Annotated in this window: 40 protein-coding genes (2 of these 40 cut by a window edge); 15 read left to right on the top strand and 25 right to left on the bottom strand. The window is 73.7% G+C overall.

From position 1 onward, the window contains the following. Window positions 1–324, top strand: the end of a protein-coding gene (locus BMW99_RS15160; protein WP_075016956.1) for a PP2C family protein-serine/threonine phosphatase. Its footprint begins 903 nt before the window's first position; 324 of the gene's 1,227 nt are visible here — the last part of the coding sequence; the start codon falls outside the window, past its left edge; the stop codon is at window positions 322–324. Between the two features lie 252 nt (window positions 325–576). On the opposite strand, the gene BMW99_RS15155 is transcribed toward BMW99_RS15160, so the two are convergent. Beyond that, on the bottom strand, window positions 577–1,506 hold the full coding sequence (locus BMW99_RS15155) for a DUF4232 domain-containing protein (protein ID WP_075016955.1): 930 nt from the start codon (window positions 1,504–1,506) through the stop codon (window positions 577–579). Between the two features lie 178 nt (window positions 1,507–1,684). Here BMW99_RS15155 and BMW99_RS15150 point away from each other — a divergent pair, with 178 nt between their 5' ends. Then, a complete protein-coding gene (locus BMW99_RS15150) occupies window positions 1,685–2,671 on the top strand; it encodes a protein kinase family protein (protein WP_407640293.1) in 987 nt (328 codons plus the stop codon). Between the two features lie 169 nt (window positions 2,672–2,840). On the opposite strand, the gene wrbA is transcribed toward BMW99_RS15150, so the two are convergent. The 3 genes from wrbA to BMW99_RS15135 all read right to left on the bottom strand — a co-directional run bounded on the left by wrbA (window position 2,841) and on the right by BMW99_RS15135 (window position 8,334). Continuing rightward, on the bottom strand, window positions 2,841–3,443 hold the full coding sequence (gene wrbA, locus BMW99_RS15145) for an NAD(P)H:quinone oxidoreductase (RefSeq protein ID WP_075016954.1): 603 nt from the start codon (window positions 3,441–3,443) through the stop codon (window positions 2,841–2,843). Between the two features lie 85 nt (window positions 3,444–3,528). Continuing rightward, window positions 3,529–4,725 (bottom strand): DUF4185 domain-containing protein, encoded by a 1,197-nt coding sequence (locus BMW99_RS15140; protein ID WP_407640295.1) that lies wholly within the window; start codon window positions 4,723–4,725, stop codon window positions 3,529–3,531. Window positions 4,726–5,133: 408 nt separating this feature from the next. Then, complete coding sequence (locus tag BMW99_RS15135; protein WP_069463873.1) at window positions 5,134–8,334, bottom strand: glycoside hydrolase family 3 protein; 3,201 nt, start codon at window positions 8,332–8,334, stop codon at window positions 5,134–5,136. Between the two features lie 179 nt (window positions 8,335–8,513). On the opposite strand from BMW99_RS15135, the gene BMW99_RS15130 reads away from it, so the two are divergent. Further along, window positions 8,514–9,671, top strand: coding sequence for an ROK family transcriptional regulator (locus BMW99_RS15130; RefSeq protein ID WP_069463872.1), 1,158 nt, complete (start codon window positions 8,514–8,516; stop codon window positions 9,669–9,671). Window positions 9,672–9,761: 90 nt separating this feature from the next. Here BMW99_RS15130 and BMW99_RS15125 read toward each other — a convergent pair whose 3' ends face one another. The 7 genes from BMW99_RS15125 to BMW99_RS15105 all read right to left on the bottom strand — a co-directional run bounded on the left by BMW99_RS15125 (window position 9,762) and on the right by BMW99_RS15105 (window position 20,725). Further along, on the bottom strand, window positions 9,762–10,934 hold the full coding sequence (locus BMW99_RS15125) for an ROK family transcriptional regulator (RefSeq protein WP_141726161.1): 1,173 nt from the start codon (window positions 10,932–10,934) through the stop codon (window positions 9,762–9,764). A gap of 213 nt (window positions 10,935–11,147) precedes the next feature. Then, window positions 11,148–11,975 (bottom strand): NAD(P)H-binding protein, encoded by an 828-nt coding sequence (locus BMW99_RS15120; RefSeq protein ID WP_069463870.1) that lies wholly within the window; start codon window positions 11,973–11,975, stop codon window positions 11,148–11,150. Between the two features lie 231 nt (window positions 11,976–12,206). Continuing rightward, the gene (locus BMW99_RS15115; protein ID WP_079176062.1) at window positions 12,207–16,190 is read right to left on the bottom strand and encodes a carboxypeptidase regulatory-like domain-containing protein; all 3,984 of its coding nucleotides are present in this window, start codon (window positions 16,188–16,190) and stop codon (window positions 12,207–12,209) included. A gap of 120 nt (window positions 16,191–16,310) precedes the next feature. Further along, window positions 16,311–16,466, bottom strand: coding sequence for a hypothetical protein (locus BMW99_RS41320; RefSeq protein WP_177226079.1), 156 nt, complete (start codon window positions 16,464–16,466; stop codon window positions 16,311–16,313). 177 nt (window positions 16,467–16,643) lie between these two features. Continuing rightward, window positions 16,644–17,888: a helix-turn-helix transcriptional regulator gene (locus BMW99_RS39245; RefSeq protein ID WP_079176061.1), complete on the bottom strand. Its 1,245-nt coding sequence runs from the start codon at window positions 17,886–17,888 to the stop codon at window positions 16,644–16,646. Then, on the bottom strand, window positions 17,806–19,620 hold the full coding sequence (locus BMW99_RS39240) for an ATP-binding protein (protein ID WP_177226078.1): 1,815 nt from the start codon (window positions 19,618–19,620) through the stop codon (window positions 17,806–17,808). Before BMW99_RS39240 ends, BMW99_RS39245 begins: the two co-directional genes overlap by 83 nt. A gap of 124 nt (window positions 19,621–19,744) precedes the next feature. Further along, window positions 19,745–20,725, bottom strand: a complete 981-nt coding sequence (locus BMW99_RS15105; protein ID WP_075016953.1) for a hypothetical protein — start codon at window positions 20,723–20,725, stop codon at window positions 19,745–19,747. A gap of 122 nt (window positions 20,726–20,847) precedes the next feature. On the opposite strand from BMW99_RS15105, the gene BMW99_RS15100 reads away from it, so the two are divergent. The 6 genes from BMW99_RS15100 (at window position 20,848) to lpdA (ending at window position 29,227) form a co-directional block, all read left to right on the top strand. Further along, a complete protein-coding gene (locus BMW99_RS15100; RefSeq protein WP_079138977.1) occupies window positions 20,848–22,044 on the top strand; it encodes a CapA family protein in 1,197 nt (398 codons plus the stop codon). A gap of 253 nt (window positions 22,045–22,297) precedes the next feature. Next, window positions 22,298–24,571, top strand: coding sequence for a HAMP domain-containing protein (locus BMW99_RS15095; RefSeq protein WP_069466819.1), 2,274 nt, complete (start codon window positions 22,298–22,300; stop codon window positions 24,569–24,571). 1 nt (window position 24,572) lies between these two features. Beyond that, on the top strand, window positions 24,573–26,063 hold the full coding sequence (pgsB, locus tag BMW99_RS15090) for a poly-gamma-glutamate synthase PgsB (RefSeq protein WP_107485370.1): 1,491 nt from the start codon (window positions 24,573–24,575) through the stop codon (window positions 26,061–26,063). Next, window positions 26,060–26,542, top strand: a complete 483-nt coding sequence (locus BMW99_RS15085; protein WP_075016952.1) for a poly-gamma-glutamate biosynthesis protein PgsC/CapC — start codon at window positions 26,060–26,062, stop codon at window positions 26,540–26,542. The genes pgsB and BMW99_RS15085 overlap by 4 nt, the downstream gene beginning before the upstream one ends. Before the next feature lie 23 nt (window positions 26,543–26,565). Continuing rightward, a complete protein-coding gene (locus BMW99_RS15080; RefSeq protein ID WP_075016951.1) occupies window positions 26,566–27,651 on the top strand; it encodes a C40 family peptidase in 1,086 nt (361 codons plus the stop codon). Window positions 27,652–27,826: 175 nt separating this feature from the next. Further along, entirely contained in the window at window positions 27,827–29,227 is a 1,401-nt protein-coding gene (lpdA, locus tag BMW99_RS15075) for a dihydrolipoyl dehydrogenase (protein ID WP_069463242.1), read from the top strand. A 41-nt stretch (window positions 29,228–29,268) separates the two neighbouring features. Here the strand turns inward: lpdA and BMW99_RS15070 are convergent, their stop codons facing one another. Both BMW99_RS15070 and BMW99_RS39235 read right to left on the bottom strand, forming a co-directional pair. Next, window positions 29,269–30,729 carry an ATP-binding protein gene (locus BMW99_RS15070; protein WP_069463243.1) on the bottom strand — a complete coding sequence of 487 codons (1,461 nt, stop codon included), beginning with the start codon at window positions 30,727–30,729 and terminating at the stop codon, window positions 29,269–29,271. A gap of 235 nt (window positions 30,730–30,964) precedes the next feature. After that, window positions 30,965–32,506 (bottom strand): right-handed parallel beta-helix repeat-containing protein, encoded by a 1,542-nt coding sequence (locus tag BMW99_RS39235; protein ID WP_079176059.1) that lies wholly within the window; start codon window positions 32,504–32,506, stop codon window positions 30,965–30,967. A 377-nt stretch (window positions 32,507–32,883) separates the two neighbouring features. Here BMW99_RS39235 and BMW99_RS15055 point away from each other — a divergent pair, with 377 nt between their 5' ends. From BMW99_RS15055 to BMW99_RS15045, 3 genes are all read left to right on the top strand, one after another. Continuing rightward, window positions 32,884–33,498, top strand: a complete 615-nt coding sequence (locus BMW99_RS15055; protein ID WP_069463244.1) for a TetR/AcrR family transcriptional regulator — start codon at window positions 32,884–32,886, stop codon at window positions 33,496–33,498. A gap of 105 nt (window positions 33,499–33,603) precedes the next feature. Beyond that, complete coding sequence (locus BMW99_RS15050; RefSeq protein WP_141726097.1) at window positions 33,604–35,685, top strand: SpoIIE family protein phosphatase; 2,082 nt, start codon at window positions 33,604–33,606, stop codon at window positions 35,683–35,685. A 203-nt stretch (window positions 35,686–35,888) separates the two neighbouring features. Continuing rightward, window positions 35,889–36,890 (top strand): hypothetical protein, encoded by a 1,002-nt coding sequence (locus BMW99_RS15045; protein ID WP_107451542.1) that lies wholly within the window; start codon window positions 35,889–35,891, stop codon window positions 36,888–36,890. A gap of 187 nt (window positions 36,891–37,077) precedes the next feature. On the opposite strand, the gene BMW99_RS15040 is transcribed toward BMW99_RS15045, so the two are convergent. The 7 genes from BMW99_RS15040 to BMW99_RS15010 form a co-directional block, all read right to left on the bottom strand. Further along, window positions 37,078–41,019, bottom strand: a complete 3,942-nt coding sequence (locus BMW99_RS15040) for a carboxypeptidase regulatory-like domain-containing protein (protein ID WP_075016950.1) — start codon at window positions 41,017–41,019, stop codon at window positions 37,078–37,080. Between the two features lie 52 nt (window positions 41,020–41,071). Next, complete coding sequence (locus BMW99_RS15035; protein ID WP_075016949.1) at window positions 41,072–41,263, bottom strand: hypothetical protein; 192 nt, start codon at window positions 41,261–41,263, stop codon at window positions 41,072–41,074. A gap of 277 nt (window positions 41,264–41,540) precedes the next feature. Continuing rightward, complete coding sequence (locus BMW99_RS15030; protein WP_075016948.1) at window positions 41,541–44,504, bottom strand: helix-turn-helix transcriptional regulator; 2,964 nt, start codon at window positions 44,502–44,504, stop codon at window positions 41,541–41,543. Between the two features lie 385 nt (window positions 44,505–44,889). Further along, entirely contained in the window at window positions 44,890–47,919 is a 3,030-nt protein-coding gene (locus BMW99_RS15025; protein ID WP_069466488.1) for an alpha-mannosidase, read from the bottom strand. Between the two features lie 98 nt (window positions 47,920–48,017). Next, on the bottom strand, window positions 48,018–48,920 hold the full coding sequence (locus BMW99_RS15020; RefSeq protein WP_079138906.1) for a carbohydrate ABC transporter permease: 903 nt from the start codon (window positions 48,918–48,920) through the stop codon (window positions 48,018–48,020). 1 nt (window position 48,921) lies between these two features. Then, a complete protein-coding gene (locus BMW99_RS15015) occupies window positions 48,922–49,851 on the bottom strand; it encodes a carbohydrate ABC transporter permease (protein WP_407640292.1) in 930 nt (309 codons plus the stop codon). A 7-nt stretch (window positions 49,852–49,858) separates the two neighbouring features. Then, window positions 49,859–51,175, bottom strand: coding sequence for an ABC transporter substrate-binding protein (locus BMW99_RS15010; RefSeq protein ID WP_069466491.1), 1,317 nt, complete (start codon window positions 51,173–51,175; stop codon window positions 49,859–49,861). Between the two features lie 219 nt (window positions 51,176–51,394). Between BMW99_RS15010 and BMW99_RS15005 the strand changes: the two genes are divergently transcribed. Continuing rightward, the gene (locus tag BMW99_RS15005; protein WP_245791465.1) at window positions 51,395–52,654 is read left to right on the top strand and encodes an ROK family transcriptional regulator; all 1,260 of its coding nucleotides are present in this window, start codon (window positions 51,395–51,397) and stop codon (window positions 52,652–52,654) included. Between the two features lie 12 nt (window positions 52,655–52,666). Here the strand turns inward: BMW99_RS15005 and BMW99_RS15000 are convergent, their stop codons facing one another. The 5 genes from BMW99_RS15000 to BMW99_RS14980 all read right to left on the bottom strand — a co-directional run bounded on the left by BMW99_RS15000 (window position 52,667) and on the right by BMW99_RS14980 (window position 56,739). Next, entirely contained in the window at window positions 52,667–53,095 is a 429-nt protein-coding gene (locus tag BMW99_RS15000; protein ID WP_069467638.1) for an SRPBCC family protein, read from the bottom strand. Window positions 53,096–53,310: 215 nt separating this feature from the next. After that, window positions 53,311–54,105 (bottom strand): ABC transporter permease, encoded by a 795-nt coding sequence (locus tag BMW99_RS14995; RefSeq protein ID WP_069466685.1) that lies wholly within the window; start codon window positions 54,103–54,105, stop codon window positions 53,311–53,313. Beyond that, window positions 54,102–55,163, bottom strand: coding sequence for an ATP-binding cassette domain-containing protein (locus BMW99_RS14990; RefSeq protein ID WP_079138951.1), 1,062 nt, complete (start codon window positions 55,161–55,163; stop codon window positions 54,102–54,104). The genes BMW99_RS14995 and BMW99_RS14990 overlap by 4 nt, the downstream gene beginning before the upstream one ends. A 94-nt stretch (window positions 55,164–55,257) precedes the next feature. After that, window positions 55,258–56,100: a DUF4097 family beta strand repeat-containing protein gene (locus BMW99_RS14985; protein ID WP_075016946.1), complete on the bottom strand. Its 843-nt coding sequence runs from the start codon at window positions 56,098–56,100 to the stop codon at window positions 55,258–55,260. Between the two features lie 123 nt (window positions 56,101–56,223). Further along, window positions 56,224–56,739, bottom strand: a complete 516-nt coding sequence (locus tag BMW99_RS14980) for a toxin-antitoxin system HicB family antitoxin (protein ID WP_075016945.1) — start codon at window positions 56,737–56,739, stop codon at window positions 56,224–56,226. 447 nt (window positions 56,740–57,186) lie between these two features. Between BMW99_RS14980 and BMW99_RS14975 the strand changes: the two genes are divergently transcribed. Both BMW99_RS14975 and BMW99_RS14970 read left to right on the top strand, forming a co-directional pair. Beyond that, window positions 57,187–57,483 (top strand): hypothetical protein, encoded by a 297-nt coding sequence (locus tag BMW99_RS14975; RefSeq protein ID WP_069467296.1) that lies wholly within the window; start codon window positions 57,187–57,189, stop codon window positions 57,481–57,483. Between the two features lie 143 nt (window positions 57,484–57,626). Then, window positions 57,627–57,671, top strand: partial view of a VOC family protein gene (locus tag BMW99_RS14970; RefSeq protein WP_218108535.1) — the 5' portion only. Its footprint extends 396 nt past the window's final position; the window shows 45 of its 441 coding nt (coding positions 1–45); the start codon lies at window positions 57,627–57,629; the stop codon falls past the right edge of the window.

Below are 57,671 nucleotides of genomic sequence, written 5' to 3'. Positions count from 1 at the left end.
GCGTCCGGCGGCCGGGCGACGTCCCGGCACATCACGGCCGAGCCGGGGATGGCCCTCGGCCTGGTCCCGGGCCTCGCGGACTGGCGCACCACCGCGGTGCCGCTGCCGGACAGCGGCTCGCTGCTGCTGTTCACCGACGGCCTGACCGAGGGGCACACCGGCCCGGACAGCGCCCGGCTCGGCACGGACGGCCTCATGTCCCTGGTCGACGCGGCCCCGCCCATGACCGGCCGTCCCCTGGTCGACCATCTCGCCACGACGGCCCAGGAGATGGACGCCGGCCGCCACCAGGACGACATCGCGCTGCTGCTCCTGACCTGGTAGGTGCCCCGGAGAAGCGGGCCGGGCGCCGCCCGGGCGGACGGACCGGGCGGTCCCGGAGCCCTGGGGCGCCGCCCCGGCCCGCCGCCGGGAGCGCGAGCCGCACGGGGCTCAGGGCCGTGTGGGTGGTCCTCGCGCCGTTGCGGAGCGGCCGGCGCATTCAGGAGGGCGTCAAGGCCAAGGCCGGCGGATGACGCGCCCGGTGCCGGACCTGCCGTGAACGCACCGGCCCGGCCGGCCCGTCGATCCGGTGGATCAGCTCGGGGAGGTGCGGTCGCTCTGCCACGCGCCGACGGCGAGCTTGCCCGTGGTGCCCAGGTCCAGCTCCGGCGTCACCATGACCGCCGCGGCGCCGGGCCTGGGCACCACCCGCACGTACGGGGCGTTCACGGGATCGCTGCCCATCAACGTGGTGTTGCGCCACGCCAGTTCGGCGTGCGCGCCCTCGCCGGGGGCGAGCACCGGACGCGTGGGCGCCGCGTCCGCTCCGGTTCCTTCGGCGAGGGCGTCGGCGCCGTGCACGATCCGCACCGAACCGACGGCCGCGTGATCGGCGTCGAGCACCTGCACCCGGGGATAGTCGTCGAGGCGGTAGGCGCGGGTCCCGCAGTTCTGCACATGCACCCCGACGACGCGCAGTCCCATGGCGGCATCGCCGGCGTCGACGTACACGTGCACCCCCGACGGGGGACACGGGCCACCCGAGGACGGCGCCTCAGCGGTGGGCACGCTCCTGACCTTGAGGATCCGCACGTGCGTCGCGTGCGACCCGCCCCCGGCCCCACCGTCGCCCTCCGCCAGACCCCGCCGGACCGTTCCCCCCGGCCGCACGGACGGCACGGTCTCCTGGCCACTCGTCAGCGCCTCGCCGCCCTCCGTCATGAGGTCGTACGTGATCGTGAACGTCGCCGTGCTCGCCGTGGAGTTCGTGATCTCGAACGCGGGGCACGCCGCGCCCCCGACGAGCCGCACCCCGTCCTCCTCCGTGCCCTGACCCGGTGACCCCGCGCCCGAACTGCCCGTCCCCGCCGACGCGGTGGGCGTCGGGGGCGAGTCGCAGGAAGCGGCGCCGGAGGAGCCGGACACCGCGATGAGCGGCCGGGTCCCGTCCGGCTGCGTCCCGCATGCCGCGAGCAGCAGAACGGCGAGGCAGGCGGCGGGCACGACCAGTGGATGACAGCGCATCGCCCCAGTCGATCAGCCCGCCGGCCCCGGTGACTGTGACCCAGGCCATACGTACTGCCATAACTCTGTCACAACCCCAGGGGAGCGACCGCGCGGCCTTCCCGGAAGCCCGGCCTAGGATGGACGCGCGCTGCCGCGACGCCGCCGCGGCGTCGCGGCGGAAGGTGGAGGCGGGGACGTGACGGGTGGGGCGCGGGCGTCGGCCTACGGACGGGTGGCAACGGAGCTGGCGCTCTACGGGGACCTGCGGTTGCGGGAACTCGTGGACGGCGGGGAGCCGATCGGCCGGGGGATCGGGGGGCGCACGGTGCGGCTGGAGGTCGGCGGGACGCCGGTCTTCGTCAAGCAGGTGCGCCTGACGGACCTGGAACGGCGGGCGGAGAACGTCCACTCGACGGCGAACGTGTTCGGGCTGCCGGCCTTCTGCCAGTACGGCTACGGCACCCCGGCGTTCGGGGCCTGGCGGGAACTGGCCGTGCACGTGATGACCACGAACTGGGTGCTCGCGGGGGACCACGAGGGTTTCCCGCTGATGTACCACTGGCGGGTGCTGCCCGGACCCCGGCAGCCGCTGCCCGAGGAACTGGCCGACGTGGACGGGGCGGTGGCCGCCTGGGGAGGCGGGTCGGGCGTCCGCCGGCGGATCGAGGGACTGCGGGACTCCTCCGCGAGCCTGACGCTGTTCCTCGAGCACGTGCCCCAGAACCTGCACGACTGGCTGCGCGTGCAGGTCGCGGCCGGCGGCGACGCCACCGCGCGGGCCCTCGCCATGGTGGAGGAGGAGCTGGAGGCCGGAACGTCGTTCATGAACGCCCGCGGACTGCTGCACTTCGACGCCCACTTCGAGAACATCCTGACCGACGGCCGGCGGCTGTTCTTCGCGGACTTCGGCCTCGCGTTGTCCTCCCGCTTCGAACTCGGCCAGGACGAAAGGGAGTTCTTCGCACTGCACCGCGCCTACGACCGGTGCTACACCGTCACGCACCTCGTGAACTGGCTCGTCGCCGAGCTGTTCGGGCACGCGGCGGACCAACGCCGGGCGTACGTGCGCGCGCTCGCGGAGGGGGAAGGGCGCGGAGGGTGTGCCACCGGCCGTCGCGGACATCCTCGCCCGGCACGCGCCGATCGCCGCAGTGATGGGCGACTTCTCGCGTGCGTTCCGTGAGGGGGACCTGACGGCACCCTTCCCCGCGGAGGCGATCCGCGGGCTCCTCGCCCGTGGCCGGCCCGCGCGGTGAGCCGTGACGGGGAACCCGTACGGGCGGTGAACGGGCCTGGCGGAGCGGGCGGGGCGTGAGCCGAGGCCCCGGCCGCTCCGGGAGACAGGGCGGGTGTCAGCCCGCGAGTCGGGTCGCGATGTCGGCGAGGTGGCGCCCCTGGTAGTTGGCCGCGGCGAGCGTCGCCTCGTCGGGGGTCTCGCCGCCGCCGCTCGGCCACGAGGTGCCGTAGGGGTTGCCGCCGGCCGCGTACAGGACCGGGTCGGTGTAGCCGGGCGGCACGATGATGCAACCCCAGTGGTAGAACACGTTGTTGAGTGCCAGCAGGGTGGACTCCTGCCCGCCGTGGCGGTTGATCGACGAGGTGAAGCTCGTCGCCGGCTTGCTGTGGAAGACGCCGGCCTGCCAGATCCCGCCGGTCGTGTCGATGAACTGCTTCAGCTGGGCCGCAGGGGTGCCGTAACGCGTCGGGGTGCCCAGGGCGTACGCGGTCGCCCACTCCAGGTCCTCGAGCGTCGCCTCGGGGACAGTGTCCTTGGTGGCGTCCACGTGCGCGCGCCACGCCGGGTTCGCGTCGATCGCCGAGTCGGGGGCCAGCTCGGGGACCCGCCGCAGACGCACCTCGGCGTCACGGCTCGCGGCACCCTTGGCCACGGCATCGGCCAGCGCGTGCACATTTCCCGTGGCGCTGTAGTAGACGACTGCAACACGTACGGCCATGAGGAGTACTCCTACGTCGGGGGAGGCAGCCGACGGCCGGGCGCGGGAGGCCGCCCGCCCCGGTCGTCGGGGCCATCAGTCAACCTCAGACCACGTCCCCCGCGCGTGCACGCGCCCCTTCGGCGTGGCGCGATGCCGCGCGGGTGGGGCGTGCGGCCGGGACCGCGTCGAGGCCGTCGACGCGGTAGTGCATGACCCGGTAGTCGGTGGAGTCGTACCACTGGCTCACGGCGATGTGGAAGTCCGCGAAGGTGGAGCCCGGGAAGACGAACCCGCCGTAGGGGCTGGCCACCGCGTTGCCCCCCTCGTTGCCGGGCGTGGTGGGAACGATCATGGTCTGCTCGGGTGTCGTGAACAGGTTCGAGGTCGGCAGCGCGAAGATCTGCGCGCGCATCGACAGCACGTCCATGTTCAGCCACGTGAAGGCGTACTGCCCGTCCATGGCGCGGAAGCAGATCTCGCCCCAGCGGCGGGCCGTGGTGATCGTCGTCGGCGCGTTGCCCCAGGCCCAGGCGCCGTTGGCGTAGCCCCACGGCTGGTAGGCGGCGGGTGTGCCCAGTTGGGACTGCGGGACGCGGTGCAGCAACAGGCCGGAGACGGCGTCCCGGTTGAACGCGGTCGACAGCACGTAGCAGTAGCCGTCGTCCGCGACGGCGTACGTCTTCTGCTGGAACTGGCCGTTGTACTGGCTCCCCGGCCACTGGCACAGGTACTGCCACGTCGCGCCGTTGTCCGTCGAGCGCCAGAAGTCGGAGTGGTCCGTCTGGTAGATGACGCCCCGCATGAGGTGCATGTACATCGTGTCGCCGACGGTGAACACGTCGGACGGGATCGCGGTGGTGCCGCCGGCGTGACCCTCGGGCACCAGGCCCACGGCGTGCGAGCCGCCCACGGCGCCGTCGATGCGCACCGACGCCAGGTTGCTGCTGGACGAGCGCAGGCCCACCGGGGCACGCCAGTCCGGCCCGCCCACTCCCGAGCCGTCGAACGTGTCGCCGCACACGAAGAGGAGACTGCCGTCGGGGCAGCGGGCCGGTATGCCGAGGTCAGTCCACGGCGCGGCGAACTGACCGGTCTGGGCGGGCCCGGTGAGGTCGGCGATCTTCGCGCCGGTGATCACGCCGGGGGCGACGGTGCCCGCGGTGCCGGGCGCGATGCCGCCGCCGGGCGCCGGCCGGGCGACAACAGCACCTCCCGCGACGGGTGTTGAAGCCGCCGCCCGGGACGTGCCGCTCGGCAGCAGGCCCGTGCCGCCCAGCGCCGCGCCGAACAGCCCCGCGATGACGGCGCGTCGGGCGGGCGCGGGCCCGCCGCCCGCCGGCGGCTGGGTGGTGTGCGGGGCAGCTGCCGCGCCTGCTGGCGCGGATCCTGCTCCCGTTGTCGCTCGCGGCGTTGTTCCCTCCGCTCCTGTTCCAGCTCCTGCCGGACCGGGCACTAACGGTGCGCTCATGTCGACTCCTGCGGGTCGGGCCATGTCAGGGCCGGCACACCATAGAACGGCCCACGCCCCCACGACCAGGGTTTGGCGCCACACCAGTTGACTCCCGCCCCACGCGTCGGCCCGGCCCGGGCGCCCCCCGCCTCCAGCCGGGCGGCGGGGACGGGCCGAACGCCGGGGCCTGGGCGCGCCCCTGACGCGTGCCCAGGCCCCGGAGCGCGGCGGCGGCCCGGGAAGGGCCGCCGGCGCGGGTCAGTCGTGGACGCGGCCGCGGGTGATGCGGCTGTTGGTGGAGGTGACGGCGGGGTCCAGGTCGTGGAAGCGGGCCGTGTAGGAGCCGACGGCGATGCCCTTGACGCCCTGCTGCTGGGCCAGCTGCTGGAACGACGCCGTGGTCGTGGCCGTCGTGAGGACGCGGATGGCGCTGCGCTGCAGGTCGCCCAGGCGCATGGTGTAGGCGGCGGCCGCGGGGTAACCGCCCTTCAGGTTCACGGTGTAGGCGGTGACGGGGCTGGCGGCGTCACCGGGGGTGGCGTGCTGGACGCCGGTGACGGTGATCGCCGCCTTCTGGGCGGCGCTCAGGGCCGTGCCGGACAGGAACGACTGGACGGCCTGGTAGGCGTCGTCGACCGAGGTGAACCTCGGATTCGGCGTGAACGTCTGGTTGTTGATGGCGTCGGTGGTCGTCACGCCGGACAGCGGCGTCCTGGACAGGTCGGTGGAGCCGTCGACGGTGGTCGACACCGTGGTGGAGCCGTCGGCGGCCAGCGTCAGGCCGCCGAGCTTCAGGTTCCAGTTGGTGAAGGTGTAGACGCCCGCGTACACGATCGTCGTCTTGTTGTAGGCGGGCAGGCCGTCGATGTCGACGGTGGGCGCGACCTTCTTGAGGGAGTTGACGATCTCCGAGGTGTTGCCGCCGGGCTCGATGAGGTCGTTGCCGGAGTACATGGTGGCGACCGGGTTGTGACTGCCTCCCCAGTCGGTCATCACGGTGCCCTGGAAGCCCCACTCGCCGCGGAGCACGTCGGTCAGCAGGTCGTAGTTGGCCGAGCTGTAGGTGCCGTTGATCTTGTTGTACGAGCTCATCACGGCCATCGGCTGGGACGCCTTCACGGCGATCTCGAAGCCCTTGAGCTCGATCTCCCGCAGTGCGCGCTCGCCGACGACCGCGTTGTCCGCGTTGCGGTTGGCCTCCTGGTTGTTGGCCGCGAAGTGCTTGACGGTGACGCCCACGCCGGGGTTGCTCTGCACGCCCTCGGTGGTGGCCGCGGCGGTGAGGCCGGCGACGAGGGGATCCTCCGAGTAGTACTCGAAGTTGCGGCCGTTGAGCGGGTCGCGGTGGATGTTCATGCCCGGGGCGAGCCACGTGGAGACGCCGAACTCGTTCATCTCCTTGCCGATCGCGTCGCCGACCTTCCGCACGAGGGCGCGGTCCCAGCTCTGGGCGAGCAGCGTGCCGATCGGCCAGGCGGTGGTGTACTGGTACGTGGCCGGCGTGGTGGCGACCTGCTGGTTGAGGCGCAGTCCGGCGGGGCCGTCGGACAGGGTCATCGCGGGGATGCCGAGCTTCTCCAGCGTGCCGGTGGTGTAGCCGGCGGCGCCCACGGCGGACGGTGTGGTGCCGCCGACGTTGGCGCCCTCGACGATGTTCGCCAGCTGGTCCACGGAGAGTCCGGCGACGAACTCCTGGATCGTCCGGCGGCCCTTGGCGACGTCGAAGAGCGTGGCGTCCGGGTCGGTCCGCACGTACTGGACGTGCTCGCCGGCCTTCGGCTGGTAGGGGGCGCCCGTGCCCTCCCAGTCGCGCTGCGCCCGGTCCAGGTAGGCGGTGGTGGACGAGATCGTGGTGCCGTCGATCGCAGCGTAGGGCGAGTCGCTGCCGACGGAGGTGTCCTGCTCGTAGCGTGAGGCGTCCTGCGCGGTGCGGAAGGCGTGCGGGTCGAGGCGGAGCACGGGTGCCTCGGCCGCCTGCCGCCTCTCGTCCGGGTAGGTGTAGAAGTCGGCCGGGTCGCTGGACAGTTCGCCGGCGGGCGTCTTCGCGTCGAGTTCGTTGTGGTCCTGCTCAGTGGTGACCTTCCCGCCGAGGCGGAGCTTGGCCGCGATCCGGGTCGACCGCGAGGAGTCGCCGACGCGCACGAGGTAGTCGCCGGCGTCGAGCGTCCAGGCGGCGCGGGACTCGTCGTAGGACGCGAGCGAGGACGTGTCGAACGTGACGGACACCGTCTGCGAGGCGCCCGGGGCCAGGTCGTCGGTCTTGGCGTAGCCGGCGAGCTGCTGGTACGGCTTGTCGAGTCCCGTCTGCGGGGCGGAGACGTAGACCTGGACGACCTCCCTGCCGCTGTGGCCGCGGCCGGTGTTGGTGACCGTCGCGGTGACGGTGACGTGCCGGGCGTCTGCGGTCACCCGCTGCGGGCTGATCCGGAAGCTGGTGTAGGAACCGCCGTAGCCGAAGGGGTAGTTGACGACGGAGCCGGGATCGGCGGCGTTGATGCTCCGGTAGAAGGAGTCGAAGTAGCGGTAGCCGACGTAGACGCCCTCGCGGTACGGCTCGGTGGCGGTGTCGCCGTCGTTGGCGCCGAACGTGCCCGAGGCCGGGTAGTCGGCGTACGCGGCGGCCCAGGTGTCGGTGAGTCTGCCGGAGGGGTCGGTGGTGCCGTCGAGGACGTCGGCGAGCGCGTTGCCGCTCTCCTCCCCGGCCTGGCTCATCAGCAGCATCGCGTCCAGTGCGGTGCCGCCGGAGGGGTCCTTCTCGGCGGCGTTGACCTGCTTGTAGAACGTGGTGTCGATGATGCCGCCGGAGTTGATGACCACGACCACGTGCCGGTAGGTGCGTCCCAGCAGTTCCAGGTTGGCGCGCTCGGTGTCGCCGAGCAGGTAGTCGCCCTTGCCCGGCGAACGGTCGGCGCCCTCACCGGAGTTGCGGGCTATCACGTACACGGCCGTGTCGGTGGCGGCGGTCGGCCGGGCCGTGTCGGCGGTCAGCGGCTGCTCGACGGAGGAGTAGTCGACCGCGGGGCCGAGCAGTCCGCCGGCCGAGTGGCCGTACTTGTCGTCGTAGGCGCCGGTCATGGCCGACCAGTAGGCGTCGCCCGTGGTCACCTGGTACCCGGCGTTCTGCAGGCCCTGGCGGGCGTTGACGGTCGAGCGGTTGTTCACCGATCCCGATCCGGTGCCGCCCTTGACGGTCTGGTAGGCGCCGACGCCGAACAGCGCCACGTTGCCGCCGCGGGCGAGCGGCAGGGCCTGGTCGTGGTTCTCCAGCAGCACCATGCCCTGCTCCGCCGCCTGGCGGGACAGGGCGGCGTTGGCGGTCTCCAGGGCGTTGGGGTTGGGGTCCGTGGTCGCGCCCTGGGCGGGGGCGACGCCGCCGAACATCAGGGCGGCTGCCACCACGGAAGCGGCGGCGGCCACGGTGGCGGGCTTGATGCGGCGGCGCGCAGGGTTGGGGTTCACCGACAGCGTCCTCTCTGTCCGCAGGCCCGCTGGGCGGGCCGGGTAGGAGGAGGCTATGAACCGGGTTTTGGTCAGTCAATAACCTAAAACAACGCCGGGTTCAGGGTTTTGAGTTAATCCTCGCCTATTATTCGGCCTATGATGGGCCGAAGTCTTGTTCTGGCCCCTATGCTCTGGGCATGGACGTGGCATCCGATCGCTCCTCGCCCCGCAACCGCACGCGGGAGGAGGTCTTCGGCGTCATCGAGCACCACGGCTCGGTGACGCGCGCCCGGCTGATCGAGGTCATGGGGCTGTCCCGCAGCACCGTGAACCACGCCGTCGCCCAGCTGATCGCGGCCGGCCGGGTGGCCGAGGAGGACGCGGGGGCCAAGGGGCCCGGCAGCGGCAGCGGCCGGCCGGCCGGAACGCTGCGGATCATTCCCCACGGAGCGCCGGCCGGCGCCCTGGACTTCGGCCACGCCCACATCAAGGCGGCCGTCATCGACGCCGAGGGGCGCATCCTGTCGCGGCGCCGGACCGCGCTGGACGTCGACCTCCAGGCCGAGCAGGCCCTCGACCTCGGCACCCGGATGCTGGACGAGCTGCGCAGGGAGGCCGGACTCGGCGACCTGGGCGCCGTCGTGGCCGGGATCCCCGGCCCCCTGGACGCCGCCACCGGCCTCGTGCGCTCGCCCACCATCCTGTCGAGCTGGGTCGGCCTCGACCCCCGCGCGGAACTCGGGCGCCGCCTCGGGACCACGGTCCACGTCGAGAACGACGCGGTGCTCGGCGCGCTCGGCGAACTGCGCGACGGCGCCGGCCGCGGTTTCCGGGACTTCCTGTACGTCAGGGCCTCCCACGGCATCGGCGCCGGCCTGGTCCTGGGCGGGGAGCCCTACCGCGGTTCGCTGGGCTTCGCCGGCGAGATCGGGCACACCCCGCTGCCGGGCCACACCGAACTGTGCCGCTGCGGAAACCGCGGCTGCCTGGAGGCCGTGGTGTCGGTGGCCTCGATCCGGGTGCAGTTCGACCACACCCATCCCCACGACCGGGGCGCCACGCTCCGCTACGACCGCGGCGGCGACCCGATCACCCAGCGGATCCTCGACGACGCGGGCCGCCTGCTCGGCGGCGTGCTCGCGGTGCTGTGCAACCTCCTCAACCCGGCCGCCCTCATCATCGGCGGCGAACTCGGTGCGAGCGACGGGCCGTTGCTGGACGGGGTCGCGGACACCGTGCAGCGTTACGCGCAGCCCGCGATCGCCGGGTCGCTGACCGTGCTGCCCGCCGGGCTCGGGGTCGACGCGGAACTCGTCGGCGCCGCCACCATGGCGGCGTCCCTCGCGCGGCGCTGACACGCCGTCCCCGGCGTGGTGCTGGCGGAGCGTCAGACGTCAGTGTCTCCAGGCGTCAAGGACTCCGGCATCCCCGCGTGGACGGGCGTCTCACATGCCGCCGTCCGCGGCCGGGTCGTAGGCCGCGGCCCCGGACGCCTGCGCGTCGGCGAGCCGGCCGCGCACCAGCCGCAGGTTCTGTATCTGCGCGGGCGGGCAGTGGCGGGCCAGCCCCGCCGCCAGCGTCGCCGCGAACGGCACGTGGGCCGGGCCGAGCCGCGCGTCGACCACGATCGCGTCCGGGGTGAGCACCGTGAGCGTCCCCGCCAGCGCCCGCGCCACCAGGTCCCCCAGCTCCCGGTAGTAGCCCAGCGCCCGCCGATCGCCGGCCGCCACCAGCGCGTCGGCCTCGCCCGGGGTCAGCGACCGCTCGTGCAGGGCGGACAGCGCGAGGTCGGCCTCCTTGTGGGTGACCTGCGTGGCCAGGCAGCCGTGGTTCCCGCAGCAGCACTCGGGGCCGTCCGGCACCACCTGGACATGGGCGACCTCTCCCGCGGCGCCGTCCGCGCCCGTGAACAGCCGCCCGTCGATGACGAGTCCCGCGCCGACGCCGTCCCGGACGACGAGGTGGATGCTGCTGCGCAGCCCCTCGGCGGCGCCGTACACGGCTTCGCCCAGGGCCGCGAGGTGCGCGTCGTTGACGAGGTGGACCGGTCCGGGGAAGGCCCGCAGCAGCAGGGTCCGGGCGATGTCCTCCCGGAAGGACGCGCGGCTCTCCGCCACCTCCGGCATCACCGGGAACGGCGCGGAGACGACGACGCGGCGCACCGCCGCCGGGCTCCGGCTCACCCGTTCGGGCGCCTGGCCGGGGTCCGGCTCCGGCTGCCGCCCCCGCCCCGCCGCCATGAGGCGGAGGATCTCCTCCTCCCAGCCGGGCTCGCCGGGCAGCGTCGTGGTGGTGCGGGTGACGGCCGGGCGGCTGCCGTTCGTCAGCGTCACCGCGGTCACCGCCCCGTCCAGCCGGACGAGCGCGACCGGGGCCAGCGCCGTGCTCAGCCGGTACGAGTACGCGGGCCGGCCGGGACCGGCCAGCCGCGGCGCGGGGACCACCGCCAGATCGCCGCGCGCCACCAGAGTGTTCACCAGCGAGGTGACCACCGTCCGCGACAGCCCCGTCTGCCCGGCGATCTCCGCCCGGTTGAGGGCCGTCGCCGGGTGGAAGCAGGCCAGCACGGCCGACTCCAGCAGCGCTGTCGACGTACGCGGTCCCCGCACGGCCGCCATCAGGTCCTCCTCGGGCGAGTTCTCTGCACCGGGGAACCGTACGACGCCCGTCGCGCCGACGCGGAGGGGGCCCGCGGCGGCGCCGCACCGCACCGGCGGGCGTTCCCCCTGGTCAGCGAGGCCGGCGAGGCCAACGAGGCCAGCGAGGCCGGTGGGGACGGCGACAGGAGTGTCAGCGGTTCGGCGGGCGCCGCCGCGGCCCGGCGTCCGGCGTCAGCGGGCCCGGAACGCGGCCACGTGGTCCCGCGCCCACCGCTCGAAGGTCCGCGGCGCCCGGCCGGTGACCTCCTCGACGGTCGGCAGCACCCGCGACTCGTCCAGCGAGCCGTCGACGTAGAAGTCGAAGAACGCGTCCACGTACGCGACCGGCATCGCGGCCTCCAGCTCCACCCGGGCCTCCGCGTCGCTGAGGCCCACGCAGCGCAGGTCCCGGCCCAGCACCCGGCCGAGCACGGCGACCTGCTCCTCGGGCAGCAGCGACTGCGGCCCCGACACGGCGTGGATCGCGCGGTCGTGCCCGTCGTCCAGGAGGGCACGCGCGGCGACGGCGGCGATGTCGTACGGGTCGACGGGCGCGGTCCGCACGGTGGGGAAGGGGACCCTGACCTCGTCGCCCTCGGCGAGCTGGGGCAGCCAGCGCAGGGCGTTGGACATGAAGGCACCGGAGCGCACGAACGTCCAGGACAGCCCCGACTCCCGGACCGCCCGCTCCGACTCGATCATGGAGCGCGCGACCGCGTTCGTGAGGTCCCCGCTCGCCGCGGAACCGCTGGACAGCAGTACCACGCGGCGCACCCCGGCCTCCACGGCCAGCGACATCGTCTCCGCCAGGCCCGCGTAACCGGGCAGCAGGAACACGCCCGTCACCCCGGCCAGCGCCCCGCGGAGGGTGCCGGGCCGGTCCAGGTCGCCCACGGCCGTCTCGGCGCCCGGGATCTCCCGGGGCGTGCGGACCAGCGCCCGCACGGGCGCTCCGGCCGCGGCGAGCGCCGCGACGAGTTCGGATCCCACGTTGCCGGTGGGTCCGGTCACCAGGTGCATGGCCGATCTCCGATCGCTGACGGTCCGTCACGCCCCAGGGTCTGCCGTCCGGATCTCCGCGGCGCCCACGGAGACCGACACGACAGACCCTAGCCGCCGCGGGGGCCGCGGACCGGGGTGGCGGCGGCCCGGCGGGTCCGTGCCGTCCGCCCGGGCGGCCCGGGTCCACGGCGCAGAGGACGGCGCCCCCACCGGCCAGGCCGGTGGGGGCGCCGCCGAACGTGCCGCCGGTCAGGGACGGGGATGCCGCGCCGTGACCGTGAACGTCACCTTGACGGGCGCGGTGACGTAGGGCGTGTCCGTCGTCAGGGACAGGACGCCGTCGTAGGTGCCCGGCGAGGCGACCGCGGAACCGTCGGCGGTGACGCGGATCGTGACCGAGTGACCCGGGGCCAGGTCGAAGCCCGTGCGGTTCTCCGACAGCCACGGCACCTGGTCGTCGCCGCACTGCCCGAAGCCCGGCAGGGTCTGCACCGGACGGCTGCCCTCGGGGAACGACAGCGGGCCCGGCGAGACCGCGCCGCCGACCTGGGTGAGGCCGCAACCGCTCGCACTGGTACGGAAGATCGGGTGGTCGGCGTTGGGCAGCGCCCGCCACGAGTCGCTCAGCGGGTCGTACTGCATGACCCGGTTGGTGGCGACGGCCATGCCCCCGTCGTCGCTGATGCCGCCGGCGATCTGCAACTGCCCGTTGCCGCCGTTGGCCGCCTCCGCCCACACGACATAGGGCACGTCGGCGCCCTTGGTCCAGGTGTTCGTACGCGGGTGGTAGACGTACGTGCCGGCGATCGCGTCGGCGTGTCCGTCCGCCTCGTTGAGCCCGCCGGCGCAGGCGATCGCGCCGTCGGTTCCCGCGCAACCGGTCCAGTGCACCGGCAGCGGGTAGTCCGCCACCTGCTGCCAGGAGTCGGTCGCCGGGGTGTACCGGTAGGTGTGGGAGCTGACCGTGTCACAGGCGTCCGGGCAGCCGCCGATCACGTACAGCCGCCCGTCCAGCACGGCGGTGCTCGCCGCGGCCAGCGGGGACGGCAGGTCGGCCGCCCGGGTCCAGGTGTCGCTCGCCGGGTGGTAGGCGTACACCGTGGACACCGGCACGGCGGACGTGCCCTGCAGCGCCCAGCCGCCGGCCACGTAGAGCGTGCCGTCGACGAACGCCGCCGCCGGGGACTCCAGCGGCACCGGGAGCGGCGCGATCGTCGACCACGCGCCCTTCGACGGGTCGTAGACGTACGAGTTCCTGACCCACTGCCCGCCGAGGATCTTGTCGACGCCGCCGACGGAGTACGTCCTGCCCTGGTACGTGGCGGACGCGTTGTCCATGACCTGCTCCGGGTACTCCGGCAGCTCCTGCCACACGGTCCCGGACGCCGAGGCCGGAGCCGCGGTGCGCGCCGAGGACGCGGCCCGGGGAGCCTTGGCGGAGGGCGCGGCGGCGGCCGGGGTGGCCGGGCCGTCGGGGAACGTGCCCTTCACCAGTTGCGTCGCGGGCCCGGCGGCGGTCGGCACGGTGGTGTCGCCGCCCGCGTGCTGCTCGTGGAGGTTCACGTGCAGTGGCGCGCCGCCGGTGTTCGTCACGGTGATCTCACGGGTGGCGCGGTGACCGGACTCCGCGCTGAGCGCGAGGTCGCCGCCGGAGACCGTGAGCCGGCCCGCGGCCAGCGCGGGCGCGTAGGTGCGGACCGTGTCAGCGGCGACCGTCGTCCTGGCCGTGGACGTCGCGTAGCGCGGCGCCGCGGTGGTGACGGTGTTCACGCCGGTGACCGGGGTGAACAGCCAGTAGAAGCCGTCGCCCAGCGCCGGGTCGTCCGGCGTGGCCAGGGAGGCGGTGACCGCGGAGCCGTCGGTGACGGTGGCGCCCACTACGGGCTTGTGGGTGTTGGCGTCGGTGACGGTGCCCTGGACGATGCCGCCGGGGCGCGTGCCGCAGGTGCCCACCGAGACGTCGTCGATCTCGAAGATGGTGACCCCGGAGCCGGAGTAGTGGAACCGGACGCGCACGTCCTTGTGGCCGAGGGCCCCGGTCAGGGGCACGGCGACGGCGCTGCCGCCGGAGTCGGCCTCCCCGGTGCGGAACACCGTGGTCCAGGTCGTGCCGCCGTCGACGCTGAACGCGACGTCCGCCTCGGAACCGGGCGCGTAGGCGAAGCCGTAGTTGAACCTCAGGTGGTCGTCGGTCTCGTGGGTCAGGTCCATGACCGGGGACAGCAGGTCGGCGTCCTCGGCGGCCCCGTTGTTGTCGTACGGGTCGGCGGTGGCGAAGTCACCGCTGCCGCCGGTGAGGTTCCACTGCTCGTGCGGGTCGCCGAACTCCCAGGCGTGGCCGGACGAGCCGTGGTCGACGGCGGTCCAGCCGTTCCTCGGGCCGGTCCAGCCCTCGAAGTCGGCCTGCGCCGGGTAGGCGTAGCCGGGGGCCACGCACCCGGTCCGCTCGACCTGGACGGGCAGGTCGGCGCGGACGTCCTGCGCGCCGAGCGAGACGGTGGCGGTGCGGGCGACGTAGCCGGGCTGGTCCGGTGTCACGTGCAGCGTGTAGTCGGCCTGTTCGGGCAGGTCGACGTGGTACTCGCCGGTCCTGGGGTCGCTGTGCAGGGCGCCGCCGGGATAGCCGTCGACGGTGATCCGCGCGTACAGCGGCCAGCCGTGCCCGGACGCGTCGGTGACCTTGCCGGACACGGTGCGGGTGGGCACCTTCCGCAGGGTCAGTTCGCCGGTGGCGGTGCCGCCGCCGGTCACGGTGAGGGTGGCGCCGGTGCCGTCGGCGTAGCCGTAGGCGGTCGCGCTCACGTCGTACGCCCCCGCGCCGACGGTGGCCTGGAAGGCGCCGGAGGCGTCGGTCGTGGCGTGGTAGCGCAGATCGTTGTCCTTGCCGGTGAGCAGCACGCTCGCGCCGTTCACGGGTGCGCCGGTGGTGTCGGTCACCCGGCCGCTCGCGGTGCCGTGCGCGCCCAGCGTGAGGGCGGCGACCCCGTCGGGCGAGCCGAGCCCGGTGGGTCCGTCCCACCCGGGCCCCGCGTCGCACAGCACGGTGCCGCAACTGCCCGCGCTGCCCTCGGTCACGTCGTTCAGGTGCTTGCCCTGGAAGGCGTACGGATACGTCACCGGGTAGGTGCCGGCGGCGGGTTCGCCCGCCAGCGCGTACATCGCGGCCACCAGCGGGGACGACAGGCTCGTGCCGCCGACCTGGAGCCAGCCGCGCGGGTCCAGCGAGTTGTACACCGCGAGGCCGCTGTTGGGGTCGGCCACCGCGGAGATGTCGGTGATGGCCCGGCGGGAGCACGCCGTGTCCAGGTCGACCTGGTAGGCGGGGCGCTGCTCGTAGGCCGAGCAGCCGCTGCCGCTGCCCGACCAGGCGCTCTCCTTCCAGCCGCGCGTGGTGTCCGCGGCCCGGGTCAGCAGCGTGCCGCCGACGGAGACCACGTCGGGGTCGGACGCGGGCCAGTTGACGACGTTGGCGCTGTCGCCGGCCGACGCCGTCACCACGACGCCGGGGTGGTCGTAGTCGCTGTCCGCGACCAGGGAGGCGTCCTCGCCGGGCAGGCCGTACGAGTTCGAGACGTACTTCGCGCCCAGCGCGACGGCCGTGCGGGTCGCCGCCCCCAGGTCCTCGACGGAGGCGGTGTCGCCCTCCACGAGCAGGATGTGGCAGGCCGGGCAGGCGGAGGAGACGGCGTCCAGGTCCAGGGCGGTCTCCAGCGACCAGCCCTGGTCGTCCGCCGGGTAGTCGACGCCGCCGCGCTGGTCGGTCTTGCGGAAGCAGCCGTTGTCGGTGGTGCAGGCGGGCAGCCCGAACTGGGAGCGGAACACGGCGAGATCGGCCTCCGCGGCGGCGTAGCCGCCGGCGTCGACGATCGCGACGGTGCGGCCCTGACCGCCGTCCGGCAGGCTGTAGGCCGCGCGGATGTCGTCCGGGGTGAGCGCGGTCGCCGCGGGGCCGGAGGCGTCGGCGCGCATCCGGGCGGTGCCGGTGCCCGTGCCGGTGCTCACGAGGGCGAAGCAGCGGGCGTTCTTCGCGCCGGTGGGCCGGGCGCAGTCGGCCGGCGCGTAGTCGGGCTGTCCCGCGCCTGCGGGCAGCGGCGGCTTCGCGGCGGAGGGCGCCGCCGCGGGGCGCGCCGCGGGGGAGGCCGCGGCGACGGTCGCCTGCGCGACGGCGAACAGGCCCAGGACGACGGCTATCAGCAGTGAGACAGGCGCGCGTACGCGCCCACGTCCGAACATGGGGAAGGGTCCCTTCCTTGAGGGGGACGGCCGGGGTACGGCCGGGGGGCGGGAACGGGGGCGGACGGCCGGAGGCCCTGTCAGGGCGCGGCCCGGAGCGGGCGGTGCGTCTTCACGTCCTCACAGCGGTTCGTAGCCGGACGCCGGCGCACCCGCGGCCGGCTCCTCGCCGGCCCGCTCCTCCGGCACGGCGCCGGGCCCCTGTTCGGGCCCCGACTCCGCGCCCTCGTCGCGGACTTCTCCGAGCGCCACGTCGGCGTCGTCTGAACCGGGCATCGGCGGCCTCTCCACGCGTGCGCCCCCCGACGGGGCGCGTCACCCGGCGAGTATCGCCGCGCCCGACCCCGCGGAACGATTGGTCAAATGACCTAAACCCCAGGTGACGCCCGAGCCACGCGAACCCGACGCCCACGTGGCCCCCTGGCGGGGGCGGGTCGGGGGGTCGTCGTGGGCCTACTCCAGGTTCAGGGCGGGCGGGTGGGTGAGGGAGATCGCGAGGGCCGTGCGGGTGGTCACGCCGCGCTTGCGCATCGCGGAGTTGAGCTGGGCGGCGACGGTCTTGGGGGAGCGCGAGAGGGCCTCGGCGATCTGGCGGTTCGTCAGGCCCTCGGCCACCAGACGGGCCACCTCGAGCTCGCGCGGCGACAGTTGGTCGCCGTAGCCGCGACCGCCGCCGGTGAGGGTCCGGCGCGCCCGCTGCTCGTCGTGGGACGCGCCGAGGGCGGCGTAACCGGCGATGACGGCCTCGGTCTCGCGGACCGCGGCCTGCCGGTTGCCGGCCGCGCGCAGGCACGCCGCCGCGCGCTCGCGGGCCCGCAGCGCCTCGTACGGGCGCGGCACCCGCCCCCATGCGGAGGCCGCGGCGAGCCAGTCGCGGGCCGCGGCCTCCGCGTCGTGACCGGCCTCGGTGAGCAGGGCCGTGCAGGCCAGGAGGGCGGCGTGCGGGGCGGGCGCCCGGCGTTCGCGTTCGGCGGCCGCGAACCGTTCCACGAGCGTGCGGGCTTCGGCCGTGCGCCCGGCCGCCAGCAGTGCCGCGACGTGCGGCGGCGCGACGTCCGTCGCCCACAGCCACAGGCCCTTGACGGTGACGAGCCGCATCGGCGCCGCGGTCAGGTCCAGCGCGGCCCGCGCGTCCCCGGCGGCCAGCCGCAGCGTGGCGAGTGCTGCCACCGGCTCCAGCCACAGGTCGACGATCCCGCGCCGCTCGCCCTCCGCGGCCACCTGCCGCAGGTCCGCCTCGACCTGCGGGTCGGGTCCGCGCACCGCGACGCGCAGCGCCGACGACACGAGGAGGGCGTCCAGCCGCAGCAGCGGCTCCTCGGGCACGTCCTGCCAGGCCGCGGCACGTTCGGCGAGGCCGTGCCAGGCGCCGCCGAGCAGGTCGAGGTGGACGAGGGTGACCAGCGCGGTGTCGCGCACCCGCACGTAGTCGTGCCGCTCGGCGAGTTCCACGGCGGCGGCCAGTCCCGACCCGGCATGCTCCGGACGGCCCCAGCGCATCCCCGCGTTGCCGATGTTCAGCGCGCCGCGCGCCACCTGCACGGCGACCCGCGGATGCAGGTGGCCGGCGGCCGCCAGGCGCATCAGCGCGGCGGCCCCTTCCCAGCCGGACTCCTCACCGAGGTCGAGCAGCGCCGTCGTCCGGTCGACGAACAGCGAGATCCGGTCGTGCTCCGGGAGCGACGACTCCTCGGCCATGCGGCGGGCGCGGTCCAGCCAGTGCAGGTGCGCCGCGGTCGTCCGGGACGGGCACGCCGAGCGCGGTCATCGCCCACGCGACGGCGAACGACGGTTCGCCGATCTCGGGGACGGCCTGTTCCAACTCGGCCGCCGCGGCCGCGTAGTCGCCCAGGTGGCGGAGCAAGCGGCCGAGCTGCCCGCGGACTTCGGCCCGGTCCCCAGGGGCCAGTTCCCCGGAGTCCAGCAACCCGCGCAGCCGGGCGAGGAGTTCCGAGCGCCGGGCGTCTCCGCTGAACGCCAGCAGCGGGAGCTTCGCCACCAGGGGGGCGACGGACGGCGCGGGCAGGGCCGGTTCCGCGATCAGGTCCAGGAGGAGGGCGGCGGCCCTGGCGTGGTCGCCGGAGGCGTTGGCGAGGTCCGCGGCCTGCTGGGCGTACCGGCTCCATCCGTCGATCTCGCCGGCCTGCCGCAGATGGTGGGCGAGCCGGCCGACCGGCCGCGGGTGCGTGCCCTCCAGAAGCGCGGCGGCGCGCCGGTGGACCGTCCTGCGGTCCTCCGGGCGCGCCTGGTCGTAGACCGCGCGGGCGGCCAGGCCGTGCCGGAAGGCGACACGCCCGGCGCCGTCCTCCACGAGCAGGCCGCTGCGCACGGCCTCGGCCACCGGCTCCCCGTCGCCCGCACCGCCGGCCTCGTGGCCGTCCGCGCCCGCGGTCCCGTGCCCACCCCGGGGTTCGCCGGGCGGCGGCTCCGCGAGCGCGGCGAGGTGCGCGGAAGGGGCCGGATCGGCCAGGACGGCGGCGGCCAGCAGCACCCGGCGCGCGGCCGGCCGGAGCCGGGCGGCCCGCTCGGTCACCGCGTCCCTGATCGTCGGCGGGACCGCGATCTCGTCGAGGGTGCGCCGCACCCACTCGCCGTCCCGCCGTACCAGGTCGGCCCGGTCGTGCATCAGCAGTACGCACTCCTCGAGCGCCAGCGGCACGCCCTCGGTGCGGTCGTGGAGGAACGCGGCGAACGCCGTCGAGACGTGCTCGTCCGCGAGCATCGACGAGACCAGGCGGCGGGTGTCCGCGACGGTGAGCGCGCCCAGCGCCACGCGGACGTGGCGGACGTCGGGCGACGGCCGGGACGACAGCCGCAGCAGCAGCGAGTCGGCTGGCACCTCGTCGGCCCGGTACGTCAGGACGAGGCTGACCGGATCCGGCCTGCGGGCCGCGAGGAACACCAGGAACTCCAGCGTCGCCTCGTCCGCCCAGTGCACGTCCTCGACGACCAGCAGGCCGATTCCGGCCCGGTCCAGCACCTCGGCGAGCGCCCGCATCAGGCGGTGCCGGGCGACCGAGGCGTCGGCCGGTGCCGGGGGCGGCGGCGGGAGTTCGTCCGACCACTCGGGGAGGACCGGGCGCAACGCCCCGGCAAGCGCGGACAGGCCGAGGCCCGCGGGACCGGGCACGGCCTGCCGCACGGCGTCGACGACCGGGCCCAGGGTGAGTGCCTCGCGGAACGGCGGGCACAGCGCGACCAGCGGGCGGGGTCCGCGGGGCACGGCGCGCGCCAGTGCCTCGCGGACCAGCCGGCTCTTGCCGATGCCGGCCTCGCCCTCGACCAGCACGAGCGCGGGAATCCGGGGGAGGGACGACAACGCGTCGGCGACGCGCCGCAGTTCGCGATCGCGCCCGACCAGCGCCGGTGTCCCGACGTCGTCACCGCCCGCGCGTCCCGGCTCCGCCGTCCCGTCCGCGCCGACCGTCACGCGCTCGCCTCCCGCCCGACCCCGTCCCGCCACCGACGCGCCATTGTCGACCGCGGCACGGTGGCCGCGCCAGCTCTCCCGGTCCTGGCCGGCGGACGGTGCCCGTCCCGGGGGCCGCGGGCCGTCACGCGCGGGCGGACGCCGAGGGGGAGGCGGGCGTGATGGTGCCCTGCCCGTACGCGGCGTCCCAGCGGGCCGTCACCGTGTCGATCGCCAGCACGGCCCGTGCGATGCGGCGGTCGCCGGACCGCACCGATCGGCTGAACTCGACGTGCAGGAAGGGGACGTGGAAGGCAGCGGCGACGCCGCTCTGCTCGTTGGTGCGGCCCTCCAGGGAGCAGTCGCGGGCCCACGAGCGGCACACGTCGAAGCCGTGGTCGGTGAGCGCGGCGGCCAGGGCGCGTGCCTCGGCGCGGGCGTCGTCGGCCTTGCCGGTGGACACGATGACGTCGGAGCCGGGCTGCGAGGAGTCGGCGAAGCCGTGCACCTGGATGCCGGGCAGGCGCCGGTGCACGAGTTCGGCGCACACCGCGTCGAACACCGTGTCCTGGCGGTGCGCGACGTCCGCCGCGTTGCCCTCGCCGGACCGGCGGTGGGCGCCGGCCAGCACCATGACGCCGCCGGGGGTGCCGCGCAGCACACCGACGCCCAGCTTCTCGCTGTCCTCGTCGGCGACCGGGTGCGGTACCTGGACCGACCAGTGGACCGGGGCGCTGAGGTCGACGTAGATCCGGCCCCAGCCGCGGTTGCCGGTGCCGCCCTCGTGCGAGTCGGCGATCTCGGCGAAGCGGCGGCCGCTGGCACTGTCGGTCAGCGTGCGCAGGACGAATCCGACCTCGGCGAGCCGGTCGCGGGCCGCCTGCTCCCGGTGGTCGAGGAGCAGGCCGACGCCGCCGGCGACGGTCGCCCGCTCGGCCTCGGTGGGCGGCCGGTACCCGCCGTCCCGGCCGAAGGAGGCAGTGAAGTCCGTCACGCGGTGCTCGAGGTCGATGCGGGCCGCCGCCGTTCCGCTCGTGGCCGCTCGACCGTCTGCCGAGCGGGCTCCGGCGGTTCCGGTGCCGCTCCGGAAGACGGTCAGAAAAAGTCCGCCGATCAGCACAACCATCGCCGTTGCCACAATCGTTATGCGTTTCAGGGAACCCGATTCCATAAAACGTTGATAATACCCCGGTGAAGAGAACGTCAAACGGCCCGTTGCGTGTCCTGGGCTCGACATTGCTGGTTCTGATGCTGCTGGGCGGCATCGCCGGCTGTACCGGGAAGACGTCGGGGGGTGCCGCGGGCAAGGGTGCCGCGGGCCAGGACGGTCCCACCTTCACCGTCGCCGCGGCCGGCGACATCCTGATCCACCCGCAGCTCACCGAGCAGGCCATGACGGACGCCGAGCGCGACCACGTCAAGGGCCCGTACTTCGGCGACATCATGGCCGGCGTCAAGCCGGTGATCAGCAAGGCCGACCTGGCGATCTGCCACCTGGAGCCGGTGCTCGGCACCCAGGGCGGCCCGTGGTCGTCGTACCCGAACTTCCTGGTGCCGCCGCAGATCGCCACCACGATCAAGGACATCGGCTACGACACCTGCTCCACCAACTCCAACCACTCCCTCGACGACGGCTACGCCGGCGTCAAGCGGACCCTGGACACCCTGGACAAGGTGGGCCTGAAGCACACCGGGTCGGCCCGGACGAAGAAGGAGCACGACACCCCGAACATCATCGACGTGAAGGGCGTCAAGGTCGCGCAGATCTCCTTCGCCTTCGGCTACAACGCCCACGAGGTGCCCAAGGACAAGCCGTGGCTGGTCAACAAGACCAGCCTGACGGCCATCAAGGCGGCCGAGAAGCGGGCCCGCGCCGCGGGCGCCGAAGTGGTGATCCTCAGCATCCACTGGGGCCGCGAGGACTGGCCCAACCCCAGCAAGTCGCAGCTGGAGCTGGGACGTCAGATCGCCACCCAGACCCACATCAACCTGGTCATCGGCCACCACGCGCACGTCGTGCAGCCGATGGAGAAGGTCAACGGCACCTGGATCGCCTACGGCCTGGGCAACCAGGTCGCCCGCCACGACGTGCCCATCGGGCTCACCGAGGAGGGCGTGATCGGCTGGTTCACCTTCTCCAAGCACGACGGGAAGTGGGACGTGAAGGCGCAGTACGTGCCGACGTTCGTGGACCTCCCGCCGGAGCAGGACATCGGCGGCCAGGACCCGGACGGCACCGCCACGCCGGGCACGGCCGTGCAGCCGGTCCGCGACCACCGCCTGGTCGACATCGCCCGCGCCCTGCGCGACGACGAGACCCGGCACACGCTGACCGAGCAGCAGCGGGCCCGCTACCGGCTGGCCTTCGAGCGGACCCGCGGCACCCTGCTCAACCGGGGCGGCGCGAAGGACGGGTTGACGCCGCTGCTCGACCTGCCGGACTGACCCGGGGCGCGGGTCCGCTCCGCGAGGGCCCGGTCCGCACGGACCGCGGCCCTCCGCCGCGGCGCGCACGGGAGGGACCCCGCACGCGCCTCCGCACCGCTCAGCACATCGCACCGCTCAGCACATCGCACCGAGCGGGGCGCCCGCACGTGGCGCCCCGCGGCAGCCGCATCACCGCATCACCATGGGGAGGGACGCTCCGTTGGCCGTCTGGCAGACAGCACGGGGTCACAAAGCACGTCGCAGGGCGGACATGTCGCTGATCGGCGGCATCCGGCCGCCGATCGCCGCGCTGGCCGCGGCACTGCTCGCGCTCGCCGGGGTCACCGCGCTGACCATCGGGCAGATCCACAGCACGGGACAGCCGAAGGCGGTGCTGACCTCGCAGCAGCACTTCGCCGAGGACGGCGCGATCGCGCTGCGGGCCTCGCTCGACGAGAGCGTCACCGACCTCACCAGGACCGCGGCCCTTTTCAACGCCGGCCAGCCGGCGCCCGCCGACGCGGTGCTGGACAAGATCGGCAGCGTCTACCAGAAGTGGCTCGGCACGGCCGTCATCGAGATCAACTCGGGCAAACTCCTCGCCGCCCGCGGCGAGAACATGCCGCTGACCGCCATCGACCGGTCCAAGCTGTCCGACGAGGACGGCCTCAGCCCGCGCATGATCAAGCTCAGCAACGGCGAGACCCGCCTGCTGACGTTCGCGCTGCTGTCCTGGCCCGGAAAGCCGCAGGAGCTGCTGATCGCCTCCAGCAGTCTGAAGTTCCCGGGCATCAGCCTCGGCGACTTCCGGGCGATCGCGGTGCTCGACGCCGAGGGCGACGTCCTGTCCACCGACGGCATCCCCGCCCCCGAGCAGGTCCTGACCGCCGACGAGCGCGAAGGCGTCAAGCGGTCCAACGCGCAGATGGCCTCGTTCGCCAAGGTCGTCGCCCAGCGCACCAACCGCGACCCGCTCACCACCAGGGAGCCCGGAGAGGGCGGCTTCCTCGGCATCAGCGGGAGCCTGACGGGCAGCATGTACCAGGGCGACCGGTCCGTCGCCGGCTACGCCACGCTCGCCTCGCCGCAGCCCGGCGAGAGCACCACGGCCACCGGCCTGCGGCTGTCCGTGCTCGCCATGGTCAGCGTCGCCGAGGACCCCACCCGCAGCAGCCACCCGCTGTTCGGCCTGCTCGCCGCCGGCGCCCTGCTGATCCTCGGCGCCCTGGCGATCGCGGTGCTGCTCGGCGTCGTCCAGCGGCCGCTGCTCGGCCTGTTCCTGGAGAGCCGCCGGCTGCACCGGGGCGACCTGGCCCGGCCGGTGAACCTGCCCGCGTACGGCGAGACCGCCCGGATCGGCCGCGCGCTGGAACGCCTGCGCCGCCAGCTGCGCGACGAGGCACCGCGGGAGCGGACGGGGATGTGGGCGGCGCAGGCCCAGCCCGCCGAACCCGACACGGAGCTGCCCGCGCCCCGGCTGCGCCGGTTCGGCACCCGCAGCGTCGTCGCGGTCGTGGCGGTTCTGCTGCTGGCCTGGTCGGCGCCGCTGATGCTGCTGTTCAACCGCGCCGACTCGACGGTGATCATCCCGCAGCAGGTCGTCAACGACCAGCGCGAGCGGACCGACACCCTCACCGACCGGGTGCGCCGGGCCCTCAACGAGGGACAGGCCGACCTGGCGTCGGTGGCCTCGCTGATCGGCAACACCACGCCCGAGGACCAGATGGAGAAGGTCCTGGACCGCACCATGGGCGACCACCTGCGCTACAAGTCGCTGTACGTGCTGGCCGGTTCCGGCGAACAGGCCCGCGTGCTGGCACGCTCCGGCGACCGGCCGCGGGATCTGGAGGAGCAGAAGCCGCGCAATCTGGAAGTGCAGGTCGTCAACGACTCCGGGCGGGAGCCGGTGATCGCCGGCTACGCCGAGATCCCCGGGCGCGGCGGCGCCATGGTGGTCGGCGAGTTCCGCATCGAGTTCCTCAACTCCCTGCTCAAGCGCCCCGGTCTGGGCGCGGTCCGGGTCGTCGACGCGGACCGCCGGGTGATCGCCGGCAACTCCGGCTACCGCGCCTTCGCGAAGCTGCCCTCGGACCGGCTCGACGGGCTGGTCGAGGCGTCCGCGATGAAGGTCGGCGTCAGCGCCCACGCGGGCAGCGTCGTCTACCGGCACCACGGTGCGGCGCAGATCGCCGCCGCGGCGCCGTTCGTCGGCGGCGGCGCCGCCAAGGCACTGGGCTGGTCGGTGGTCAGCTGGCAGCCCGCCGCCGGGCTCGACATCCCGGAGTACCGGCTGCAGCACCGCATCACGCTGGCCGGTCTGCTGGGCCTGACGCTGGCGGCCGCCTGCCTGGGCTGGCTGCACATCGTGGTGGTGCGCCCGCTGCGCGGGCTGGCCGAGCAGGCCGAGGCGCTCGCCGACGGCGACCGCCGGACGGTGCTCTACCCGCGCCACCACGACGAGGTCGGCGCGGTCACCCGCAGCCTCGAACTGATCCGGCAACGGCTCCAGGACCAGCGCAGGACGACTGCCGCCGGAAGGAACTGACATGCTCTTCCTGTACTCGGTGCTGGTCGTGGCCTGCACCGTGCTGCTCGTCGCCGGCGTCGTGGAACAGCGGCGGCACAACGCGAACCTGGCGCAGATCCCGGTGCGCGTGCTCGTCAACGGCATCCGCGGCAAGTCCTCGATCACCCGGCTGTGCGCCGGCGCGCTGCGCGGCGGCCGGCTGGTGACCGTCGCCAAGACCACCGGCACCGCGGCCCGGTTCATCCACCCGGACGCCACCGAGGAGCCGGTCTACCGCAAGTTCGGCATCGCCAACGTGGTCGAGCAGATCGGCATCGTGCGGCGGGCCGCCTCCTACCGGCCGCACGCGATGGTCATCGAGTGCATGGCCGTGATGCCGGCACTGCAGGAGATCAACCAGAGCAAGCTCATCAAGTCGACCATCGGCGTGCTGTGCAACGTCCGCGAGGACCATCTCGCCGAGATGGGCCCGACCCTCGACGACGTGGCGCGCTCGCTGTCCCGGTCGATGCCGATCGGCGGGGTCTGCGTGACCGCGGAACGCGAGCGGTACGACATCCTCGCCGAGGAGGCCGCCGCCCGGAACTGCGAACTGATCTACGCCGACCCCGAGTCGGTCAGCGACGAGGAGCTGCGCGGCTTCAGCTGGTTCACCTTCAAGGAGAACGTCGCGATCGCGCTGAAGGTCGCCGAACTCCTCGGCGTGGACCGGCAGACCGCGCTGCGCGGCATGTACGACGCGCCGCCGGACCCGGGCGTGCTGTCCGTCGAGCGCTACCAGACGCCCGACGGCAAGCGGCTGCGGTTCGCCAACGTCTTCGCGGCCAACGACCCCGAGTCGACGCTGATGAACATCGAGCAGCTGCTCGACCTCGGCGCGGTGCACCGGCCGCTGAACGTGCTGATCAACTGCCGCCCGGACCGTGTCGAGCGGAACGGCCAGATGGGCGAGATCGTGCCGCGGCTCGCCCCCGACCAGGTGTTCGTGATCGGCCACCCCGCCAAGAGCGCGATCGACGCGATCCCGGCGGAGTGGCGCGACCGCGCGGTCGACCTCGGCGGCGACCGGCGCGACCCGGACGGCCTGCTGACCGAGGTGCTGGACCGGCTCGGCCCGGACTCCTCGCTGGTCGCGATCGGCAACATCCACGGCCGCGGCGAACTGCTGCTGGAGCGGATCGCCGAACTCGCCCCGGACGAGGAGGGCGCGAAGGAGGCGCGGGCGGCCGACGACCCGACGGCCGCCTGGGCGCACACCGCCCGGCCCGCGTACACCACGCTCCCCGCCCAGCCCGCCCCGGTCGCGGACGACGACACGACCCGCATCCCGGTCGTCCCGGACGTCTACCGCCCGGTCCCCGAGGACGACTGGCCGGAGCCCGGCCAGCCCCTCCCGCGCTGGACCGACCGGCACGCCGCGAGCCCGCACCCCCCGAACCAGCACGCCGCGGACCCCTACGCCGCGGACCCGCACCCGACGACATGGCAGACCCCAGGAGACAACCGATGATCCCCGACGCCCTCACCCCGGAGATCGCCGCGATCGGCATCGCCCTGGGCCTGCTCGCCTCCCTGGTCTGCTACCTGACCACCAACCTGTCGCCCGGCGGCATGATCACGCCCGGCTGGCTCGCCCTGACCCTCGTCGAGGACCTGCAGCGCGCGTCGATGGTGGTCGGCGTGACCGTGCTGACGTACCTGCTGACGGTCGTCGTGCAGAAGTACGTGATCCTCTACGGCAAGCGCCTGTTCGCGGCGGTCGTGCTGATCGGCGTGGTCCTCCAGGCCACCCTGATCATCGTGCTGCAGCGCGAGTACCCGCTGATGTACACCAACCAGACCCTCGGCTTCATCGTGCCGGGACTGATCGCCTACCAGCTGGTGCGCCAGCCCAAGGGCCCGACGCTGCTCGCCACCGGTTCGGCGACGCTCACCACCTATGTCGTGCTGACCGCCGGCATCCTGCTCGGCGTCATGCCGTCCGCCTGACCGTACGACTGGAGCTGATCCCCATGCCCACGAGCACTCCGGCCGGTCGCGGCCGCAAGATCGTCAACGTCGTCGCCGTCAGCGCGCTGCTCGCCGCGAGCGGCTACCTGACGGTGGCCCTGCGCAAGGACGAGCAGTCCAAGGCACCGGTCGTGCAGGCCGTCACCGACAAGCCGGCGCTGTCCTCGTCGTCCGTCGCGGCGCCGGGCGCCCAGACCTGGGAGCGGCTGACCGGCCCCGACCGGTCGGTGCTGCGCGACTCCAAGGGGCAGGTGCTGGGCACCTTCACCGACGGCGCCCGCACCGCGACCCTGACCGGCCCCAGCCGGACCTTCGCCGAGCCCGCCAACACCAAGTCCCGCGTCGTGACGGAGAACTGGGTGCGGCTGATGCCGCAGCAGTGGAAGGCGGGCGCCGAGACGAGCGCCTGGTTCAAGGACTGGTTCAAGAAGTACTTCGGCAGCGAGGAGGACGACCTCTTCGCCTGGGCGTTCCAGTACGTCGAGGGCGCGCCGGTGAAGAAGGACGCGCAGGGCATCCCGTACGCCGGCGACGCCAAGTTCGGGCCGATCAACCCCGGCGGCAGCATCGGCAACGATCTGCGCAAGGAGCAGTCGGACTTCTACGACTACCTCGGCATCCCGTACACCTTCCGCAACGGCACGACGATGAAGCCGGAGCGTGAGCGCTACCGGTCCATCGACTGCTCGGGCTTCGTGCGGACCGTCTTCGGCTTCCGCGGCCGCTACCCGCTGGCGCCCTCCGACTCCTCCGGCGACGGCCTGCCGCGCACCGCCAACGGCATCGCCCGCTCCAAGGAGGGCGTCACCGTCATCCCGCTGCAGGGCCCCGCGCCCTGGTACACCCGGCCCACCGCGATCGACGTGCTGCAGCCCGGCGACCTGGTGATCTTCAAGCTGGACGCGCGGACGCACAACCGCCTGGACCACATCGGCATCTACCTGGGCAACGACACCGACGGCCACAAGATCTTCATCTCCAGCCGGGAGGAGGTCGACGGCCCGACGATCGGCGACAAGGGCGGGACCTCGCGGCTCGACGGCAACGGCTACTACGCCAACTACTTCAGGACCGCGCGGCGCCTCTGACCCGGGAGCGGCCGGCTCCCCGGACCGGCCCCGCGGCGCGGCGTGAGAACCCGGTGCCGGGACGGTCCGATCGGCGGGCGGACCGCCGGAACCCCGGTTACGCTGCCCTGAGGCCGCGGTGGCCGCCGACCAGCGCCCGCCGGCGGTCCCGCGCGCGAGGCCGCGAGGAGGAGCGATGGACACCGACTTCGACGTCGTCGTCCTGGGAGCCGGGCCCGGCGGCTACGTGGCGGCGATCCGCGCGGCGCAGCTGGGCCTGCGCACCGCCGTCGTGGAGGGCCGGTTCTGGGGCGGCGTGTGCCTGAACATCGGCTGCATCCCGGCGAAGGCCCTGCTGCGCAACGCCGAGGTCGCCCAGCTGGTCCTGAACGACGCCGAGAAGTTCGGCATCAGGATCAACGGCGAGGTGGGCCTGGACTACCGGGTCGCCTACGAGCGCAGCCGGGTGGTCGCCGACGGGCGCGCCAAGGGCGTCGGCTACCTCATGCGCAAGAACTCCATCGCGCAGTTCGACGGGATGGGGATCTTCCTCGACCCGCACACCCTGCAGGTGCGGATGCAGGACGGCACCGAGACACGCCTGTCGTTCAGCTCGTGCATCATCGCCACCGGCGCGACCGTGAAGCTCCTGCCCGGCACGGCCCTCGGCCCGCGGGTCGTCACCTACGAGGAGCTGATCCTCTCCGACACCCTGCCGTCCAGCCTGGTCATCGCCGGCGCCGGGGCCATCGGCGTGGAGTTCGCCTACCTGCTGCGCTCCTACGGGGTGGAGGTCACGCTCGTCGAGTTCCTCGACCGGGTCGCGCCGCTGGAGGACGAGGAGGTCTCCGCGGAACTCGCCAAGCGGTTCCGGCGGCAGGGTGTCCAGGTGCTCACCTCGACCGCCGTGCAGTCCATCGAGGAGAGCGCGGACGGCGTGCGGGTCGCCGTCAGGCACGGCGACCAGGAGCAGATCCTCGAAGCGGACATGGTCCTGCAGGCCATCGGCTTCCAGCCGCGGACCGGCGGCTACGGCCTGTCCGCCGCGGGCGTGCGGCTCACCGAGCGCGGCGCCATCGACGTGGACGGGCACTGCCGCACCAGCCAGCCCCACATCTACGCGATCGGCGACGTCACGGCGAAGCTGATGCTCGCCCACGCGGCCGAGGCCATGGGCGTCGTCGCGGCCGAGACCATCGCCGGCGCGGAGACCATGGAGCTGGACTACCGGATGATCCCGCGGGCCACGTTCTGCCAGCCGCAGATCGCCAGCTTCGGCTGGACCGAGGCCGAGGCGCGCGCCGAGGGATTCGACGTCCGGGTGGCGAAGTTCCCCTTCACGGCCAACGCGAAGGCGCACGGCTTCGGGGACACGGTCGGGTTCGTGAAGCTGGTGAGCGACGCCCGGTACGGGGAGCTGCTGGGCGGGCACCTGATCGGACCCGACGTGACCGAACTCCTCCCCGAGCTGACCCTCGCCCAGAAGTGGGACCTGACGGTGACCGAGCTCGTCAGGAACGTCCACGCCCACCCGACGCTGAGCGAGTCGGTCCAGGAGGCGCTGCACGGGCTCGCCGGCCACATGATCAACTTCTGAGCGGTGGCCGCGGGTGGCGCGCGCCGCGCGCCCGGCGCCTGCTAAGGCGAGTCGCCGGGGCCCGGCGTGCGCGCGGGGTCGATCGGGAGGCGGACCTGGAAACGGGTGTCACCCGGTCCGCTGGAGTGCACGCGCAGGTCGCCGCCGTGGCGGTAGACCACGATGCGCCAGCAGATGTCCAGGCCCAGCCCGGTGCCCTCGCCGACCGGCTTGGTGGTGAAGAACGGGTCGAAGACGCGGTCCCGCACGTCGTCCGGCACGCCCGGGCCGGTGTCGCGGAACTCCACGACCGCCAGCCCGCGCTCCCGCGTCGTGCGCACCGTCAGGGTGCCGCCGGCCCCCGTGCTGCGCATGGCCCAGGAGGCGTTGTCGATCAGGTTCGTCCACACCTGGTTGAGCTCCGCCGGATACCCGGGGAGGTTCGGCAGCGAGCGGTCGTAGTCGCGCACCACCGTGATGTCCGGGCCGATCTTCGCCTTCATCAGCAGCAGGGTGCTGTCCAGCAGCTCGTGGACGTCGGCCTCCTGGTACGGCGCCCGGTCCAGCTGCGTGTACTGCTTGGCCGCGGCGACGAGCCCGGAGACGCGGCCGACGGCGTCCTCGATCTCGCCCAGCAGCAGCTCGGCCTCGACCGTGCAGGTCAGCCACTTCAGCGTGCGGCCGAGCATGTCGGCGGGAAGCGAATCGGCGATCCGCTGCAGCCAGCCGACATCCAGGCCCGCCTGGACGAGGACGGGCGCGAGTTCCCAGGCGTCGTCGACGTCGTGCGCCTCCAGCCAGTCGCCCATCTCGTCCTCGCGGTCCGCGGCCTGCAACGGGCCGGCGGACGCACGCTGCCCGATCAGGCCGACCGTCATGTCCTGCAGGTCGCCGAGGTGGGCCAGGTCCGCACCCGGGTGCGGCTCGGCGGCCAGGACGCCGAACGCCCGGCGCACCCGGGCGACCCGGTCGCGCAGCGAGGCGGCGGCGCTCACGGCCGCACCCGCGGGGTTGTTCAGCTCGTGGGTGAGACCCGCCGTCACCGACCCCAGGGCGAGCAGCCGCTCGCGCTGGCCGAGCACCTCCTGCGTCCGCTTCATCCCGAAGAACAGGCCCTCCAGCAGGTGGACCGCCATCGGGAACCAGTCACGCATGATCCGCGCGAAGGCCGCCGCCGGCAGCACGAAGAACCGCGACCGCTCGGTCACCCGCATCGTGTTGGTGTAGACCTGGGGCACCTGGTCGCCGAGGTAGGCCTGGAAGGCGCCGGCGTAGACCCCGCGCTCGGAGGAGTGGACGACGTCCACCTCCTGGCCGCTGACACGGCGGGAGAGGACCACCGTCCCCTGGAACAGCACGTAGAAGGCCTCGGCCCGGTCGTCCTCCCGGTAGACCGTCCCCGCGTCGAACCACTCCACCCGCCCGTCACGGCACAGCTCGTCGAGCTGGTCGTCGCTCAGGTGCTCGAACAGGAACAGCGTCCGCAGTTCCTCCGTGCCGCATCCCTCCGGCCCGGCGCTCACGGGCGGCCCTGGCAGACGGTCGGCGCGGCGTCGGCGGCCTCTGTCATGGTTGCGCACCATCCGTGACTGTCGCAGGGGCTGGGGGAAGCGGGCAGCCCGGCACGAGCTGCCCTCCCAGTCTGCGTGCCCGAGCCCGCCGAACGGCGCCGCGGCGGCATGACGGCTCGTCGTGTCGGCCGGTGAGCAGGGTGATCACGCGCTTTGGCGCCGCAGGGGCGCCGCGCGTCCGGGTGCGTCAGTGGCCGGCTGTTCCCGTGCTCCACAGCGGACTGCCGGAGGACGTGTAGACGACGACGTTGCCGTCGTTCTGGACGCTCAGCCAGGCACCCGGGTTGTTCGGGGTGCCGCTGCTCCACACGCCGGCGGCGGTCGTGTCGTACAGGACGACGTTGCCGTCGCCCTGGAGCAGGGCCTCCGCCGTGCCGCGGCCGGTGGTGCCGGACGACCACAGGGTGGCGGTGCCCTGGCGGAGCACCAGGTTGCCGTCGCCCTGCAGGTTCAGGGTGAAGCGGCCGTCGCACGAGGTCAGCGTCTGGCCGGGGTAGAGGCCCTGGTGGGCATCCAGGCGTCCGCACGAGGTGGACGGCGTGGCCTCCTTGAGGATGCCGGGTTCGGACACGCCCAGCAGGTACTCCAGGTGCTGGCCGCCGGCGAACTCGCTCTGCAGCGTGCTGGCGGCCGCCGACTGGTACTGGAAAGTGCCCGGTTGAGAGGTCGCGCCCCCGCAGGCGCCCGCCGTGACGCCGACGTGGCGGGCCGTGTCGGTGTTGCCGGTCACCGTCCAGCCGCTGACCCCGTTGACCGCGTACCCGTAGCCGACGTTCTCGCCCTGGACCGTGTTCCCGGTCACCGTGGCGCCGTAGTTGGTCCCGGTGCCGCAGCCCCAGACCTGCGGGCCCATGGCGATGGCCACCTTGATGAACGCGCTCTTGCCGTCGATGACGTTGTTCCGGACCACGGTGCCGGTGTAGTTCCCGTTCATCGGTGCGTAGTCGACCATGTTGATGGCGCCCAGTTCGGTCTGGGTCAGCGCGGTGACGGTGTTGTTCTCGACGACGGACCCCGGCGCGCCGAAGATGACGATGCCGCCGTCGGTGGCGTCCTCCACGGTGTTGCCGGACACCTCGCTGTGCCCGCAGGCCAGCGAGATGCCGTCGGCCCAGGTGCCGCTCGGCGAGCCGGTACCGGCCTGCGCGATGCGGTTGTCGAGGATCTTCGCGTTCTGGCACGCCGGCGTCGAGTCGGTGACCGTGCCCTCCGTCATGTGGAGCGTCGACCAGCCGCGGGTCTGGTACGCGTTGACGTTCCGGACGGTCTCGCCGCTGCCCGCGCCGCCCATCTCCATCAGGGCGCCGCCGCCGTCGATGCGGCCCAGCGCCACCCGGTTGCCGTTGATCTGGACGTTCTCCACGACCACGCCCGACTGGCCGTTGCCCTGGATCGCGGTGGACTGAGCCGCGCCCGTCACCACGAGGGTGGCGCGACCGGAGCCGGTCGGCAGGCCCTGGGTCGAGATCGTCTGGTCGGGGGCGGTGAACCCGATCGGCGCCGTCAGGCTGAACGTGGCCCCGGGGCACAACACCGCCTGCGCGCCCTGGCCCTGGAGCGCGGCGGTGATCCCGGCGACGTCCCCGGACCCGATGCAGGCGGCGGCCTCTTGCGGGGTGGCGGCACTGCCGACGCCCGCACCAGCGACGCCGGGGACCGCCAACGCCAGGCAGAACGCGCTCAGATGCGCCGTACGCGTCCGCCGTCGGCGACGGGGGCTGCTGGTCATGGTGACTCCTTCGTGGGGGGTGGGGGAGTGCCGCACGCTCAGCCGGTGACGCGGTCGAACTCCGCGCCGGAGGGGGTGACATGGGCAGGCGCGGACCTGAGAGCACCAGGACCGTAAACGTTGCCGTGGGGACGGTCAAGGGTTTCGGCACGCCAGACATCCGAGGTGTGGGTCGCCCCGATCCACCCCTGTTACGGGTGTTCGCTCGTCAGGTCTGGAGGGCGGTGGAGTCATCCGATCAACCCGGCTCCGATCCACCCGGCGTCGATCAACACGGCTCCGATCCACCCGGCACCGTCCCGCCGGGCCGCCATCAGTTCAGATCACTCACTGCCTAATGAATACCTGCCACTGCGATCCCTGGATACGATGAGGGCGTGACCTCCAAGCGCACCTACGACTCGCCCCTGCGGAGGGAGTCCGCCGCCCGTACCCGCGAGCTGATCCTGGAAGCGGCCATCGCGCTGTTCGCCGCGCGTGGCTACGGGCGGGTGACCGTCGCCGACGTCGCCGCCGAGGCCGGGGTGGCGGTGAAGACGGTGTTCGCCAGCGTGGGCAGCAAGTCCGACATCCTGGACCGGATCGTCGACCGGGCCGTGGCGGAGTCCGGTCACACGGAGGCCGTCCGCACGCTGCTGGGCCTGGAGGATCCGGCGGTGATCCTGCGCGGGCTCGCCCGCGGCACCCGCCTGGGCAACGAGCGGCAGTTCGGCGTCCACGAGGCCATTCGCAAGGCACTGCCCGTCCACGAGAACGGCGAGGCGCTGTGGCGGCGCGCGACCGCCGCGTACGCCGAGGCGCTGGAGAGGGTCGCACGCCACCTCCACCAGGTGTCGGGCGGCGCCGGCCCGTTCACCGCCGAGCAGACCGGGGACCTGCTGTGGTTCTGGTTCGGCCCCGAGGGCTGGCGCTCCCTCGTCGTCGACCGCGGCTGGTCGTGGGACCAGGCCGAGGCCGCGCTCGCGGCCACCGCCGTGGCCGCGCTGACCTGAGTCGGGGCGCGGTACGGCAGCGCGCGGCCGCCGTCACCGTCCGTGAGCCCCGGTCACCGCCGCTCCCAACGGGTGACGCGGCCCGGCCCGTCCTACGATCGAGATATGCGACCACGTGATCCGGTCGCAGTCGCCCCTCGCTCGACAGCCGAGGGCGGGGTCGGCTGGGCCTTGGAGCAGGCGCTCAGCCGCCAGAGCGAGATCGGTGTCCTCGTACTCGACGCGGAGCTGCGCGTACGCCGCGCCATGCTGGACGCGGAGCAGTTCCAGGATCTCGTCGCCGACCCCGGGGTCCGCTTTCCCGACCTGGTGGCGTCGGAGGACTCCGAGGACATCGCCGAGAACCTGCGGCACGTCCTCGAGAACGGCCGCCCGATGCTCTTCCGGACCCAGCGGATACGCGACACCACCACCGTGGTCTCGCTGTTCGCACTCCGGCTGGAGGGCGACGGCGACGGATCGCTCTTCCTGTGCCTGGTGGACGTGACGGCCAACTCGTACGCCCGTGAACGTCTCGACCTGCTCTTCCGCGCCGCCGAGTCGATCGGTGAGTCGCTGGACGTGCTCACCACCGCACGCCAGATCGCGGACGTCTTCGTCCCGGCGGCGGCGGACTACGCGAGCGTCAGCCTCGCCGACGAGCTGTTCAGCGGCGGCGAGCCGCCGACCCGGGACGCCGAGAAGGTGCGGCTGCGGCGCGCGGCCGTCGCGTCGGCGGGCATGGCCGCCGGCCCGCCCTACGTGCAGCCCGGCGAGAAGGTGCCGCCGATCCCCGCCATGCCCGACCGCGAGAGGTACCGGGCCGGCGAGGTGCTCGTCGTCCCCGACCGGCCGGCGATGCTGGACGTGGTGAGCGGCGACGTGGACCTGCTGTCGCGCCTGGCGCCGTCCGGCGGCCGCAGCCTGCTCGCCGTCACCCTGACCGCTCGCGGAGCGATCCTCGGCAGCCTCGAGATCTGGCGGGGCGAGGGCGCGCCGCCCTTCGACGACAACGACGCGCGCGTGCTGCGCGAGATCGCCTCGCGCGGTGCGCTCAGCATCGACAACGCCCGGCGCTTCACCCGTGAGAGCACCGAGGCGCTGCGGCTCCAGCAGAGCCTGCTGCCGTCCCTCTCCCAGGGCACCTCGGTGCGCACGGCCGCCCGCTACCTGGCGGCGTCCGCGAGCGGCGGCGTCGGGGGCGACTGGTACGACGTGGTCCCGCTGTCCTCGACCAGGACCGGACTGGTGGTCGGCGACGTCGTCGGGCACGGCGTGCGCGCCGCCGCGATGATGGGCCGGATGCGGACGGCCGTCCAGACACTCGCCGACCTGGACCTCGCCCCCGACGAACTCCTCACCCACCTCGACGACCTCGTCATGCGTCTCGCGCTCGAGAACGACAACGCCGCGCTGGGCTCCACCTGCCTGTTCGCGGTCTACGACCCGGTGGCCCGGTCGTGCGCGATGGCCAGCGCCGGGCACCCGCCGCCCGTGCTGGTGCGGCCCGACGGGCGCGCGGAACTGGTGCCCATGAGCGTCGGCCCGCTGCTGGGGGTGGGCGGCCTGCCGTTCGAGGTCACGCAGATCGTGCTGGAACCGCGGAGCACCCTCGCCTTCTACACCGACGGCCTCGTGGAGCCGTCGGCCGCGGACCTCTACGCCGGGATGGAAAGGCTCCGCGAGGAGCTGTCGGGGCTGGGGGAGCACGACGACCTGGAAGAGGCCGCGGACCGCGTGGTCGAGGTCCTGGCGCCGTCCGGCGAGGACGGGGAGACGAACCTGCGCGACGACGCGACGGTGATGCTGGCACGCGTGCGCGCCACCTCGCCGGACGACACCCAGGCGTGGGAGTTCCCGGCGCGCGAGGCCGCGGTGGCCGAGGCCCGCGAGAAGGCCAACGCCACGCTGGAGCGCTGGCAGGCCCCCATGGAGACCGCGATCACCACCGAGCTGGTGGTCAGCGAGCTCGTCACCAACGCCGTGCGCTACGGAGGCGGCGAGGTCCTGGGGCTGCGCCTCATCCGGGACGGCCGCACGCTGGTCTGCGAGGTGTCGGACGCCTCCAGCACCTCGCCCCACCTCAAGCGGGCCCGCACGGAGGACGAGGGCGGCCGCGGCCTGTTCATCGTCGCCTCGGTGAGCACGCGCTGGGGTGTCCGCTTCACCGCCACCGGCAAGACCATCTGGACCGAGATCCGCAGCTGACCGCGGCCCCGGCCGACCGTGGCCGGCGCGGACCGCTCCCGTTGTGGACGCCGCGTCGGCGACGGACCCTCTGACCTGGCAGGACATCGGGGGGCTGGGTCCGCGCGGCGCTCAAAGCGAACGTTCCTTCTTGACAACGGGCGCGGCGGGAGCGCACGCTGTGCGTAGCTAAAACGAATGTTCATTCTCTAGGGGGTTCCACGATGGCCACCCGCTCCCTGCCGCCGCGGGCGAGAAGCGTGCTCCTGATCGTCGTCCTGTCGGCACTGGCCGCGTTCCTGCTGTGGGCCTTCACCTGGCCGGCGGCCCGGTCGGGTCCCCGCGACCTGCCGCTGGGCGTCGCCGGACCCGGCGCTTCCGTGACACGGATCGAGGCGGGCCTGGCCGGGCACGAGGGAACCGGCGCGTTCGCCTTCCACCGCTACGCGGACGCGGACGCCGCCCGCCGGGGCATCGAACACCGCGTCGTCTACGGCGCGATCGTGGCGCGGCCCGACGGCCTCCACGTCCTCACCGCGTCCGCGGCCTCGCCCGCGGTGGCCACGATGCTGCAGCAGGTCGCCGCGCAACTCCCCGGTGGTCCCGCGCCGGTGACCGACGTGGTCGCGCTGCCGTCCGCCGACCCCCGCGGCGGTGCCTTCGCCTCGTCCGTGCTGCCCACCATCGTCGCGGGACTGGCGCTCGGCGCGTTCACCCTCGCCGTGCGGTCGGTGCGGCTGCGGCTGCTCACGCTGGTCCTGGGCGCCGCGGCCGTCGGTGCCGTCGTGGCCGGCATCGGCAACACCTGGCTGGGCCTGCTCGACGGCCGGTTCGCGGCGGACGCCGGCGTCGCGGGCCTGATCGTGCTCGCCGTCGGCTCCGCGGTGTCCGGTCTGGGCGCGCTGCTGGGTGCCAGGGGCATCGGCGTCGGCTCGGTGCTCTTCATGATGCTCGGCAACGCGTGGTCCGGAGTGACGTCCGCGCCCGAGTTCCTGCCCGGCCCGGTGCGCACGATCGGCCGGCTGCTGCCGCCCGGCGCGGGCGCGGAGGCGCTGCGGAGCGCCGCGTTCTTCCACGGCCACGGCCTGCGTGAGCCGGTGCTGGTGCTGGCCGGATGGGCCGTGCTGGGGCTGGTGCTGACCACCGCGGGGCACGCGGCGGGCCGCCGCACCCCGCCCGTGAAGGTCACCGCCGTCGAGAGTCCGGCACGTCCCGTGCGGGTGTGACGGCGACCCCCGCCGTGAGCCCGGGCGGGGCGGGCCGCCTCAGCGGTCGACGAGGCCGCGAAAGCCGAACGTCCACCGGAGAGGGTTTCCGGTGGACGTTCGTCGTGTCCGGCGGGCGATCGGCCGGTCGCCCGGCGCGCCGGGCCGGGGCCCGCCGGTCTTCGTGGTCGTCCGCGTGCCGGCGGCGTCAGTGCCGGGCCGTCACCTCCATCGTGGCGGCGAGTGCCGGCACGGCGTACGGCGAGTCGGTCCCGACGGTCAGCCCGCTCGTGTACGTCCCGGCCCGGTCGACCCGGGCGGCGTCGAGCGTGACCCGCACCGTCACGGAGGCGCCCGGGGCGACGGTGACGGTGTGCGGCGCCGACAGCCACGTGGCGGCGCCCGAAGCGGCGCAGTCGCCGTACCCGGGCAGTTCCTCGACGCCGCTGACCGGATGGTTGCCGGCGTCCGCGCCGCCGACGACGTACAGCCCGCAGGCGCCGCTCGCGCGGTAGGCCAGCACGTCGGCCGCGGGCAGGGCCGACCAGGAGTCGGTGGCGGGGTCGTACTCCTCGGCCTGGTTGGTCAGCTGCCCGCCGGAGACCCCGCCGGCCAGCTGGAGCCGCCCGCCGGAGGACGCCGCGGCCATCGCCCAGGTCGACCGCGGCAGCGGGGCCCGCGCCGTCCACGCACCCGTGACCGGGTCGAACGCGTACGTCGCCGCGCTCTCCTTGCCCGTGACCGGGTCCGTGCCACCAGTGCAGACGACCCGGCCGCCGATACCGGCGCAGGACTGCCACGCGTCGGTGACCGGGTAGTCCGCCACCCGGCTCCAGGAGTCGCCCGCCGGGTCGTAGACGTAGGTCGCCTGCGAGGCCGGGGAGCAGTTGCCGCCGCAGCCCGCGACGACGTACAGCCGGCCGCCGAGGACGGCGGTGCCGCCGGCGACGACACCCGCGGGGAGCGGCGCTACCGACGCCCAGCTGTCCTGCCGCGGGTCGTACCGGTAGGCCGCGGCCGAGGCCTGACCGGTCGCGTCCCAGCCGCCGACGACGTAGACCGAGCCGTCGACCGCCTCCACGCCCGGCTTCTCCAGCCCCTGCGGAAGGTTCGCCAGGCGGCGCCATCCGCCCGTGGCCGGTTCGTGGACGGAGGACTTGAAGAGCAGGCTGCCGCCGTCGGTCCCGCCGAACGCGTACACCTTGCCGTCGAGCGTCACCGCGCCGCTGTCCATCGCGGGCGTCGGCAGGGCGTCGGCGGTCGTCCAGGCCGTGGCGCCGGCCGCCGTGGCCGTGCTGCCCGTGCCCGCCGAAGCGGCCGCGCCCGTAGCGGAGCCGGCGGCGTGCGCCCACGGGCCGAGCAGCGACCCGTGGCTGAAGTGCCCGGCGGCGTGCCGGACCGTTCCGTTGCCCCGGGCGCCCGCGGCGGTGCCGGAGTGCGAGTCCGGCGAGTAGGAGCCGTCCTGGGGGTTGAGGACGACGTGCACCGGTGCCGTGCCCGTGTTGCGGAGCGTCACGGTGCGGGTGGTCGCGCGGCCGAGCGGCTGCGTGACGCGCAACGAGCCGTCCGCTACGGCGATCCGGCCGGCGCCGAGGCGCCAGTCCCTCCTGGTGACCTGGTCGCGGGGGACCGCGGTCCGCACGGTCGAGCCGGTGTAGGCCCCGTCGGCGACACCGAGTGCGGTCCGCCCGGAGGCGTCGGCGGCCGAGGCGGGTGCGAACACCTCGTAGGCGCCGGCGGCCGTCGTGGCGCCCGGGACTCCGGCGACGCTCACGGTCGCGCCCGTCAGCGCCGCGCCGGTGTTGGCGTCACGGACGGTGCCGGCCACGAGCCCGCCGGCCACGGTGTCGCAGGAGCGGTTGCCGATGAAGACGTCGTCGACCTTCCAGTACCACGAGTGGACAGCGTCGTAGTGGAACCGGACCCGCACGTCGCTCTTGCCCGCGGCCTGCGGGATCGCGACGACCTCCGGACCGGAGGAGGTCATGCGGGCCATGTGCCAGACGGAGGTCCAGGACTGGCCGCCGTCGACGCTGACCTCGACGTTGGCGTTGGCGTTGTAGAGCGGCGAGGTGAAGGAGTTGGCGAACGACACGATGGGCGCGGTGTCGCCGCTCAGGTCCAGGGCCGGCGAGACCAGGCTGGTGGTCTCGTGCGTGTCGATGCCCGCGTCGACGGAGTCGACCTCCGCGAACTGGCCCGTCGAACCGGTGTCGTTGCCGCGGCCGGCCGGGTCGTCGAACCGCCAGGTGACCCCGGACCCGTTGTCGTCGGTGACCGTCCAGCCGTCCTGCGGTGTGGCGCCGGACCAGCCCTCGAAACCGGTGGTGGTGCCCGCGTACCCGAAGCGGTAGCCGGGCGCGGAGCAGGTGGTGACGTCCGTCGCCAGCGTCACGTCGTGGCGCACGTCGCGGGTGCCGACGGCGACCGTGCCGTCCGCCGCGGTGTAGCCGGGCAGCGTCGACGCGACGTGCAGCGCGTAGGTCCCGTTGTCCGGCAGCCGTACGGAGTAGCGGCCGGTCACCGGGTCGGTGGGCACCGCGGCGCCGGGGTAGCCGTCGACGGTGATCGCCGCGGCGAGCGGCCAGCCGTGGCCCGAGGCGTCGCTGACGGTGCCGGAGACGACGTGGGCCGGCAGGGCGCGCAGCGTGAAGGACTGCTTCGACGTGAGGCCGTCGCCGACCTTCACCGTCGCGGTGGCCGTGGCGTAGCCGAACTCGGCGGCCGTGACCGTGTACTGGCCGGGCGGCGGGGCGAGCGTGAAGGTGCCGGACGCGTCGGTCGTGGCCGTGTAGCGGCGGCCGTCGGCGGCGGTGGCGGTCACGGAGGCGCCGGGGACCGGGCCGGACGCGGACGCCGGGCCGGTGCCGCGGACGGTCCCGGTCACGAGGCCGTGCGGGCCGGGGCGCAGCGCGCCGACGCCGGAGGGCGTGCCGAGACCCGTCGGGCCGTCCCAGCCGGCGCGGGCGACGCACAGCTGGTTGCCGCAGCGGCCGTCGGAGCCGGTCGTGACGTCGTTCAGGTCGGCGGCGTGCGTGTCCGCGTACGGGTACGTCACCGGGTAGGTGCCGGGGGTCGGGGTGCCGGCCAGGGCGTACATCGCGGCGACGAGCGGCGACGCCAGCGACGTCCCGCCGTACTGGGCCCAGCCGCCCACGTGCGCGGAATTGTAGAGGGCCAGGCCGCTGGCCGGGTCGGCGTCCGCGGAGATGTCCGCGATGGCGCGGTTGGCGCAGCCGGTGTCGAGTCCCTGCTGGCGGTCCGGCATCGGCTCGACCCGCGAGCAGCCCGAACCCCCGGACGACCAGGCCGACTCCGTCCAGCCGCGGGCGGTGGACCCGTCGTGGGTGAGCGTGGTGCCGCCGACGGCGACGACGTTCCCGTCCGACGCGGGCCAGTTGACGACGTTGCCGTAGTCGCCGGTGGCCGCGGTGACGGCGATGCCCGGGTGGTCGTAGTAGTGGTCGTACGCCGCCGGGGTGCTGATCTCGCCCGGGATGCCGTAGGAGTTGGAGATCGCCACCGGGTGCAGGGCGGCCGCGCTGTCCGTGGCCTGGCCGAGGTCGTCGATGGACGGCGAGTCGGCCTCGACGAGCAGGATGTGGCAGTCGGGGCACACGGACGAGACGGCGTCGAGGTCGAGCGCGGTCTCGATGGTCCAGTCGGGGTTCTCCGGCGGGAGGTCGTGGCCGCCCTGCTGGTCGAGCTTGGTGAAGCAGCCGCTCGCGGACGTGCACGCGGGCAGGCCGTAGGTGCTGCGGAACACGGCCAGGTCGGACTCGGCGGTCGCGTAGCCGCCGGCGTCCACGATGGCGACGGTCGCGCCGGCGCCGCCGGACGGCAGGCCGTACGCGGCGCGGAGGGCGTCCGGGGTGACGGCTCCTTCCGGCGGGGTCGGCGAGCCCGCGGCGATCGCGCCGTGGCTGTCGGCGACGCCCATCAGGTCGCACGTCGCGTAGGGCGCGGTGCCCTTGCGCTCCGCGGTGGGGACGGGGGTGGCGCAGGCGGCGGGCCGGTAGGCAGCCGTGGCCTGCGGGGCGCCGCCGCCCGTGGCGGGCGCCGCCTGTGCCGGCACGACGGCCGTCAGGGCGGACGCCGCGGCGCAGGCGAAGGCCACCGCGGCGGCCCACATGCGTGTTCGTCTGTGCATCGTTCTCCTCAGCGGGGTGCGCCGGCCGGGCCGGCGCGAAGGGGGGTGCCGGTCAGACCGGCCGGTACTCCACTCCGGCCTTCCGCCTCGGCGGGCGGGGCCGGTCCGCGTCCTGTGCCGGGGCCGGCTCGGCGGCGGTGTCGGCACCGCCGCCCACGTCCTCGCCGAACTCCGGCACCTCGCCGGTGGGTTCGGCCGCCGTGGGCTCCCCGCCCGAGGGATCGGCACCGTTTCCAGAGGTCATCGCGGCTGCTCCGTTCTGTACCTGAGCAAGCAGTGAACGCCGCGCGTCACGGAGCGGACAATGCGCAGAACTACCCGGGAAACCCCTCGGGTTTCGCCGCGCCCCCCGGCGCGGGGCCCTCGCCCCGCCGCCGTCCGCAGCGCGGGCTCCCATCGGCGGGTCCGCACGCCGTCGGCGGGCCGGGCTCCTGCTGGTGGCCGGCATCGTCTCTCGGGTCCCGGAACCCGGCGGCCGGCGGGCGGGGTGTGTGCCGTGCGGGCGGCGGCCCTTCAAGGGCTCAGGAGTGGGGGGTGGGGCGAGGCGTCGGGACGTCGCCGGACTCCACGGCGGCGACGGCGAGGGCGGTGCGGGAGGGGACGCCGCGTTTGCGCATCGCGGAGTGGACGTGCTTCTCGACGGTGCGCGGGGACAGTCCGAGGACGCGGGCGATCTGGGCGCTGGTCCTGCCCTCCACCAGGAGCCGCAGCACGTCCAGTTCGCGGGGTGAGAGCCGGTCGCCGTAGCCGGGCCGGCCGGCCCGTGCCGCGACCCGCGCGCCCGCGTCCGCCAGCGAGCGCCGTACCCGGTCCGCGTCGCCGGTCGCGCCCAGGGCGGTGAGGCCGTCGAAGACCGTGCGGAGCACAGCGACGGCCGCCTCCCGGTCGCCGGTGGCGAGCCGGCAGCCGGCCGCCTCCTCCCGGGCCAGCAGCGCGTCGTACGGGCGGGGAAGGGCGTCCCACGCGGCGGCGGCCGCCTCGAACCGCTCGGCGGCGCCCCCCAGTTCGCCGTCCGCGCGGGCGAGCAGGGCCGTGCCCAGCCGCCGGGCCGCCGTCGCGATCGGCGCGTCCAGGCCACGGGTGCCCTCGGCGAACGCCTCGGCGGCGCGGCGGGCCTCGGCCGCGCGTCCCGCGCCGAGCAGCGCGCGGATCCGCAGCGGGGCGGTCTCCGCGGCCCACAGCCAGAGCTGCTTCGCCTGCACGAGCTCCCACGCGGCATCGGTGGCGGCGCGCGCCTCGCCGGGCGCGCCGGCCGTGATCGCCACCCGCGCGAGGACGGCCGACGGGTCGCGCGACCCGTCGGCGGGGCCGCGCGGACGCCCCACCGCGATCGCGCCCGCCACCCGTTCCCGCGCCCGCTCGTGGTCGCCGCGCGCCGCGTCGAACAGGCCCCTCAGCAGCAGCGCGTCCGCGCGGAGCACCGGCTCGCCGGCGTCGAGCGCCGAGTCCGCCCAGCGCGCCGGGCCGGGCCACCGGCCGGTGAGCCAGTCGAGGTGGGCGAGGGTCGCGCCGACGAGGGCGTGCAGGCGCAGGTGCTGGTGCCGTGCGGCGAGTTCGGCGGCGGCGTCGAGGTGCCGCCGCGCGTCGCCGTACCGTCCCCACAGCATCGCCGCCTCGCCGAGGTTGGCGAACCCGCGGGCGCGCTGCAGCACCTCGCCGGGGCTGCGCCCGCCGTCCGGAAGCTCGGCCGCCGCCGCCCAGCCGGCGGGATCGCCGAGCACCAGGAGGGTGGCGGCGCGGTCCATGAGGAACGACAGCCGGTCCTCGGGCGTGGTGCCCGGCGGACGCTCAACGGCCGGACCCGCGGGCGGCCCGGACGCCGCGCCCGGCCCGGCGCCGATCAGCTCCCCGGCACGGTCCAGCCACGCGCGGTGGTGAGCCGCCGGGTGCGCGGTGCCCAGCGGGCGGGCCAGCATCATCATCGCGCGCACCGCGGCCGCCGGGCGCTCCCGGACCAGGGCGGGCACGATCCGCGCCATCTCGGCCGAGGCCGCCTCCATGTCCCCGACGTGGAACATCAACCGGGCCAGCTGCCAGACGACCTCGGTCCGCTCCTTCGGCGCGAGCCCGCTGCCGGCCGTCTCCCGCAGCACCGCGACCAGTTCGCGCAGCGGCCCGTTGCCGGGCGCGGCGTACATCGGCATCCGCTGGACCAGGCGCGCCACCTCCGCGCCCTCGGCGGCACGGCCGGTGAGGACGTCGTGGAGCAGCCCGAACGCCGTCCGCGGGTCGCCCGAGGCGACGGCCCGGTCCGCCGCCTGCTCCGCGTACGCCGCCCAGCGGGGCCGGTCGCCTGCCTCCCGGAAGTGCCGGGCCAGTTCGGCGACGCGTCGCACCCGCTCCCGTTCGAGGGCCTGTCCGGCGCGCTGGTGGAGGCGCCGCCGCTCCATGGCGCCGAGCGCCCGGTAGACGCTCCGCGCCGCCAGACCGTGCCGGAACCCCAGGCGGGCCTCGCGGTCCTCCTGCAGCAGGCCGCCGGCCAGGGCCTCGGCCACACCGTCCTCGGCGTCGCCCGCGGGGAGTCCGGCGACTTCGGCGACCAGGCCCGGGGGATGCTCCCCTTCGAGGACGGCGAGCGCCGCGAGCACCGCGCCGGCCGCCGGCCCGAGCCGGGAGGCCCGTTCCAGGACGGCGTCGCGGATGCTGGGCGGCACATCGAGCTCGGCGACGTCGCGCCGCAGCCAGGCGCCGTCCTCGCAGACCAGGTCCGCGCGGGCGTACAGCAGCCGGACGCACTCCTCGACGGCCAGCGGCAGCCCGTCGGTGCGCCGGTGCAGGAACTCCGCGAACTCCGCCGAGACCGGCTCCCCGCCGAGCATCGACGACACCAGGTCCGCGGTTCCCGCGGCGTCCAGCGGCCCGGGCTCCACACGCGTGACGCCGGTGTGCGCGACCAGGCGCCGCAGCAGCGAGTCCGGGCGGACGTCCTCGGGCCGGTAGGTCAGGACCAGACGCGGGCGCTCCCGCCGGGCCCGCAGGAGCAGTAGCAGCTCCAGCGTGGTCTCGTCGGCCCAGTGCGCGTCCTCCAGCGCCAGCAGGCCCACCCCGAGGGCGTCGACGAGCTCGGCGAGGGCGCTGAGCAGGCGGTGCCGGGAGGCCGCGTCGTCGGCCAGCGGGTCGGGTGCGGGCGGCAACTGCCCGGCCCACTCGGGGAACACCGGCCGCAGTGCGCCGGCCAGCGCGGTCAGCGGCAGGTCCGCGACGCCGGCGGCGAGGCCGCGGACCGCGTCGACGACCGGGCCGAGCGTGTACGGCTCGCGGAACGGCGGGCAGACCGCGACCAGCACGCGTTCCGGCCGCTCCCGCAGCAGTTCGGCGAGCAAGCGGCTCTTCCCGATGCCCGCCTCGCCCGCGACCGCGACGAGCCCCGGGCGCTCGTCGAGGGCCCTGCCCAGCAGCTCCAGGTCGCGGTCCCGGCCGACGAGGCGGGGGACGCCGGGACCCGCCGGGCGTATCGGGGTGTCCGCGCCCGCTGCTGCACTCATCTCCACCTCCGGTCCGGAAGGGGGCTCATTCTGCCTGCCGGGTCGAGCGGGGACGACGCCGGAGGTACCGGCGGGCGGTGGCCCGCACCGGCCGGGGACTCCCGCGGCCCGCCTGCCGCGCGGTGGTCACGGTGTGCGGGCGCGGCGGCGACCGCGGGCCGGCGTCTGGGCGAGGGCCGGCTCGGGGCGACGGCGGTGAGCCGGACGTGGCGGTCCGGAGTGCCCCGCCGGGCGTCGCGGACCACCGCTGAGGATCACGGGGGCGTCGACGTGCCGGCGTCCACGCGACGGGGGCGTTCATGTGACGGCGTGCCGGCCACCCCCGTGGGTTGGCCGGCACGCCGGTCCGGGCAGGGAGTCGTCCCTGCGGTCCCCGACGGGTCGTTCAGTCAGCGGCCGGAGTCAGGCGGAGCGTGAGGATCTGGAAGGGGCGCAGGGCGATCCGCAGGCCGTCGTCCGACGCCTCGACGGGAGCGCCGTCGTCGGGCAGGGGGCGCTCGAGCAGGTCGACGACCGTGGTGGAGGCGACCGGGAAGCCGGTGCGCACGGCGGCGCGGGCCCGGCGGCCCAGGGACTCGTAGAGACGGACCACCACGTCACCGGACGCGTCGTCGGCGAGCTTCACCGACTCCACGACCACGGCGCCGTTGTCGACGGCGACCAGCGGCGGGACCGCCCGGCCGCCCGGCACCGTCCGCTCGGGCAGGTTCACCCGGTAGCCCTCGCGGACCGCGTCGGCGAGGTCCGCGCCCGGCACGAACGCGTACCGGAAGTGGTGGCTGCCCTGGTCGGTGTCCGGGTCGGGGAAGCGCGGGGCCCGCAGCAGCGACAGCCGGACGGTGGTGGTCGTGCCGCCGTCCGGCCGGACGGTGCGGGTGACGTCGTGGCCGTACGTGGAGTCGTTGACGACGGCCGCGCCCCAGTCGGGCTCGCCCACGTGCAGGAAGCGGTGGGCGCAGATCTCGAACTTCGCCGCGTCCCAGCTCGTGTTGGTGTGCGTGGCGCGGAAGACGTGCCCGAACTGGGTCTCGGCGGCCGAGCGGTCGGCGTGCACGTCGACCGGGAAGGCCGCTTTGAGCAGCTTCTCCCGCTCGTGCCAGTCGACTTCGGTGTCGATGTCCAGACGTTTGGCGCCGGCCCGCAGCGCCAGGGTCTGCTCGACCCGTGAGGCGCCGAAGCTCCGGACCACCCGCACCTTCGCCACGGACGGGTCCTTGTCGACGAGTTGCAGCTCGTCGACGCCCGTCAGGTCCGTGACGGTGTTGCGATAGAACGCGTCGACGTCCCAGGCGTCCCAGTGGTTGGGCAGGTCCCGGTGCAGCTGGAGGAGGTTGGCGGCGCTGCCCGGCGCCACGGCCTCGCGATCGGCGGCGACGTCGTACACGGACGTCGCCAGACCCCGCCGGTCGACCCGCACGCGCAGCAGCCCGTTGTCGAGGACGAAGCCGCCCCCCGGGTCCTCGGTGACGGACACCGGGCCGGCCGGTTCCGCCGGGACCGCGCCGCCCAGGGCGGGGACGCCGGAGCGCGCGTGCGGCGCGGCGTTGAAGACCACCGTGCCCCCGGCGTCCGGCTCACCGGCCAGCGCGCGCAGCGCGGCGCCGATCACGTCCTCCAGTTCCTGCTCCACGCGGGCGTAGGTGTCACGCGCCTCGCGATGCACCCAGGCGATGGAGGAGCCCGGCAGGATGTCGTGGAACTGGTGCAGCAGCACCGTCTTCCAGAGCCGGTCCAGCACCTCGTACGGGTAGCTGAAGCCGGTCCGGAGCGCCGCCGTCGCCGCCCACAACTCGGCCTCCCGCAGGAGGTGTTCGCTGCGCCGGTTGCCCTGCTTGGTGCGGGCCTGCGAGGTGTACGTGCCCCGGTGCAGCTCCAGGTACAGCTCGCCCACCCACACGGGCGCGTCCGGGTAGTCGGCCTCGGCCCTGGCGAAGAACTCGGCGGGCGGCTCGATCTCGACCCGCGGCGCGCCCTCCAGGTTCCGCAGCCGCTCGGCGCGCGCGAGCATCTCGCGGGTGGGACCGCCGCCGCCGTCACCGAAGCCGAACGGCACCAGCGAGTGGCTGGACCCGCCCTTGTCACGGAAGTTGCGCACCAGGTGCGCCATCTCCCGTCCGGAGAAGTCGGAGTTGTAGGTGTCGACCGGCGGGAAGTGGGTGAACACCCGGCTCCCGTCGAGCCCTTCCCACCAGAACGAGTGGTGGGGGAACGCGTTCGTCTGGTTCCAGGAGATCTTCTGCGTCAGGAACCACGTGGACCCCGACAGCTTCACCAGCTGTGGCAGCGCGGCGGTGTAGCCGAACGAGTCCGGCAGCCACACCTCCCGCGTCTCGATCCCGAACTCCTCGAGGTAGAAGCGCTTGCCGTGGGTGAACTGCCGGGCCAGCGCCTCGCCGCCGGGCATGTTGGTGTCCGACTCGACCCACATGCCGCCGACCGGCACGAACTGCCCGGCGGCGACCTTCTCCTGGACCCGGGCGAACACCTCGGGACGGTGCTCCTTGATCCAGGCGAGCTGCTGCGCCTGGGACATGGCGAAGACGAACTCCGGGTGGTCGTCCATCAGCGCCGTGACGTTGGAGGCGGTGCGCGCCACCTTGCGGATCGTCTCGCGCTGCGGCCACAGCCACGCCGAGTCGATGTGCGCGTGGCCCACGGCCGACACCCGGTGTGCCGAGGCGTGGGCGGGGGCCGCGAGCGCCGGGGCCAGGGCGGCCCGGGCGTCCGCCGCGGTACCGGCCACGTCATCCGGGTCCAGGGCGTCGAGGGAGGCGGCGACCGCGCGCAGGATCTCCCAGCGCCGCGGGGTGTCCACCGGCAGCTCGTGCATCAACTGGCCGAGCACGTCGAGGTCCTGGACCAGTTCCCAGACGGTGCGGTCGAAGACCGCGAGGTCCGCCCGGCGCAGCCGGTACAGGGGTTCGGGCGGGGCCGTGGCGGTGTCGCCGAGCGCCGTCACCGGCCCCGCGATCATCGGGTTGGCCGCGGCCTCCACGTACAGCAGGACGGCCTCGCCGCCCTCGGCGCCGGCCGTGACGCGCACGGACTGGCTGCGCGGGTGGAGTCCCTTGACCGCCGTGCCGTCGGGCCGGTAGACGAGACCCTCCGCCGAGAACCCCGGGTGGTCCTCGCCGAAGCCGAGGTCGACCACCGCCTCGACGTGCCGGCCCGCCCATGCGGCGGGTACGGCGCCGGTCAGCCGGAACCACGTGGTTCCCCACGGCCGGCCCCAGACCTCGCCGACCTGTGCCGGCTCGTACGGCGCGGCCAGGCCCTCGGCCACGGGCACCGGCTCGCCGGGGGCGTGCCAGAGGTGGACCTCCAGCGGCACGCTCAGGGCGTGGACGGCGGGGCGGATCCTCTCGCGCAGGACGCGCTCGAGTCGGTCCTCCACCAGCCTCCGGTCGTCGTGCATGTATCGCTCCTCGCATAAGCGTGGGTGACGGGGATGCGTACGGAACCCTGCGGATTATCGCGAGTTCCCTGAGGCAAACGTGCGGAATCCGGACGAAGTCAGCCCTTCAGGGCACCGCCGAGCGCGGAACTGCCGCCGAGGACCTTGGACATGACGGCGTAGAGCACCACCACGGGGGCGGAGTAGAGCAGGGAGAAGGCCGCGAGCTGCCCGTAGTCCACGGTGCCGCGGGAGCTGAAGAAGTTGAGGATGCTCACCGAGGCGGGCAGCTGGTCGGGGGACAGCAGCAGGAAGAAGGGGACGAAGAAGTTCCCCCACATGCTCAGGAAGGTGAAGATCGTCACCACGGTGAGGCCGGGCCACATCAGCGGCAGCACCACGCGGCGCAGGGTCTGCAGGGACGACGCGCCGTCGGTCCAGGCGGCCTCCTCCAGCACCAGCGGCACGCCGTCCATGAAGTTCTTCGTCAGCCAGATCGCGAACGGGAGTGCGGAACTGCCCAGGAACAGGATCGTCCCGTACATGGTGTCGATCAGGTTGACCTGCACGTACATGGCGTACACCGGGACCATCACGGCGGTGATGGGCAGGCCCGTGGTGAACAGGATGGTCAGCAGGAAGGGCCGCTTGTAGCGCGACTCGTAGCGGGACAGCGGATAGGCGGCCAGCACCGCGCACACCACGCACAGCGCGGTCGCGCCGCCGCACAGGATCAGGCCGTTGAGGATCGGCCGGTAGGTGATGTCGCTGTTGAGCACCCGGTGGAAGTTGTCGAACGTGACGGGGTCGGGCATCCTCACGCGCAGGTCCGCGGTGCCGTTGACCGACGCCAGCAGCAGCCAGGCCAGCGGGACCAGGAACACCAGCGTGATCACCAGAAGGATCGCGTTGACGACGAGTTGTTCGGTGCGCCGCCGGGAGCGCTTGGCGGTGGCGCGCTCCTGCACGGGGCGGGAGCGCTCCCGCCGGGCCTGGAGCTTCGGTGACGAGACGACCGCCATGTCAGACCTCCGTCCGGAGCAGGCGCAGGTACAGCACCGAGAACAGCGCGCCCACCATGAGGAGCATCAGGGCCACCGCCGTTCCGTACCCGATGAGGCTGTCCTGGAAGGCCTGTTCGTACATGTACAGCGGGAGGGTCTCGCTGCGGTTGCCGGGTCCGCCGCGGGTCATCACGAAGATGAGCCCGAAGACCGACAGCGTCTGCAGGGTGTTGAGCATCAGGTTGGTGCCGATGGAGCGGCGGATCATCGGCAGGGTGATGTGCCACAGCCGCTTCCACCGCCCGGCGCCGTCGACCTCGGCCGCCTCGGTGATCTCGGCCGGGATCTCCTGGAGCGCCGCCGAGTACACGAGCATCGAGAACGCCGTCCCGCGCCACACGTTCGCCAGCGACACCGCCACGATGGGCAGCGTGAACAGCCAGTTCTGCTGCGGTAGATGGAGGACGTGAAGGATCGCGTTGAGTTCACCCTCGCGGCGGAAGAACGCGTACAGCAGGTAGGCCGCGACGACTTCGGGGAGCACCCACGAGATCACCACCACGGTGCTGACCGCGGAGCGCACCGGACGCGACGCGCTGCGCATCAGCGCGGCCAGGAACAGCCCGAGCACGTTCTGCCCGATGATCGACGACAGCACCGTGAACATCAGCGTCAGCATGACCGCGTTGCGGAAGTTCGAGTCGCCGAACGCCTTGGTGAAGTTGTCGAAGCCGACGAAGTGCGTCGTCGAGGCGCCGGTGAGGCGCATGTCGGTGAACGCGTAGTAGACGCAGTAGGCGATCGGGCCGGCGAGGAACAGGAGCATCAGCACCACGGAGGGCACGACGGGCAGCCCGCGCACCAGGGTGCGCCGGGTCCGCGCCGTCGTGGACAGGGTGCCGGGCGGGCGCGGGACGGTGCCCGCGCCCGGACCGTACGTGGCCGTCACCGTGCGATCACCCTGCCGAGCGGTCGACGACCGCACCGTCGGTGGCGCTCTTGACCGTGCCGGCGTACGTGCTCGCGGCCTTGTCCGGACTGGCCTGACCGATCGTCACCGACTCCATGGCGTCCTGGATCGCGGTGGACACCTGCGGGTAGACCGGCAGCGCGGGGCGGTAACTCGTGTACTTCACCAGCCCGGTGAAGAAGTCGATGCCGGGCATCGACTGCAGATACGTCGGGTCGGTCGCGACGTCCTGACGGACCGCGATGTTGGCCGCGCGGATGTCGTAGTCGGCCGCGTTCTGCTTCGACTGCAGCGTGGTGATGAAGTCCCACGCCAGATCCGGGTTCTTCGCCTTCGCCGGGATCGCCCAGGTCCAGCCGCCGGACAGGCTCACGCTGCCGGGAGCCTGGCCGTTCTGCGTCGGCATGGGCGCCTGCCCCAGCACCTGCGACCACTGCGGCCACGGCTTGCCGCCGGTCTTGATCCAGTTGTTGCCCATCCAGGAGCCGTCCAGGTCGATCGCCAGCTTGTTCTCCGGAATCAGCTGGGTCGCGAGCGTGGTGCCGAAGTTGGCGCCCAGGGCGTCCTGGGCGTCCGGGCCGAGCTTCTCCTTGAAGACCGTGTCGAGGAAGTTCAGCGAGTCGGTGAAGCCCTTGCTGTTGATCACCCACTTCTTCGACGCCGGGTCGTACAGCGGGTCCTTGCCCGTGCCGTACAGCAGCATCTCGAAGCCCTGCATGCTCGCGGCCTCACCCGCGGCCTTGCCGGTGTAAATGTTCAACGGCGTGACGCCGGGCAGCTTCTGCTTCACCGTCCGGGCCGCGTTGAGCACGTCGTCCCACGTCTTGGGGTGCCAGTCCGTCGGCAGGCCCGCCTTCTGGAAGAGCTGCTTGTTGTACCAGAGGCCGCGTGTGTCGGTGCCGTCCGGGACGCCGTACGTCTTCCCGTCCTGCGCCTTCGCCGCGGCCTTGGCCGTGGGCAGGAACTGGCTCCAGTCCTTCCACGTCGACAGGTAGCTGTCGATCGGGCGCAGATAGCCGCTGGCGATGTCGGAGTTGATCAGGAAGGTGTCCTCGTAGACCAGGTCCGGCGCCGTGCGCGGCGAGCGCATCATCAGCTGGACCTTCGAGTAGTAGTCGTTCTCCACGGCCTGGATGGGGACGAGTTCGATCTTCTTGCCGGGATTGGCCTGCTCGAACTGCTTCTTGACCACGGCGAGGTAGTCGTCCATGACACGGACCTTGTTGTCCATGTTGCGCTCGTAGGCGACTTTGATCGTGTTCCCCGAGCCGGACCCGGAACCGCCGCAGGCGGAGAGCGGCATGATCAGCGATCCGCAGGACAGGGCGATCGCGAACGCTCTGAAGTGCACCTTCACTGTTGCTCCTTGGCGAGGAGTCGAGACCCTTGACGACCAAGGGCAGTGCCTTCCGATTCGAGAAAGTAAATCCATTGGATTTACGAAGTCAATGGGTGTACACCAACTCCTCAGGTAAGGTCCGAGACGAGCGGCGACGAACCCCACGTTGCCCGTCATCATCGGATGGAGGCATCCGAACCCATGCAGACGGGGGCCAACCTCCCTCGCGTCGGGGGATACAACCGCGCCGTCGTCCTCGACGCCGTGCGCCGGCGGTCGCCGGTGAGCCGGGTGGAACTCGCCCAGGCGACCGGACTGACCAACCAGACCGTCTCCAACGTCGTACGCCGCCTGCTGGAGGCGGAGTTGATCCGCGAGACCGGCCAGGCCCCGTCACGCGGCGGCAAGCCCCGGACACTGCTGTCGCTGTGCCCGGACGGCGCCTACGCGGTCGGCGCCCACCTCGATCCGGACTCGACGGTGGCGGTCCTGCTCGACCTGTCCGGCCGGGTGCTGCGCCGGCAGCGGATGGACACCGCGACGGGCAGCGACCCCGAGCAGCTCGTCCGGCTGCTCGGACGCACCGTCAACGGGATCATCACGCGGGCCGGCGTGCCGCGGGAGAAGGTCCTCGGCCTCGGCGTGGCCGTGCCGGGCCCGATCGACAGCGGGCGCGGAGTCGTGCTGGACCCGCCGAACCTGCCGGCGTGGCACCAGGTGCCACTCGTCGACATCCTCGGTGGGGCGACGCAGCTGCCGGTGGTGATGGACAACGACGCCACGGCCGCGGCCATCGGCGAGCGCTGGGCCGGTGGTGCCGACCGCGCCGGCAGCTTCCTGTTCGTCTACATGGGCACGGGCATCGGCGGCGGCGTGATGCTCGCCGACGCCGTGCTGCGCGGCGACTCCGGCAACGCGGGCGAGTTCGGGCACGTCCTCGTCGACCCCGGCGGCCGGCTCTGCCACTGCGGCGCCCGCGGCTGCCTGGAGGCCCACGCCGCGCCGTACGCGGTCCTCGCCGCGTTCGCCGAACGGCACGGCCGCGCCGCCGCGGAGTCGCTGGGCCTGTCCCTCGACCCGGGGCGCACCCGTACCGACTGGAACCGGCTGTGCACCGCCGCGGCCAGGGGCGACGACCGCGCCGTCGAGGCGCTGGAGACCGCCGCGGGGCACATCGGCCGGGCGGCGCTGACCGCCGTCAACCTCCTCGACGTGCCCCGGATCGTCCTGGGCGGCGAGGGACTGCGGGGCAGCGAGGGGTACTTCCGCCGCGCCATCGACACGGCCGTCAACAGCTGGTCCATGGCCCGCCGGGTCCGTACGGTGTCGGTCCTGCCCAGCCTCATCGGGGACGCGGTGGGCGCCGTCGGCGCGGCGTCCCTGGTGCTGCACGGCGCCTATGCCCCCGGGTGGCACATGCTGCTGGGCGCGGAGCCCGCGTGAGCCCGGCCGGGGCTACGCGCTCTTGAGCGGTTCCTTGAACGACTTCTTGAACACCGGCCCCGCGAAGGGGAGGATCACGCCGAGCATCTTGCCCTTGAACGTCGTGGGGTGCTCCCGGTCGAGCTGGATGTCGACGCGGGTGCCCTCGCCTTCGGGCGTCATCTGGAACACCCAGCCGCCGCCGGGGCCGAAGACCTTCGAGTCGAGCGTCGTCGCGGTCACCGTGTCGCCCGACGGGTCCCACTCGTAGCGCGCCCGCTCCCAGCCGCTCTCGGTGCCCTCGGTCACCTCGGCCCAGTTCTCGCCGCGTTCGTGGACCGTGAAGTGCTCCGCGTCGATGGTGGGCCACTGCTCCGCCCGTGCCGGGCTGAAGTCGGTGAGCACGCCCATCACCTCCGACGGGCTCATCGAGGAGTTCATGTGGAAACGCAGGACGGACATGACCTGCTCCTTCCGTGAAGGGCACCTCCGGCCGAGGGCATACCGGCGACGCGGCCGGGCCTCACCTCTCAGCATGCGCCCGCGGCCTCCGCCGTGCAGGAGCGTCGGCGGGGCGTGACCGGGCGTGCGCGCCGCGTCGTGGAGCGTGTGCGCGGCGGCGCCCCCGCGCCGGTCCGCGCGGGGCCGCCGCCGGTCGACGGCGGTGGGGCCGGCCGTCAGCGCGTGGCGGGGTTGTCGTACCGGGCCTTCGACCAGAAGTAGCCGAGCGCGGTCAGCGCCACGCACCAGGCGACGGCGAGCCATCCGTTGTGGCCGATGTGCGTGCCGAGCAGCAGCCCGCGCAGCGTCTCGACGGCCGGGGTGAACGGCTGGTACTCGGCGACCGGCTGGAACCAGCCGGGCATCGCGTGGACCGGGACGAACGTGCTGGAGATGAGCGGCAGGAAGATCAGCGGCGTCGCGTTGTTGCTGGCCGCCTCGGCGGTCGGGCTGGACAGGCCCATCCCGACCGCGATCCAGGTGAGCGCCAGCGACACCAGTGTCAGCAGCCCCGCCGCCAGGACCCAGTCCACGACCGTGGCGCCGGAGGAGCGGAACCCGATGGCCACCCCGACCGCCCCGACGAGGACGACGCTCGCCATGCACTGCAGCACGCTGCCGACGACGTGCCCGATGAGCACGGAACCGCGATGGATGGCCATCGTGCGGAAGCGGGCGATGATCCCCTCGGTCATGTCCGTGGACACGGAGACCGCGCTGCCGATCGTGGTCCCGCCGATGGTCAGCAGCAGGATGCCCGGGACCAGGTACGCGAGGTAGGCGGACCGGCCCGCGCCGCCGGTCCCGATCCCCGCGCTCATCGTGTCGCCGAAGACGTACACGAAGAGGAGCAGCAGCATCACCGGCGTGAGCAGCAGGTTCAGCGTCATGGACGGGTAGCGCCGGGCGTGCAGCAGGTTGCGGCGCAGCATCGTGGACGCGTCGCGCACCGCGAGGGACAGGGAGCTCATCGGACGTTCTCCTTGGGCTGGCCGGGGGTGTCGCGCGGGTCGGGGGCGTTCCGCGGGTCGGGCGTGTCCTGCGGGTCCGGCGCGTGCCGGCGTGCGGTGCCGCCGGCCGAACCGCCGGTCAGGGCGAAGAAGACGTCGTCGAGGTCCGGGGTGTGCACGGTCAGTTCGTCCGCCTCGATGCCGGCGGCGTCCAACCGGTCGAGGATCGCGCGCAGTTCGCGCTGGCTGCCGTCGCTGGAGATCTGCAGCACCAGCGTCTCGTCGTGCCGGGCGACGTCGCGCAGCGCTGTCGCGGCGCCCCGGTAGGCGGCCGGGTCGGTGAAGCGCAGCCGGACGTGGCCGCCGGGGATCAGGCGCTTCAGCTCCTCGGCGGTGCCCTCCGCGACGATCCGGCCGCCGTCGAGGACCGCGATGCGGTCGGCGAGCTCGTCGGCCTCGTCCAGGTACTGGGTGGTCAGGAGCACCGTCACGCCGTCGGAGACGAGCGCGCGGATGATGGCCCACATGGTGTGGCGGGCGCGTGGGTCCAGGCCGGTCGTCGGCTCGTCGAGGAAGATGATCCGCGGGCTGCCGACCAGCGTCATGGCGATGTCGAGGCGCCGCTTCATGCCGCCCGAGTACGTCGACGCGGGCTTCTTCGCCGCCTCGGTGAGGTCGAAGCGCGCCAGCAGTTCGGCCGCGACCCGGCGCCCGTCCCGCCTGGGCAGGTGGTGGAGGTCCGCCATCAGCAGCATGTTCTCCTCGCCGGTGATCAGGCCGTCGACGGCGGAGAACTGCCCGGTGACGCCGATCGCCGCACGGACCCCGTCCGGCGACGCGGCGATGTCGTGGCCGGCGACCTGGGCCTGCCCGCCGTCGGCGCTGATCAGGGTCGAGAGGATCTGCACGGTGGTGGTCTTGCCGGCGCCGTTGGGGCCGAGCAGCGCGAACACCGAGCCGGCCGGGATCCGCAGGTCGATGCCGTCGAGCACGGTCTTGTCGCCGTAGGCCTTGCGCAGCCCGAGGGCCGTGACGGCGGCAAGGGGCTGCTGGCCGCCCTCGGGTTTGGATGTGGGCATGACAGAAGTGGGCATGTGCCCTTCCCTTTCGAGGGTGAAGCGAATGAGAGGTGCGGGAAGCCGGGAGAGGTGCGCGTGAAGGGGGCGGGGACGCTCAGGCCTTGGCGCGCAGGATGTCGATGTTGCCCCAGTTGGTGCGGGCGCGGACCTGGACGCTGTCCTCGGACTGCTCCGGGGCCCCGGACGCGGCGAGCGCGTTGCGCACCTGCCCGTGGTGGGAGCTGACGTCGAGCCAGGCGGCCGTGCCCTCGTGCACGCCGACCTCGATGGAGCCGTTGGAGGTCTCCAGCTGGACGGAGCCGCGCACGACGTCGCCGACGCGCAGCAGGCCGTTGGTGGTGGTGCCGGTGACCGACGCCTCGGCGCGTGCGACGTCGATGGCGCCGTTGGCGCCGTTCACCTTGAGGTCGCCGGTCACGGTTCCGGCGGTGGTGGTGCCGTGCGAGTTCTTCAGGACCGCGGGTCCCTCGACGGTGCCGACGCGCACGTTGCCCGTGCTGCTGGTGATCTCGGCCAGGCCCTCGACCCGGTCCACGGTCACCGAACCGTGCGACGCCTTCAGCTGCAGCGGGCCGGTCGTGTCCAGCCGTACGTCCCCGGCCGTGGTCTTCACGCGGACCTCGCCCAGCCGGCCCTCGCTGAGGATGCTGGTCCCGGAGCCGCTCACGTCGACGCGCGAGCCCGTGGGCAGCTCCACCGTCACGTCGACGGTGCCGCCGCGCCCGAGCAGGTTGGCCTTGGGGGTGGTGACCGTCAAGGTGCCGCCGACGAAGGCCACTTCGGTCTGGTCGGCGGCCCGCACGTCCAGGTCCTTCGCCGGTGTGCGGGGGAGCACCTCGACGACGGTGTCGGGGCGGTCGGCGGCGGCGAACCGGATGGAGCCGGCGTAGACGAAGGCGTTGACGGAGATCGGCTCGGGGGTGTCGAAAGAAGGCATGGTTGTACCGTCCTCTTGGGTCTTCGGGGTGTCCCCGCAGGTGGGACGAGGCTGGGTGTGTGGTGCGGGAGTCGTGGTGCGGGAGCAGGGGCGGGTGCGCGCCGGGGTGGGCGTGCGGATCGGCTAGCGCACCCACCCGGTGAAGCTCTGTCCGGTGGTGCGGGTCTTCTCCGGTGCGCGCGTCCGGCCGCCGTCGACCGCGGCCGATACGGCGCGCACCAGCCACGCGTTGACCGACAGGCCCTCGCGGCTCGCGGCCTCCTCGGCCCGCGCCTTGAGGTGGGCCGGCAGTCGCAGGTTCACGCGCGCCGTGCCGCCGTCGTCGGTCTCGGCCGGTGCGGGCGCGGCGGCCACCTCGACGGGGATGGACGGCTCCGGGCGGATGCCGTCGTCCGCGGGCGGCGGCGTCACCACGAAGTCCGGGTCCAGTCCGCGCAGCCGCACGTCGACCGAGCCGGGGGCGAGCTCGCGGGTGATCTCGTCCATCGCGGCGGAGAGCACGTTGAGCATGGTCAGGCGGGTCGCCGACTCCAGGGGGGCGGTGAGCCGCTCGGCCAGTTCGCGGGCGTCGTCGCCGCCGGCTTCGGCGGCCACCGCGAGCTCTCGCCGGAGGGCGTCGACATACGGGGTGAGGTCCATGGCATTAGTGTGACACCACTGTGGTGCCATAGCAAGCGTGAATGGCACCTCGCGTGGCGCCTAGTCCTTAGGGGCCTCTCTGAGCTGCTGAAATGAGAAGAGATGCGGGTGTGCCAGTGCGGTGCCATGCGCGGTGTCGAGGCGAAGGGGAGCCGTCCTGGCCCTGTCCGGCGAGGTCCGGTGCCGCGTGGCATCACGTGATGCCATGTGGTGCCACGTGGTGTCATCTGGCGCCAAGGTGGTGTCGCGCGGCGCCAACCCCGGCCACACCGCCCTCGCGGCCGGAACGTGCGGGGTCCCGCACCGCGTCGGACAATGGGGGGACTCGGCGGGGAACCGCGTGGCCGGAAGGCCGCGAGCCGACGGCGAAGCCCCGCCGCCGGGCGCCGAGCCCCCACCCGCCCGTGCGTGGCCGACGGGAACCGCCGGAGGCCTGGGAGGTCTGCCATGAACGCGACGAGTAACCACGGAGCGGTCCGGGCCGGCACCGAGCCCGCCACCGCCAAGTCCGCGCGCAGCCTCCGCATGAGGCTGTCGCTCATCTTCGGCACGGTGTTCTTCGTCCTGTGCGGGCTCCTGGCCTGGGGTGCGGCCGAGACGCAGGAGGGCGACACGCAGACGTCGATCATCGCGCTGTCGACGGCGTGCTTCCTCGCGTTCTGCTACGCGATGGGTGACGCCCTCCGCCTCGCGCTGGCCGGCCGCCACCAGGGGCAGCAAGGACAGGTCCGCCCCTCCACCTGAGGCCGGATCGCGCCCGGAAGGCTCTCGGGCCCCGGGACGCGGAGCGTGCCCGGAGCCGGGACGTCGTGAAGGCGCCCCGGCTCCGCCCCGGAACTGACACGGCCCGCACGGCCCGCACGGCCGCACCGACCGAGGAGACCGGCATGACGATCCACCGCATGGAACACGTCGGCATCGTCGTCGACGAC

This window comes from Actinacidiphila rubida, assembly GCF_900110255.1.
GTDB classification, from domain to species: Bacteria; Actinomycetota; Actinomycetes; order Streptomycetales; family Streptomycetaceae; genus Actinacidiphila; species Actinacidiphila rubida.
Note: the sequence above shows the minus strand (reverse complement) of the source record. Positions and strands in the feature narration are given on the sequence as shown.

Excerpts from the sequence above, each read along its gene's own strand:
- BMW99_RS15155 (WP_075016955.1), bottom strand. The coding sequence starts at position 1,506 with ATGCGCTGTCATCCACTGGTCGTGCCCGCCGCCTGCCTCGCCGTTCTG.
- wrbA (WP_075016954.1), bottom strand. The coding sequence starts at position 3,443 with ATGGCCGTACGTGTTGCAGTCGTCTACTACAGCGCCACGGGAAATGTG.
- BMW99_RS15130 (WP_069463872.1), top strand. The coding sequence starts at position 8,514 with ATGGACGTGGCATCCGATCGCTCCTCGCCCCGCAACCGCACGCGGGAG.
- BMW99_RS15125 (WP_141726161.1), bottom strand. The coding sequence starts at position 10,934 with ATGGCGGCCGTGCGGGGACCGCGTACGTCGACAGCGCTGCTGGAGTCG.
- BMW99_RS15120 (WP_069463870.1), bottom strand. The coding sequence starts at position 11,975 with ATGCACCTGGTGACCGGACCCACCGGCAACGTGGGATCCGAACTCGTC.
- BMW99_RS15115 (WP_079176062.1), bottom strand. The coding sequence starts at position 16,190 with ATGTTCGGACGTGGGCGCGTACGCGCGCCTGTCTCACTGCTGATAGCC.
- BMW99_RS41320 (WP_177226079.1), bottom strand. The coding sequence starts at position 16,466 with ATGCCCGGTTCAGACGACGCCGACGTGGCGCTCGGAGAAGTCCGCGAC.
- BMW99_RS39245 (WP_079176061.1), bottom strand. The coding sequence starts at position 17,888 with ATGGCCGAGGAGTCGTCGCTCCCGGAGCACGACCGGATCTCGCTGTTC.
- BMW99_RS15105 (WP_075016953.1), bottom strand. The coding sequence starts at position 20,725 with ATGGTTGTGCTGATCGGCGGACTTTTTCTGACCGTCTTCCGGAGCGGC.
- BMW99_RS15100 (WP_079138977.1), top strand. The coding sequence starts at position 20,848 with ATGCTGCTGGGCGGCATCGCCGGCTGTACCGGGAAGACGTCGGGGGGT.
- BMW99_RS15095 (WP_069466819.1), top strand. The coding sequence starts at position 22,298 with ATGTCGCTGATCGGCGGCATCCGGCCGCCGATCGCCGCGCTGGCCGCG.
- pgsB (WP_107485370.1), top strand. The coding sequence starts at position 24,573 with ATGCTCTTCCTGTACTCGGTGCTGGTCGTGGCCTGCACCGTGCTGCTC.
- BMW99_RS15085 (WP_075016952.1), top strand. The coding sequence starts at position 26,060 with ATGATCCCCGACGCCCTCACCCCGGAGATCGCCGCGATCGGCATCGCC.
- BMW99_RS15080 (WP_075016951.1), top strand. The coding sequence starts at position 26,566 with ATGCCCACGAGCACTCCGGCCGGTCGCGGCCGCAAGATCGTCAACGTC.
- lpdA (WP_069463242.1), top strand. The coding sequence starts at position 27,827 with ATGGACACCGACTTCGACGTCGTCGTCCTGGGAGCCGGGCCCGGCGGC.
- BMW99_RS39235 (WP_079176059.1), bottom strand. The coding sequence starts at position 32,506 with ATGACCAGCAGCCCCCGTCGCCGACGGCGGACGCGTACGGCGCATCTG.
- BMW99_RS15050 (WP_141726097.1), top strand. The coding sequence starts at position 33,604 with ATGCGACCACGTGATCCGGTCGCAGTCGCCCCTCGCTCGACAGCCGAG.
- BMW99_RS15045 (WP_107451542.1), top strand. The coding sequence starts at position 35,889 with ATGGCCACCCGCTCCCTGCCGCCGCGGGCGAGAAGCGTGCTCCTGATC.
- BMW99_RS15040 (WP_075016950.1), bottom strand. The coding sequence starts at position 41,019 with ATGCACAGACGAACACGCATGTGGGCCGCCGCGGTGGCCTTCGCCTGC.
- BMW99_RS15035 (WP_075016949.1), bottom strand. The coding sequence starts at position 41,263 with ATGACCTCTGGAAACGGTGCCGATCCCTCGGGCGGGGAGCCCACGGCG.
- BMW99_RS15030 (WP_075016948.1), bottom strand. The coding sequence starts at position 44,504 with ATGAGTGCAGCAGCGGGCGCGGACACCCCGATACGCCCGGCGGGTCCC.
- BMW99_RS15025 (WP_069466488.1), bottom strand. The coding sequence starts at position 47,919 with ATGCACGACGACCGGAGGCTGGTGGAGGACCGACTCGAGCGCGTCCTG.
- BMW99_RS15020 (WP_079138906.1), bottom strand. The coding sequence starts at position 48,920 with ATGGCGGTCGTCTCGTCACCGAAGCTCCAGGCCCGGCGGGAGCGCTCC.
- BMW99_RS15010 (WP_069466491.1), bottom strand. The coding sequence starts at position 51,175 with ATGCCGCTCTCCGCCTGCGGCGGTTCCGGGTCCGGCTCGGGGAACACG.
- BMW99_RS15005 (WP_245791465.1), top strand. The coding sequence starts at position 51,395 with ATGGAGGCATCCGAACCCATGCAGACGGGGGCCAACCTCCCTCGCGTC.
- BMW99_RS15000 (WP_069467638.1), bottom strand. The coding sequence starts at position 53,095 with ATGTCCGTCCTGCGTTTCCACATGAACTCCTCGATGAGCCCGTCGGAG.
- BMW99_RS14995 (WP_069466685.1), bottom strand. The coding sequence starts at position 54,105 with ATGAGCTCCCTGTCCCTCGCGGTGCGCGACGCGTCCACGATGCTGCGC.
- BMW99_RS14990 (WP_079138951.1), bottom strand. The coding sequence starts at position 55,163 with ATGCCCACATCCAAACCCGAGGGCGGCCAGCAGCCCCTTGCCGCCGTC.
- BMW99_RS14985 (WP_075016946.1), bottom strand. The coding sequence starts at position 56,100 with ATGCCTTCTTTCGACACCCCCGAGCCGATCTCCGTCAACGCCTTCGTC.
- BMW99_RS14980 (WP_075016945.1), bottom strand. The coding sequence starts at position 56,739 with ATGGACCTCACCCCGTATGTCGACGCCCTCCGGCGAGAGCTCGCGGTG.
- BMW99_RS14975 (WP_069467296.1), top strand. The coding sequence starts at position 57,187 with ATGAACGCGACGAGTAACCACGGAGCGGTCCGGGCCGGCACCGAGCCC.